This window comes from Arthrobacter sp. ISL-85 (assembly GCF_018613675.1).
Taxonomy (GTDB): domain Bacteria; phylum Actinomycetota; class Actinomycetes; order Actinomycetales; family Micrococcaceae; genus Arthrobacter.
The window spans coordinates 1-54,108 of sequence record NZ_JAGGPQ010000008.1 but is presented as its reverse complement, the minus strand read 5'-3'; the positions used below and the strand labels follow the sequence as shown (position 1 = coordinate 54,108).

The 54,108-nt window shown below is 62.4% G+C and carries 59 protein-coding genes and 5 pseudogenes; 22 read left to right on the top strand and 42 right to left on the bottom strand.

The window, feature by feature from the left end; genetic code table 11:
• Positions 1-813, top strand: an 813-nt coding sequence (locus J7I84_RS07000; protein WP_214942533.1) for a GAF domain-containing protein, incomplete at its 5' end; no start/stop codon positions are given.
• Positions 814-832: 19 nt separating this feature from the next.
• Here J7I84_RS07000 and J7I84_RS06995 read toward each other — a convergent pair.
• The 13 genes from J7I84_RS06995 to J7I84_RS06935 all read right to left on the bottom strand — a co-directional run bounded on the left by J7I84_RS06995 (position 833) and on the right by J7I84_RS06935 (position 10,488).
• Positions 833-1,081 (bottom strand): hypothetical protein, encoded by a 249-nt coding sequence (locus tag J7I84_RS06995; RefSeq protein ID WP_214942559.1) that lies wholly within the window; start codon positions 1,079-1,081, stop codon positions 833-835.
• Positions 1,082-1,282: 201 nt separating this feature from the next.
• On the bottom strand, positions 1,283-1,747 hold the full coding sequence (locus tag J7I84_RS06990; protein WP_214942530.1) for a hypothetical protein: 465 nt from the start codon (positions 1,745-1,747) through the stop codon (positions 1,283-1,285).
• Positions 1,744-2,160: an ester cyclase gene (locus J7I84_RS06985; RefSeq protein ID WP_214942527.1), complete on the bottom strand. Its 417-nt coding sequence runs from the start codon at positions 2,158-2,160 to the stop codon at positions 1,744-1,746. The genes J7I84_RS06990 and J7I84_RS06985 overlap by 4 nt, the downstream gene beginning before the upstream one ends.
• Before the next feature lie 54 nt (positions 2,161-2,214).
• Complete coding sequence (locus J7I84_RS06980) at positions 2,215-2,730, bottom strand: hypothetical protein (protein WP_214942524.1); 516 nt, start codon at positions 2,728-2,730, stop codon at positions 2,215-2,217.
• A complete protein-coding gene (locus tag J7I84_RS06975; protein ID WP_214942521.1) occupies positions 2,727-3,212 on the bottom strand; it encodes a cupredoxin domain-containing protein in 486 nt (161 codons plus the stop codon). Before J7I84_RS06975 ends, J7I84_RS06980 begins: the two co-directional genes overlap by 4 nt.
• Before the next feature lie 73 nt (positions 3,213-3,285).
• Positions 3,286-4,017 carry a class F sortase gene (locus tag J7I84_RS06970; RefSeq protein WP_214942518.1) on the bottom strand — a complete coding sequence of 244 codons (732 nt, stop codon included), beginning with the start codon at positions 4,015-4,017 and terminating at the stop codon, positions 3,286-3,288.
• 34 nt (positions 4,018-4,051) lie between these two features.
• Positions 4,052-4,801 carry a hypothetical protein gene (locus tag J7I84_RS06965; protein WP_214942515.1) on the bottom strand — a complete coding sequence of 250 codons (750 nt, stop codon included), beginning with the start codon at positions 4,799-4,801 and terminating at the stop codon, positions 4,052-4,054.
• A 200-nt stretch (positions 4,802-5,001) separates the two neighbouring features.
• Positions 5,002-5,442: a hypothetical protein gene (locus J7I84_RS06960; protein WP_251046237.1), complete on the bottom strand. Its 441-nt coding sequence runs from the start codon at positions 5,440-5,442 to the stop codon at positions 5,002-5,004.
• Positions 5,443-5,806: 364 nt separating this feature from the next.
• Positions 5,807-7,402: a molybdopterin-dependent oxidoreductase gene (locus tag J7I84_RS06955; RefSeq protein WP_214942512.1), complete on the bottom strand. Its 1,596-nt coding sequence runs from the start codon at positions 7,400-7,402 to the stop codon at positions 5,807-5,809.
• A gap of 535 nt (positions 7,403-7,937) precedes the next feature.
• Positions 7,938-8,630, bottom strand: coding sequence for a fasciclin domain-containing protein (locus J7I84_RS06950; protein ID WP_214942508.1), 693 nt, complete (start codon positions 8,628-8,630; stop codon positions 7,938-7,940).
• A gap of 312 nt (positions 8,631-8,942) precedes the next feature.
• Positions 8,943-9,260, bottom strand: coding sequence for an RskA family anti-sigma factor (locus tag J7I84_RS06945; protein ID WP_214942505.1), 318 nt, complete (start codon positions 9,258-9,260; stop codon positions 8,943-8,945).
• Between the two features lie 170 nt (positions 9,261-9,430).
• Complete coding sequence (locus J7I84_RS06940; protein ID WP_214942502.1) at positions 9,431-10,069, bottom strand: hypothetical protein; 639 nt, start codon at positions 10,067-10,069, stop codon at positions 9,431-9,433.
• A gap of 2 nt (positions 10,070-10,071) precedes the next feature.
• Complete coding sequence (locus tag J7I84_RS06935; protein ID WP_214942499.1) at positions 10,072-10,488, bottom strand: DUF4383 domain-containing protein; 417 nt, start codon at positions 10,486-10,488, stop codon at positions 10,072-10,074.
• A gap of 632 nt (positions 10,489-11,120) precedes the next feature.
• Here J7I84_RS06935 and J7I84_RS06930 point away from each other — a divergent pair.
• Positions 11,121-11,657, top strand: coding sequence for a hypothetical protein (locus J7I84_RS06930; protein ID WP_214942495.1), 537 nt, complete (start codon positions 11,121-11,123; stop codon positions 11,655-11,657).
• A 128-nt stretch (positions 11,658-11,785) separates the two neighbouring features.
• On the opposite strand, the gene J7I84_RS06925 is transcribed toward J7I84_RS06930, so the two are convergent.
• The 4 genes and pseudogenes from J7I84_RS06925 to J7I84_RS06910 all read right to left on the bottom strand — a co-directional run bounded on the left by J7I84_RS06925 (position 11,786) and on the right by J7I84_RS06910 (position 18,938).
• Positions 11,786-12,400, bottom strand: coding sequence for a carbonic anhydrase (locus J7I84_RS06925; protein WP_311381091.1), 615 nt, complete (start codon positions 12,398-12,400; stop codon positions 11,786-11,788).
• Positions 12,401-12,699: 299 nt separating this feature from the next.
• Entirely contained in the window at positions 12,700-14,685 is a 1,986-nt protein-coding gene (locus J7I84_RS06920; RefSeq protein ID WP_214942492.1) for a bifunctional diguanylate cyclase/phosphodiesterase, read from the bottom strand.
• 280 nt (positions 14,686-14,965) lie between these two features.
• Positions 14,966-15,061 (bottom strand): annotated as a pseudogene (locus J7I84_RS21865) (dihydrofolate reductase); the annotation flags it as partial.
• Between the two features lie 2,809 nt (positions 15,062-17,870).
• Positions 17,871-18,938, bottom strand: a complete 1,068-nt coding sequence (locus tag J7I84_RS06910) for a sodium:calcium antiporter (protein ID WP_251046235.1) — start codon at positions 18,936-18,938, stop codon at positions 17,871-17,873.
• Positions 18,939-19,358: 420 nt separating this feature from the next.
• On the opposite strand from J7I84_RS06910, the gene J7I84_RS06905 reads away from it, so the two are divergent.
• Complete coding sequence (locus J7I84_RS06905) at positions 19,359-20,039, top strand: class I SAM-dependent methyltransferase (protein ID WP_311381090.1); 681 nt, start codon at positions 19,359-19,361, stop codon at positions 20,037-20,039.
• Positions 20,040-20,091: 52 nt separating this feature from the next.
• On the opposite strand, the gene J7I84_RS06900 is transcribed toward J7I84_RS06905, so the two are convergent.
• Complete coding sequence (locus tag J7I84_RS06900) at positions 20,092-20,538, bottom strand: hypothetical protein (protein ID WP_214942486.1); 447 nt, start codon at positions 20,536-20,538, stop codon at positions 20,092-20,094.
• Positions 20,539-20,828: 290 nt separating this feature from the next.
• On the opposite strand from J7I84_RS06900, the gene J7I84_RS06895 reads away from it, so the two are divergent.
• Together J7I84_RS06895 and J7I84_RS06890 are read left to right on the top strand one after the other, a co-directional pair.
• Positions 20,829-21,359, top strand: a complete 531-nt coding sequence (locus tag J7I84_RS06895; RefSeq protein ID WP_214942483.1) for a hypothetical protein — start codon at positions 20,829-20,831, stop codon at positions 21,357-21,359.
• Positions 21,360-21,429: 70 nt separating this feature from the next.
• On the top strand, positions 21,430-21,714 hold the full coding sequence (locus tag J7I84_RS06890) for a hypothetical protein (RefSeq protein ID WP_214942480.1): 285 nt from the start codon (positions 21,430-21,432) through the stop codon (positions 21,712-21,714).
• 62 nt (positions 21,715-21,776) lie between these two features.
• On the opposite strand, the pseudogene J7I84_RS06885 reads toward J7I84_RS06890, so the two are convergent.
• The 7 genes and pseudogenes from J7I84_RS06885 to J7I84_RS06855 all read right to left on the bottom strand — a co-directional run.
• Positions 21,777-22,190: pseudogene (locus J7I84_RS06885) on the bottom strand (hypothetical protein); the annotation flags it as partial.
• 675 nt (positions 22,191-22,865) lie between these two features.
• Complete coding sequence (locus J7I84_RS06880) at positions 22,866-23,525, bottom strand: aromatic amino acid lyase (protein ID WP_285291190.1); 660 nt, start codon at positions 23,523-23,525, stop codon at positions 22,866-22,868.
• Positions 23,479-24,099, bottom strand: a pseudogene (locus J7I84_RS22015) (aromatic amino acid lyase); the annotation flags it as partial. The pseudogene J7I84_RS22015 and the gene J7I84_RS06880, both read right to left, overlap by 47 nt.
• Before the next feature lie 253 nt (positions 24,100-24,352).
• Positions 24,353-25,021 (bottom strand): helicase associated domain-containing protein, encoded by a 669-nt coding sequence (locus J7I84_RS06870; RefSeq protein WP_214942475.1) that lies wholly within the window; start codon positions 25,019-25,021, stop codon positions 24,353-24,355.
• 16 nt (positions 25,022-25,037) lie between these two features.
• On the bottom strand, positions 25,038-25,196 hold the full coding sequence (locus J7I84_RS06865) for a hypothetical protein (RefSeq protein ID WP_214942473.1): 159 nt from the start codon (positions 25,194-25,196) through the stop codon (positions 25,038-25,040).
• A gap of 56 nt (positions 25,197-25,252) precedes the next feature.
• Complete coding sequence (locus J7I84_RS06860) at positions 25,253-25,432, bottom strand: hypothetical protein (protein ID WP_214942470.1); 180 nt, start codon at positions 25,430-25,432, stop codon at positions 25,253-25,255.
• Between the two features lie 252 nt (positions 25,433-25,684).
• Positions 25,685-25,906, bottom strand: coding sequence for a hypothetical protein (locus tag J7I84_RS06855; RefSeq protein WP_214942467.1), 222 nt, complete (start codon positions 25,904-25,906; stop codon positions 25,685-25,687).
• 1,030 nt (positions 25,907-26,936) lie between these two features.
• Between J7I84_RS06855 and J7I84_RS06850 the strand changes: the two genes are divergently transcribed.
• The 10 genes and pseudogenes from J7I84_RS06850 (at position 26,937) to J7I84_RS06805 (ending at position 34,848) form a co-directional block, all read left to right on the top strand.
• On the top strand, positions 26,937-27,614 hold the full coding sequence (locus J7I84_RS06850; RefSeq protein ID WP_311381089.1) for a polysaccharide deacetylase family protein: 678 nt from the start codon (positions 26,937-26,939) through the stop codon (positions 27,612-27,614).
• Positions 27,615-27,771: 157 nt separating this feature from the next.
• Positions 27,772-28,059, top strand: coding sequence for a DUF3040 domain-containing protein (locus J7I84_RS06845; RefSeq protein ID WP_214942461.1), 288 nt, complete (start codon positions 27,772-27,774; stop codon positions 28,057-28,059).
• Positions 28,060-28,280: 221 nt separating this feature from the next.
• Entirely contained in the window at positions 28,281-28,856 is a 576-nt protein-coding gene (locus tag J7I84_RS06840; protein WP_214942458.1) for a hypothetical protein, read from the top strand.
• Positions 28,850-29,488, top strand: a complete 639-nt coding sequence (locus tag J7I84_RS06835; RefSeq protein ID WP_214942455.1) for an RES family NAD+ phosphorylase — start codon at positions 28,850-28,852, stop codon at positions 29,486-29,488. The genes J7I84_RS06840 and J7I84_RS06835 overlap by 7 nt, the downstream gene beginning before the upstream one ends.
• A 162-nt stretch (positions 29,489-29,650) precedes the next feature.
• The gene (locus J7I84_RS06830; RefSeq protein WP_214942452.1) at positions 29,651-29,932 is read left to right on the top strand and encodes a DUF4190 domain-containing protein; all 282 of its coding nucleotides are present in this window, start codon (positions 29,651-29,653) and stop codon (positions 29,930-29,932) included.
• A gap of 443 nt (positions 29,933-30,375) precedes the next feature.
• Positions 30,376-30,873: a hypothetical protein gene (locus J7I84_RS06825; RefSeq protein WP_214942449.1), complete on the top strand. Its 498-nt coding sequence runs from the start codon at positions 30,376-30,378 to the stop codon at positions 30,871-30,873.
• A 672-nt stretch (positions 30,874-31,545) separates the two neighbouring features.
• Positions 31,546-32,190, top strand: a complete 645-nt coding sequence (locus J7I84_RS06820; RefSeq protein WP_311381092.1) for a TetR/AcrR family transcriptional regulator — start codon at positions 31,546-31,548, stop codon at positions 32,188-32,190.
• A 175-nt stretch (positions 32,191-32,365) separates the two neighbouring features.
• Positions 32,366-32,659: pseudogene (locus J7I84_RS22010) on the top strand (helicase associated domain-containing protein); the annotation flags it as partial.
• 1,035 nt (positions 32,660-33,694) lie between these two features.
• Positions 33,695-34,285: a recombinase family protein gene (locus J7I84_RS06810; RefSeq protein WP_214942446.1), complete on the top strand. Its 591-nt coding sequence runs from the start codon at positions 33,695-33,697 to the stop codon at positions 34,283-34,285.
• Between the two features lie 182 nt (positions 34,286-34,467).
• Positions 34,468-34,848 carry an STAS/SEC14 domain-containing protein gene (locus tag J7I84_RS06805; RefSeq protein ID WP_214942442.1) on the top strand — a complete coding sequence of 127 codons (381 nt, stop codon included), beginning with the start codon at positions 34,468-34,470 and terminating at the stop codon, positions 34,846-34,848.
• A gap of 195 nt (positions 34,849-35,043) precedes the next feature.
• Here J7I84_RS06805 and J7I84_RS06800 read toward each other — a convergent pair whose 3' ends face one another.
• Both J7I84_RS06800 and J7I84_RS06795 read right to left on the bottom strand, forming a co-directional pair.
• The gene (locus J7I84_RS06800; protein ID WP_214942439.1) at positions 35,044-35,424 is read right to left on the bottom strand and encodes a hypothetical protein; all 381 of its coding nucleotides are present in this window, start codon (positions 35,422-35,424) and stop codon (positions 35,044-35,046) included.
• A 344-nt stretch (positions 35,425-35,768) separates the two neighbouring features.
• The gene (locus J7I84_RS06795) at positions 35,769-35,978 is read right to left on the bottom strand and encodes a hypothetical protein (RefSeq protein WP_214942436.1); all 210 of its coding nucleotides are present in this window, start codon (positions 35,976-35,978) and stop codon (positions 35,769-35,771) included.
• A 36-nt stretch (positions 35,979-36,014) separates the two neighbouring features.
• Here J7I84_RS06795 and J7I84_RS06790 point away from each other — a divergent pair, with 36 nt between their 5' ends.
• Entirely contained in the window at positions 36,015-36,641 is a 627-nt protein-coding gene (locus J7I84_RS06790; protein WP_311381088.1) for an SOS response-associated peptidase, read from the top strand.
• Positions 36,642-36,802: 161 nt separating this feature from the next.
• On the opposite strand, the gene J7I84_RS06785 is transcribed toward J7I84_RS06790, so the two are convergent.
• From J7I84_RS06785 to J7I84_RS06765, 5 genes are all read right to left on the bottom strand, one after another.
• On the bottom strand, positions 36,803-37,735 hold the full coding sequence (locus J7I84_RS06785; RefSeq protein WP_214942433.1) for a hypothetical protein: 933 nt from the start codon (positions 37,733-37,735) through the stop codon (positions 36,803-36,805).
• 119 nt (positions 37,736-37,854) lie between these two features.
• Complete coding sequence (locus J7I84_RS06780) at positions 37,855-38,703, bottom strand: LysM peptidoglycan-binding domain-containing protein (protein ID WP_214942430.1); 849 nt, start codon at positions 38,701-38,703, stop codon at positions 37,855-37,857.
• 353 nt (positions 38,704-39,056) lie between these two features.
• Positions 39,057-40,295, bottom strand: coding sequence for a hypothetical protein (locus J7I84_RS06775; RefSeq protein WP_214942427.1), 1,239 nt, complete (start codon positions 40,293-40,295; stop codon positions 39,057-39,059).
• A gap of 95 nt (positions 40,296-40,390) precedes the next feature.
• Positions 40,391-40,915 (bottom strand): hypothetical protein, encoded by a 525-nt coding sequence (locus J7I84_RS06770; protein ID WP_214942424.1) that lies wholly within the window; start codon positions 40,913-40,915, stop codon positions 40,391-40,393.
• 138 nt (positions 40,916-41,053) lie between these two features.
• Entirely contained in the window at positions 41,054-41,596 is a 543-nt protein-coding gene (locus J7I84_RS06765) for a hypothetical protein (protein WP_214942421.1), read from the bottom strand.
• A 195-nt stretch (positions 41,597-41,791) separates the two neighbouring features.
• Between J7I84_RS06765 and J7I84_RS06760 the strand changes: the two genes are divergently transcribed.
• A complete protein-coding gene (locus J7I84_RS06760) occupies positions 41,792-42,520 on the top strand; it encodes an ATP-binding cassette domain-containing protein (RefSeq protein WP_214942542.1) in 729 nt (242 codons plus the stop codon).
• A 51-nt stretch (positions 42,521-42,571) separates the two neighbouring features.
• On the opposite strand, the gene J7I84_RS06755 is transcribed toward J7I84_RS06760, so the two are convergent.
• A complete protein-coding gene (locus J7I84_RS06755; RefSeq protein WP_214942418.1) occupies positions 42,572-42,769 on the bottom strand; it encodes a hypothetical protein in 198 nt (65 codons plus the stop codon).
• 882 nt (positions 42,770-43,651) lie between these two features.
• On the opposite strand from J7I84_RS06755, the gene J7I84_RS06750 reads away from it, so the two are divergent.
• Positions 43,652-44,107 (top strand): GNAT family N-acetyltransferase, encoded by a 456-nt coding sequence (locus J7I84_RS06750; RefSeq protein ID WP_214942414.1) that lies wholly within the window; start codon positions 43,652-43,654, stop codon positions 44,105-44,107.
• 35 nt (positions 44,108-44,142) lie between these two features.
• Here the strand turns inward: J7I84_RS06750 and J7I84_RS06745 are convergent, their stop codons facing one another.
• A complete protein-coding gene (locus J7I84_RS06745; RefSeq protein WP_251046231.1) occupies positions 44,143-44,577 on the bottom strand; it encodes a hypothetical protein in 435 nt (144 codons plus the stop codon).
• 383 nt (positions 44,578-44,960) lie between these two features.
• A pseudogene (locus tag J7I84_RS22005) lies at positions 44,961-45,131 on the bottom strand (GNAT family N-acetyltransferase); the annotation flags it as partial.
• 407 nt (positions 45,132-45,538) lie between these two features.
• Between J7I84_RS22005 and J7I84_RS06735 the strand changes: the two are divergent.
• Together J7I84_RS06735 and J7I84_RS06730 are read left to right on the top strand one after the other, a co-directional pair.
• Positions 45,539-45,874 (top strand): hypothetical protein, encoded by a 336-nt coding sequence (locus J7I84_RS06735; protein WP_214942408.1) that lies wholly within the window; start codon positions 45,539-45,541, stop codon positions 45,872-45,874.
• 54 nt (positions 45,875-45,928) lie between these two features.
• Positions 45,929-46,510, top strand: a complete 582-nt coding sequence (locus tag J7I84_RS06730; protein WP_214942405.1) for a hypothetical protein — start codon at positions 45,929-45,931, stop codon at positions 46,508-46,510.
• Between the two features lie 235 nt (positions 46,511-46,745).
• On the opposite strand, the gene J7I84_RS06725 is transcribed toward J7I84_RS06730, so the two are convergent.
• The 3 genes from J7I84_RS06725 to J7I84_RS06715 all read right to left on the bottom strand — a co-directional run bounded on the left by J7I84_RS06725 (position 46,746) and on the right by J7I84_RS06715 (position 50,637).
• On the bottom strand, positions 46,746-47,312 hold the full coding sequence (locus tag J7I84_RS06725; protein WP_214942402.1) for a DUF6262 family protein: 567 nt from the start codon (positions 47,310-47,312) through the stop codon (positions 46,746-46,748).
• Positions 47,309-49,069, bottom strand: coding sequence for a tyrosine-type recombinase/integrase (locus tag J7I84_RS06720; RefSeq protein ID WP_251046242.1), 1,761 nt, complete (start codon positions 49,067-49,069; stop codon positions 47,309-47,311). Before J7I84_RS06720 ends, J7I84_RS06725 begins: the two co-directional genes overlap by 4 nt.
• A gap of 752 nt (positions 49,070-49,821) precedes the next feature.
• A complete protein-coding gene (locus J7I84_RS06715; RefSeq protein ID WP_214942396.1) occupies positions 49,822-50,637 on the bottom strand; it encodes a tyrosine-type recombinase/integrase in 816 nt (271 codons plus the stop codon).
• Positions 50,638-50,881: 244 nt separating this feature from the next.
• Here J7I84_RS06715 and J7I84_RS21860 point away from each other — a divergent pair, with 244 nt between their 5' ends.
• Positions 50,882-51,283 carry an SOS response-associated peptidase family protein gene (locus tag J7I84_RS21860; protein WP_311381086.1) on the top strand — a complete coding sequence of 134 codons (402 nt, stop codon included), beginning with the start codon at positions 50,882-50,884 and terminating at the stop codon, positions 51,281-51,283.
• A 9-nt stretch (positions 51,284-51,292) separates the two neighbouring features.
• Complete coding sequence (locus tag J7I84_RS06705; RefSeq protein ID WP_214942556.1) at positions 51,293-51,439, top strand: hypothetical protein; 147 nt, start codon at positions 51,293-51,295, stop codon at positions 51,437-51,439.
• On the opposite strand, the gene J7I84_RS06700 is transcribed toward J7I84_RS06705, so the two are convergent.
• From J7I84_RS06700 to J7I84_RS06685, 4 genes are all read right to left on the bottom strand, one after another.
• Positions 51,436-52,452 (bottom strand): ATP-dependent DNA ligase, encoded by a 1,017-nt coding sequence (locus J7I84_RS06700; RefSeq protein WP_214942394.1) that lies wholly within the window; start codon positions 52,450-52,452, stop codon positions 51,436-51,438. The two genes, J7I84_RS06705 and J7I84_RS06700, sit on opposite strands and share 4 nt — an antisense overlap.
• A gap of 34 nt (positions 52,453-52,486) precedes the next feature.
• Positions 52,487-52,813, bottom strand: a complete 327-nt coding sequence (locus J7I84_RS06695; protein ID WP_311381085.1) for a hypothetical protein — start codon at positions 52,811-52,813, stop codon at positions 52,487-52,489.
• Positions 52,794-53,126 carry a hypothetical protein gene (locus J7I84_RS06690; protein WP_214942391.1) on the bottom strand — a complete coding sequence of 111 codons (333 nt, stop codon included), beginning with the start codon at positions 53,124-53,126 and terminating at the stop codon, positions 52,794-52,796. Before J7I84_RS06690 ends, J7I84_RS06695 begins: the two co-directional genes overlap by 20 nt.
• Positions 53,127-53,563: 437 nt before the next feature.
• Positions 53,564-53,986: a hypothetical protein gene (locus J7I84_RS06685; protein ID WP_214942388.1), complete on the bottom strand. Its 423-nt coding sequence runs from the start codon at positions 53,984-53,986 to the stop codon at positions 53,564-53,566.
• Positions 53,987-54,108: the final 122 nt, after the last annotated feature.

Sequence of the window (54,108 nt, the reverse complement as noted above, 5' to 3'; positions counted from 1 at the left end):
CTCCTTCACCCATATCGTCTAGAGCTCGCTGCAACGCTCGGTATAGACCACCGCAAACTAGGGGCCGCGAATTCCGGCCGTTCCCGGTGGTCGACCTTCGAGTTGGATACTTACCTGCACGGTGCCTCGGCTTGGTCCATCGCGAGACGGGGTCTTACTCCCGGCAAGTGGGGAGAACGGCCCGCGGCCGGAAGCCGCCAGGGATCTGCCCCAAACTGTGAGGCGGGAAAGGCCGGCAGGCCCCCGGCCCATCAGAAACGGCCTCGCCAGCACGCGCTGGCCGCGTTGGGCGCCGCGGGGAAGTTCCCGCTGACGCCGGACCAGGCGGAGACGGAGCGTCTGAAGTCCCTGCACGAGACGGACCTGCTGAACACAGGGCCGGAGGAACCCTTCGACCGGATCGTCGGCGCGGCCAGGAAGTTCTTTAACGTCGGTGCTGCATCAATGTCACTTATTGACGGCGATGTTCAGCACTTCAAGTCCGTCCTCGGGCCCCTCCGGGACGAGACACCACGGCAGATCGCGCTCTGCACAGAGACAGTGGAACGTAATTCGATGCTGGTCATCCACGACACGCTCACCGATGACCGCTTCGCATCCAACCCACTCGTCCTCGGAGACCCGCACATCCGCTTCTACGCCGGCTTTCCGCTGCACGGACCCCGCGGGTGGAACATCGGCACCTTGTGCATCATTGACCAGAAACCCCGGCCCTTCCCCCCGTCCGAACAACAAGTGCTCCGGATACTCGCGGCAACCGCACAGAGCTATATCGACGCAAGGACCCAGCCCCCGGCCGGTCAGCCTGGATGAGCGGAGCCGGTCTGGGGCTTTAGGCGGCGGTGTGGACTTGTAGGGAGCGGCGCATGGCCTGGTTGGAGCGTTCGGCGAGCTCGTGGTGGACGGACACGCGGTACAGGTCCGCCGCCCACTGGAATTCCGCGGCGGCGTCCCGGTAGCGGGCTTCGTCGAAGAGCCGCCGGCCGATCTGATACCGGACGTTGGCTTCTCTATTAATCCCCGTTTTGGCTCCTGCTACCGCTCCTACGCCTTGTGCCTCGGATGGACGGGCCGAATTCAAGAGAAGGACTGCAAAGGTAGAACGGAAGCGGTGCCGTTAGGGCGGTGCTGGTCCGATGCCGCGAGAGAGCTGAGCAGCGTGGTCCCTTGACGGGAAACACGCCACGCGGCCGGTGTCCGTATCTGCCGGTCGCGGCCCTTGACCCTGGGCTGCAGTGGCCAGCCGGATCCGTTCCTTTGTTGCTGGTTTGCCTTGGGACAGTCAGGGCGCGTCGTGGTCCAGTATGTGCAGGGCGGCGGCGGTGACGATGCCGTAGGCCAGGTGGGGTACGAGGTCACTGGCCCAGTCCGTGGGGGACCAGGTGCGGGGGTCTGTGATTCCGAGGACGGTCATGGGTCCGTTGCTGCCAATCAGCGCTCCCGCAGCTGCGGTCAGTGACGATCCGGGAAGCCCTGGCCGGTATCCGGCGGCCCGGGCCAGCCCGAGACCGGCGCCGACGATTAGCCCTGTCAGCGGGCCTAGTCCGGCGACACGGTTCGTTCGTTCTTCCGCGTTGCCGGGGATTTTGATGCCCGTGACGTCGGCGAGTTTTTCCACGGTAGCCTCCGGGGTGCTGCTGGCCGGGCGGGCACGCCAGATCATGTCCAGATAGGTGACGGTGTTCAGCGCGGTTGTCCCGGCTGCCCCTGCAATGGCCCCGGTGGCGATTGCCCGGATCATTCTCATGGCCGGGGCGCCGAGCCGAGCTGGGCGAGCATGCCGAGCTGATCGCTGCTGCCCCACCGCTCCACGAGTTTGCCGTCCTGGAACCGGCCCAGCTGCATTCCCCGGATGCGGAAGCTCCGGCCGGTCGGCTCGTGGCCCATCAGGGACCCCTGGTGTGTCCCGGTGAGCGTATACGCGAACACCACGTCATCGCCGGCGGCGGTCACATGCTCGACGGCGATGTTCAGGTCAGGGAACGAGGCACGCAGCCCGGTGAACAGGTCTTTGAACCCCTGCGGACCTGGGCCCTGCCCCGGGGCGGGATCGTGATCAACGCAGCCCGCTGCGACGACCTCATCCAGATCTTCAAGCCGTCCGCTGTTCACCGCGGCGCCGAACCGCTCCTGGGCGTGGATGTTGGCTTCCGTGCTCATGAAATTCTCCATCGATAATGTTCGGGTCGGTCCGGAATGGTCCGGTACGCGTTGTTAGCTGTCATCGTGCCCGCGGTTGCGTCCGCGGGCAAGGGGAGCCGGGTCCGGTGTTCGCCGCTGGAAGGCAAGTGCGGTGGCGGCCAGGAGGACGGCGGCGGTTTGGGCGAGGGCGGTGAGGGTTTTGTCGAAGAACCAGACGGGTTCGTACATGGCCGGGAAGGGCCCGACGGCTGGGATGTCGACGTAGCGGTAGAGGAGCAGCACTGCCAGGCCGCCTCCGGCGGTGAGCAGTGCCAGGAACCAGGCGGTCCGGCTGGCGCGGATCAGGACGTAAAGCCCGGCAAGGGCGGCGGCGGCGGCTTCGGCGAGGAAGAGGTTGCCCTCCCCGAAGCCTTCGGGGGCTGCGGACTGGTAAGCCGGGGCGAGCCGGGCGTGGACGACTGCGTCCACGGCCAGGGCAGCCGCCGCCAGGACCCGCAGCACCACCATCGCCGCTGCGCGGCCGCGGGATCTGACGGGCTCTGGTGGTTCCGTCAGGGGGTCCTCGCCGGAGCTTCGGGCCGTATTCATTTGACGGTCAGAGTCCCTTTCATGTTGGAGTGGTAGGTGCAGTGGTAGGAGTACGTTCCGGGTTTTGATGGGGCAGTAAACGTGGTGCTGGTCCCGGGTTTGACGACGGCGTCGAAGGAACCATCATCGGCGGTGAGGGTATGCGCCTCGGTGTCCATGTTCATCACGGTCACCATCGAACCGGCCGGGACGCTGTCCGGGCCTGTGTAGGCGAAGGACTTGATATGGATCGTCGTTTCGGCCGCCATCGCGGCGGCCCCGTTGGATGCTCCCATCGTGGCTCCCATCGAGGACGGCATCGACGAACCCATGGAGGAGGCGTCCATGCCGGGGTCCATGGAGGCGCTGGGAGAAGCAGTGCCTGAAGGGGCCGCCGGTGAGCTTGTCCCCGTGCCGGGGGCCCCGCAGGCGGTGGCGGCAATGAGGATTGCTGCCGAGGTCAGGGCAAGGCTTATCCGTTGACGGGTCCTGGTCGTTTTCATGGGTTTTCTTTTCTTTCACGAAAGCTGACGAAAAATGTTGACGGTTCCCTTTGCGCCCGGTCCAGGGTGGGGTTCAGGCGGGGTGGCTGGTGGTGAGGTGGGCGTAGACGACAGTGTTGTCCAGGTATTTCCTGGTGGCGGGGTTGTAGCCGCCGCAGGTGATGAGCCGTACTTCGGGCCGGTCCGCGTTCTGGTAGACCTCCACGGTCGGGAAGGTTGCTTTGTGGTAGACGTCGACTTTGTCGACGGTGAACACCCCGGCGGTGTGGTCGGCCCGGGTGACGGTGATGGTTTGGCCGGGGGTGAGTTCGTGGAGGCGGTAGAACAGACCGATATCGCTGGTGGTGGTGTTGACGTGGCCGAGGATGATGGCCGATCCGGTCTGCCCGGGGGTGGGGGAGTCTTTGTACCAGCCCCCGGGTGAACCAGGTTCCCCCGGCGGGGTCTGGACTTCGCCGTTGGGTTGATTGCCGAGGGGTATCAGGGCCGCGTCGATCCCGATGGAGGGGACCTCGAGGCGGACCGGCACAGACGCGGGCAGCGCCCCATCCGGCGCAGAACCCGCTACCGGGGCCGGTGGCGCGGTGGACGGAATGGTTGCCGGCGGTGTCGTATCAGGGGCGGGTGAAGCTGCAGCAGGGGCGCTGGCTGGCGGCACGGTGGGGTCCACGCTGCCGGTTGTGGCCGGTGTGGGGGGTTGGGCGTGGAGGCCGAGGCCGATGGTGGTGACCCCGCCGGCCAGGAGCAGGGCGGCCGCCGCGGACGCGATGAAGCGCCCGCGGCGGCTGCTGTTCTCAGTTCCCATCAGGGCACTGACATTCCCTGTTTCTTCTCAGACCTTAGGCTGCCATTTTGCGGCGGAGGGCGTAGGCGCCGCCGGCTGCCAGGACGAGACCGCCACCGGCAGCGAGCAGGCCCAGGTCAGGTCCGGCCGGGGCGGGGGCGGTGATGCCGGTCCCGGGCGCCCCGGCGGGCATCGCTTTCAAGGTCCCGCACAGTGCCGGCGAGGTCGCGGCCAGGGGCAGGGAAGGGACCAGGTCGGACGGTTCCTTCTGCGCCGTGGCCGAGAGGGTGGCCGGGTCCAGGCCGTGGACGACCACGACGGCGGTGCCGGCCTTGAGTGAATCAGCGGTCTTGGCATCCAGTGCGAACGTCCGGTTGTAGGTGTAGGAGGCGCCCATCCCTGCGACCTTCAGATCCGTCCCGGCGGCCGGGCTGGTGTCGCCGCTGCTGGACAGCGTCGCACCGATGGCCCCGTAGAACGGACCACCTTCGGTGGTGCTGATCACCCCGTCTTTGTTGGTGTCAGCGGACATGTCCGGGCAGGTGCCCTTCGCGCCGATGTGGATGTGCTGCACGTGCGGGTAAGGGTTGCCGCCGAAGGTGGCAGCGAGCCCGGAGACCTTTTCGGTGACGGTGGCCTGGTCACCGTTGACGGTGATCATGACCGTGCCGGAGGCATTGGAGCCATTGATCGAGGCAAGGTTCGCCTGGTACATGGTGGTGTCCGCGGCCAGGGCCGGGCTGGTGGACAGTGCGAGGGCGCCCAGGGCGAGGGCCGGGGCGATCAGGAAAGCAGATTTCTTCATGACTTATTCCTCCGTTGGAAATGAGCGTCCCCTGATGGGTACGCGCATGACTGTGACACTGACGATTCGTTGTGGTCCGGGTCACGGATGGGTGGGATTTTCGGGGAAAAGGTGGCTTTTATCCCCAAGGCAGGGTCCTGACGCGCTTAAGCAGCGATTCCGGGTTCTTGGAGGACGTCCCGGCGGGGTGGGGGAGGGGGTTATTCGGACCAGCAGGCCAGCACGGCGGTGGCGGCCTGGTAGGCCAGGGCGTCCCGGGAGACCTGGTGGGGACCGAGGCCCGCGGGAAGGGCTGATGCGTCGACGGTGAGGACGAAGTTGTCCTTGGCGAAGACCGCGGAGGCTGGTGTTTGAAAGGCCGGGAAGCCCAGGTTAGCGAGCCCTTCAATGGGGGCGGCCTGGCCGGTCGACTGCTGCTGTTTGTCGAAGAAGGCGCGGGCGGCGGCCGGGTCCGGTGCTTCCTTCACCGAGAGCACTAAGGGGCCCTCAGGGAGGGCGTAGGTGCAGGTGTAGAGCTTGTCCGCCCAGGAATCAGTGGTCCGCGGCGGGGAGGCCAGCGCCAGGATCCGGGCGATGTTGTTCCGGGTTTCCTCCCCGCACACCATTTTCGCCGCCGCCGAAGGAGAATCTGCTGGCGTCACGGCCAAAACATCAGAAGGTGACGGCGTGGTCGGCCCCCCGTCGGGGCGGGCAGTCACTGATGCTGAGGGAGGAGCTGAGGAGTTATCAAAGCCCGGCACCGTGCCGGTGCCGGGGCCGGTGGCGCACCCGGCCATTAACAACGCCGAAAGGCCCGCAGCGCCGGCCCGGACCATACTGGTAGTGCGGGAGCGGATCCTGCTTTTCATGGTGAAACCTTTCCGAACATGCCCGGGGGCCAACAGTTGTCACGACCCTTCTCCCAGTATTCGCCGGCATACCGTCCACGGACGGGTCCTGCCGTCAACCCTGCGGCCCCGGCCCCGGGGGACGTCGTTGGCGCGATCAAGGGCCTCGCTTCACCCGCTACTGTACGGTGACCATCACCGACTGCCAGCCCGAGGCGCCGTCAGGTACCGGGTCGGCGCGTTGGTCCGTCTGGACCTCCCCGGTGCCGTCGGTGGCGCGGACCTTGATGTAGTGCGGGCCGGGTGTGGCATCCCACTGGTATGACCACTGGCGCCAGGTGACGGTGGAGGCTTCCGCGGAAAGGGTGGCTTCCGCCCATTCGCCGTTGTCGACCTGGATTTCCACCTTGGTGATGCCCCGCGTCTGCGCCCAGGCGGTACCACCCATGGCGATTTTCCCGGCCGGCACTTTCGCGAAGGATTTGGGCACTTCCACCCGTGCCATGGTCTTGATGGGCCCGCGCTCTGACCACCCGCGGTTGGTCCAGTACGCCTTGTTGTCGGCGAAACGGGTGACCTCCAGGTCAACCACCCATTTGGTGGCGGAGACAAACCCGTAGAGCCCTGGAACCACCATCCGCACCGGGTAGCCGTGCTCCAGCGGCAGCGGTTTCCCGTTCATGCCGATGGCCAGCATGGCGTCCCTGTCGTCCTGCAGGACCTCCAGTGGAGTGGAGGCGCTGAAGCCGTCAATGGACGTGGAGAGCACCATGTCCGCACCGTCCTTGGGCTTGGCGCGGGCCAGGACCTCGCGGAGGGGAAACCCCAGCCATTTGGCATTTCCGGCGAGGTTGCCGCCCACCGGGTTGGAAACGCAGGTGAGGGTGACGTGGGATTCGATCAGCTGCGCATCCAGCAGGTCCTGGAAAGTGAGGGTGACCTCCTGATCCACCAGCCCATGCACGCGGAGCTTCCAGTCATTGATGTTGATCTCCGGGACGCTCAGGGCAGTATCGATGCGGTAGAAGTCGTTGTTGGGCGTGAGCCAGGGGGTAACGCCCGGCACGGGAGACTGGACCCCGGCCGGCACTGCGGCTGCGGGTTTCGCCGGGGATGGGAGGGTGAGCGCTTCGCGAGCCTTGGTGATGTTGCTGCGCGCAGCACTCAGGAGGCGGCCACCGGTGCCGGCGATACCGGCGCCCACCGCGGTAACCCCGGCCGCAGCAAAGAACCGGCGGCGGCTGGTGCCTTCCTGCCCACGCAGGGCGTCGGCGTCGGCTGCCTGATCTGCGGGTGCTTCCGGCCAGGGTTTGACCTCCTTCAGCCGCCACAGGGGCGCCATGAGCAGGCGCAGGGCCAGCAGGCCGGCGACCGTTCCCAGTACGGACGGGATGGCGTCCGCGCCGCTGACCCCGGAGCGTGTCACCACGCAGGCCACAATCACGGCGCCCATGAACAGGACCCCCAAAACTCCCAGCACCCACTTCCGGTAGGCCACCACGCCCAGGACGCAGGCCAGCACAGTAATGGTCAGACCCATGCCCACGAACAACGCCGCCTTGTTGTTGGTGCCAAAGGTCGCGACGGCGAAGTCCTTCAGCTTTGGCGGGGTGAAGTCGATGAACGTGGATCCCAGGGCGAACAGTGGGGTTGCCCTGGCGGTGAAGAATGCGCCAATCAACTCCGCAACGGCAAGCACGACGGCGGCCGCCACCACCCCTGCCAGCGCGGCCAGGGCGGCGGGGCCGGTAATCCGGTTTCGAAGCGTTGTCATGTGTATGGTTCGGAGCCGCCGGGAGTCCGGATTGACCGCACGGGCAGGGAAAGGACACCGCGGTCCTCAGCTATGGATCCCCTGGCCAAACCTATCGCGCCTCTGTCTGGGTTTGCTCCCCGCGGGATCGTTGGGGGACGTTGGCCGGGCTTTTGATGAAGGGCTGATCAAGGGGTGCATGATCAGGGTTTGTCTCGTCCAATGAGACCCCAAGATCTGGTGACAACGCTGTAAAGCGTGATCTTCGAAGAGCAGGCAGCACCCCACCGTGCCCCCTCGGAGCGGGTGGGCGCAGAAACGGGGATCTATGAGCGCTCAAAGCAAGGCCGCGACCGTGCATCCTCCGCGGGGTGTGATGGAGAGAGTGTCTTTAACAAAGTGTGATGGAGAGAGTGTCTTTAACAAAGCCGGGGGCCTGAGCCCGGTGCGGTACCGTGCTCAGGCCCTTCGGTTTTAGCCTGTTTCTGCTGGGTCGACTGTTCCGGTGACCCCAGCAGGCGTTTTTTAGGTTATGGCCGGGCTTTAGAGGCCTGTGTTACTTGGGCATCAACACGGAGTCGATCAGGTAGACGGTTGCGTTCTTGGTCTTGACGCCGCCGCAGATGACGTTGGCGTTATCGACCTTGAGGTTGTCCCCGCTGCCGGTCACGGTAACGGAGCCGCCCTGGACCGTAGCGTGGGTGCCGGCGATCTTGTCCGGGGTGATCTGGCCGGGTACCACGTGGTAAGTCAGGATCTTGCTCAGGAGGGCGTCGTCGGTCTTCAGCTTGTCGATGGTGGCCGGGTCGATCTTCTTGAAGGCGTCATCCACCGGTGCGAAGACGGTGAACTCGCCGCCGTTGAGCGTATCAACCAGGTTGACCTTGGGATTGAGCTTGCCGGAAACGGCCGCGGTCAGGGTGGTCAGAATCGGGTTGTTCGAGGCTGCGACGGCCACCGGATCCAGCGCCATCCCCTCCACGGAACCGGCACCGGTGGGAACCTGCTTGGCGTAAGCGGCGCAGCCCGGGCCCACCAGGTTCGCCGCTGGGCTCATGGTGCCTGCAGAGGCGCTTGCCGACTTGGTGGCTGACGGGGACGCCATGCTGGAGTTGGGGGCGGAGCTCATCGGCGTCGATGACGCAGACGACCCGGAGGTGGTAGCCGATCCGCCGCAGGCGGTCAGGCTGAGCAGGGCGGCGGCCGCGACGCCTGCGATCGTGAAGGTGGTGCGCGTGATGGTCTGCATTGAGTTCTCCTTGAGGTGGGTGGTACTGAGCCGGACCGATGACGAGGCCTTGCTGCGTACGGTTTATCGGCACCAGCCTCTTGGCTGGTGCCTCAATGACTATTCGGCCGGGGCCAGGACGTGGATGGGTTAGAGCCAAAGAATTTTCGCGGGCCCGGTGGATCCGCGGAGTGGGAGGTCTTCGTGCCGGTGATCCGCCGGGAGGTTGGTGTTTTGCCGGACTAGGGGTGGTTATCGGTCGACTGGTTGTTCGTGGGTGTCGTTGCGCGGGTTCTGGTTTGGGGTTTGTTGGGTAGCGTCGGCAGGGCTGGGTTAGCGGAGAGGTTTGCGTTTGGACGCCGGGGGTGGGGCCGGGAGCCGGGCCAGGATCCTGGGCAGTAGATCCGTGGGGGGTTCGGCGTCCAGGGACCCGTAGGTGAGCATCAGCGCTTCACGTGTTTGTGCCACACGGAGAAGGAATTGGTGTCGTGTTGACTCGGGGCCCGACCGGAGAAAGCGTTCAACGGCCTGCTCGGCCTGGTTGCCCAGGCAGTCTGCGGCATACAGCTCGGCGAGGTCCAGAACGCCGCCGTTGTCCAGGTCATGGGTGATGTCTTCGGTGGGTTCTTCCGGCCTGTCATCAGGGGTCATGGGTGCGTCCTGGACGGAGCGTGGGGTCCATGCTGTCAACACAGATGCCCTGTCGGGTTTCGGGGTTTTCCGGTTCCGTGCCAACCCGGCGGACCGGGTGGGCGGACTGCTTCCCTGGTAAGGGCCCTGGGGTTTCAGGCGGGGCCTGGGACCGAAGGCGGCGGGGGCCACTAGTGGTGGTGCCCGGTTGGTGGGCTGAGGTGGGCGCTGGTGTGTTCTCCGTGCGGGACTGCGTGGTCGCCGGCGGCGGTTGCGGCCAGCCCCGGGGTAGTGATCGTCGCGACAATAAGGGCGGCAGCGAAGATCGCGGCCAGCAGCGGCCCGGGTGCCGGCTGGACAGGTGCCGGGCCGGCCCCGGGTGTGGGCTGGCGGGCGAGCCAGCCCACGGAACCGAGGATCATCAGTTCCAGGGCCGCGGCGGAGAGGGCAGCCCCGTCAAGGAAACGGGGGGCCGGGCCCGGCGCCCAGATGCCGACCGCGACGGCGGCCAGGTGCAGGACCACCGCGACCGGGACAGTACGTAGAACCGCCCTGAACCATGCGGGGGAGCCGCGGCGCAGGCTTTGCACAGCCCACACCATCAAACCAATGCCCCACAGGACAGTTACGCCGGCGCCGGTGATGGTCCCGGGGGTTAGGGATGCACTGAGCAGGGTGGAGCTGATGCCGAAGCTGAGGGTCCCGGCGCCGATACCGGCGAATCCCGCCAGGATCGTCACGGCCTCGGGCAGAACCGGGACCCGGGCGGGGGCCGGGGCCGCCGGCTCAGTGACCGGAAGAAGCTTTCCTGCCGGGGCGGCGGAACTCATGCTCAGCGGACCCCTGCAGCGGTCCGCGGGGTGAGGGCCTTGTCCTGGGACAGGCCGACACCGAGCAGCAGGACGGCGCTGGCCAGGTGCAGTACGTTGTCCGCACCGTTCAGGGCGATGATGTTCAAGGACGTGTTCAGCAGGAACAATCCCAGAATCCCGACCAACAGGTACACGCCGCCTACTGCCGTGTTCACCGACCGTGCCGCCGGCACGGACTTCAGTCCGGCGAGCAGCAACGCAGCGCCGATGGCAAGGTGGATGACGTTGTGCAGTGGGTTCACGGCAAAAATGATCAGGAGGGGCCCCTCCGTGGCGAAGAATCCAACCCCGGAGGTGACAGCGAAACCGAGAAGACCGACGAGCAAGTACACGGCACCGAAAACGGTGGCGATCAACCGGTTGGGAGAAGTGCGCATATGATCAAACCTTTCAAAGCGCGGGCCCCTCTACCGAGTTAAAGCGCAGGGCCGCGAGGGTCGGGCCCCAGACGGGGACCTCACCCACTATTCGGCGCCGCGCCCCCAGCGGATGGGCGCCCTGCCCCGGGCGGCGGCCGCCAAGGCCCGCAGCTACAGGCATTCCACGTCGATGCGAATGAAAGACGATAACTCGCAATCGAGCCAGTGGTAGCAACGGCCCCCGGTCAATGACCCGCCACCGTGAAGCAGATGGGCGACGCCTTCCGGGCCTGGCCGGCCGAAGGCATCAGCCGTCAAAAAGTTAGCCCCATCAACTTCCCCGGGTCCCTCAGCCCCTCCCCTCTGAAGGCGGGGGCTCCTGGCCGTGCTGCCCCTGCGTCTGCCCACAGGCAAAAATGTTGGGGTGCTTGAGAGTAGAACGGCGGGACCCCGGCAGCAACGGGCCAAACCGCAGGTCCGCGCGCAAAACGATATTGGACCACATGCATGTACTGGACCGGCCCTCTTTCGAACGCCACGAGGGCAGAACAGGGCTATCCAGGCGTCGTTGAATGTGCGTATCCTGTCCCAACGGGGCGCCAGTTTCCTGGCTTTGCTCTTCCGGCTTGCAAACACTTTAGGAGCTCGCCATGGCAGGAAATCTTGTTGCACGATCCATTCACGACCTGACCGCCGCTGCGTGGTTCGGCGGTTCCCTTATGGGCGCCATCGGATTGAACGGCGCAACAGCACAAGCCCAGGACCCGGCCGAACGCACCCGGCTTTCGAGCCTCGGCTGGAAAAAGTGGTCCCCGTTCCAGACCGCAGCGTTCGGTGCGCACATCCTCGCCGGCGCGGCCGTCGTTTGGGAAAACAAGGACCGAATGGGCAAACAGGACGGGGTAACGCGGCTGACCATCTATAAAACCATTGTCACTCTGGTCGGGGCTGCCGTGACCCTGTACGCCGGAATGCAGGGCGCGAAGGTAGACAAGCTCTCAGGCGAAGGAGCCGCAGGCGCAACCGAACCCACCCCCGGCGCTTCGGAGGAACTGCGCTCCGCCCAACAACAGCTAAAAATCCTCCAGTGGGCCATCCCTGTATTCGCCGGCTGGGTCATTGTCCTGGGCTCCAAGCACGGCGAGATGCAGCGACCAAAGAACGTCGCCAAGGGCCTCGCACGCTGATAATCCTGCTTCAAACACCAGGGGGACGGTGCTCGGTGTTTGATCGACACGGAAAACGCATCGTTTCGGATGAAATTCCTCCAGCAGTGGGGATCCTGAGTAGGAGGCTGCCCGGTCTTGTCTCAGCTTTAGAGCATGTCGGATTCTGAGACGAGCTCCGCCTGGCCCTCTTCGAGCCGGTACGCGACGCCGATCACGGCTGTGGAGGAATCCTCCACTGCGGAGGAAATCACCTGTGAACTCTCCAGAAGCCGGGCCGTGGTCTGCTTGACGTGTTCAACGACCATGTCGTTGACGTCCGTCATGTCCCCGCGCAGCGACGTGAGCACCGACGGGGTGATCCGTTCGACGAGGTCGCGAATGTAGCCCGGGGGCATCTCCCCGGTTTCCACCGCATTTTTCGTGGCCGTGACAGCACCGCAGTTGTCATGCCCGAGGACCACGATCAACGGGATATTCAGCACCGATACGCCGTATTCGAGCGATCCGAGAACCGCGTCGTCGATCACATGCCCGGCTGTGCGCACCACGAAGGCGTCGCCCAGGCCTAGGTCAAAAATGATCTCCGCGGCCAGGCGGGAGTCTGAGCATCCGAAGATGACCGCAAAGGGGCTTTGGGAGTCCACCAGTGCGCTGCGCCGGGATCCGTCCTGGTTCGGGTGTAGCGCCTCTCCGGAGACGAAACGCTTGTTGCCGGAGAGCAGACGCTGCCATGCCTGGGCTGGGCTGATTCGGTTAGTCACGTCCCTTACTTTACGGGGACGTCCCGATTCATGGGCTGGGGGGTACTTTGAGGACCGGCAGGGAGTCAGTCGATACTGTAGGGCCGTTGCCCGTGCGGGCGCCTTTTGGGCAGCGTTCCCACTTCTGTGACGATGAGCGTTCAGCCAACGTGAGTTCTTCGTGGGGTGGCGCGCGGGCCTGCGGCGCATGCTGCCGGATCCCGTCCCGGGGTGCTCTACGAGGCCGAAGGCCATCCCGACAGCGATGCCCTCAAGGCCGGTGAGTACGAACTACAGCCGGCTTGGGGACGGCCACCATTTTAAGATGATTGCTGCCCTGTGTTGTGTTCAGTGATCTGCGCCGTGAGCCAATCTGTGAGGAGTTGACTGGTGTCGGGACTTGTTCTGGGTGATTGGTGGTGGTGGGCGTGCCAGGAATCGAGCTCCTCTGGAGCGGTTGCTTCGTGAATGAATCGGGTCAGAGGGCAGCTGTCGAGTTCCAATGGATGAGGCGCAGCCAGCCGGGCGAACCGCCAGTGGTAGGCCAAAGCGCCCAGCGAGGTGTTGATGGGGTGCACGAGGGATGGGAGGTTAAATGTTTTGGACCATTCAAGACATTTTTCGGGTGGCATGGGTTCGGCAAGGTAAAAACCTTGCCCGAGGGGTGCGCCCAACACGGTCGCGGCTTCGGTGAGGCTCTCGTTCTCCAGCCCTTCGATAGCGACGTTCATGCCCAGGTCCCGGCCGAGTTGGATGAGGGTGGCCATAACGGAGAGCACCTCCACGGGCCGGTCGTGGACGTGACGGAATAGGCCGCGGTCGAGTTTGATGGCGCTGAACGGGAAGGAGGAGAGTCTGGTCAGGCTGCTGTGACCGGCTCCGAGGTCATCCATGGCCAGACGCACACCCATGTCAGTGAGCTCTCTGAGGGTAGCGCGCTGGTCTTCGGGACGGATGTCTGCTGATTCGAGCAGTTCCAGGCCGAGACGGTTGGGCTGGAGCTGATAAATGTCGAGGAGTTTGTGGAGTTGGGCTGGTAGCGTGCGGTTCAACAGGAGTGCCGGAGGCATGTTCACTGACACGTTGTGAGAGGTGCCCTCGCGATCCCATGCCGCGAGGGTTCCCAACGCCTGTTCTACGACCTCGGTGAACAGATTACGTAAATCCTCCTCGTCGAGGTGTGGCAGGAATTCGCCGGGGAGTGCGAGTCGTCCGCCGGGAAGCTTAAGCCGTGCCAGCGCCTCAAAGAGGTGCACGGTGCCGTCCCGGAGATTCACAACTGGCTGAAAGTGGACCTCTACGTTCCCGGTCGTGAGGGCTTTGAAGTAATCCGCTGGTTTCGTTGGTTTTTCCTCTTCGGGACTTCCTTCGGTGTCGCTGTGGCGGGGTTGGTTGCGGTGTTCCACCGTTTCCCACCATTTACTGCTGTCATTGCGGTTTTCCTTGGCGGCGTAGAGGGCTTCATCGGCGCTCCGAAGGATTGACCGGCGGTCGGTGCCGTCTTTGGGGACCAGCGCAAGTCCTAGACTCATCCCGATGCGGAGCTGCTCGCCGGCTGCCGTGAAAGGTTCACTGACCGCCGCATGGATTAGTTGGAGGATCCGGGGTAGGTCGTTGTGAGCGGTTTTCCGGTTGATGTTTTTGAGGATCAGGATAAACTCGTCGCCGCCCATCCGGGCCAGGACGTCTTCTTCGCGCATCAACGAGAGCATTCGGGCCGCCCATTGCCTGAGAACTTCATCTCCTGCAGCATGGCCCAAGGTGTTGTTGACTAAGCGGAAATCGTCCAAGTCAATGAGGCCGACGGCCACAGTAACCTCTGCGTTGAGGGCACGTTCGATAACGTCGTCAACGGACCGTTCAGCCACGGTCCGATTCGGTAGACCTGTTACGGGATCGTGAAGCGCCTGGTTCTGCAAATCGGCCAGCAACGCCACTTGGTTGCTGATATCCCGCTGGATACTGACAAAATGGGTGATCTCCCGGCCGTCGATGCTCATTGGGATGATTCTCAGGGCGGTCCAGAACGCCGAGCCATCTTTGCGGTAGTTGAGAATTTCGCCTGCGAAGACCTCCCCCGAAGCCAGGACGTACCGCATTGCCTCCCGTGTGCCGGCGTCGGTACCGGGGCCCTGCAAAACACGGCAGTTCCTTCCCTCTAACTCTGCCTGCCCATACCCGGTCATGGCCGTAAAGGACGCAGACACGTAAACGATTGCCTGAGCAGCGTCCGTTATCAACGCGATATCAGCGGCCGCAACCCGAGCGGCCTGCAGCACCGCCGCAAAACCCGGCCCCACTTCCACCCTTCAGAGCACCCCTGTTCACGGTTTCCCTCGGCAATCGGTCCAACGACAGCACATCAGCACGAGCCTACAAGCCAAGGCCCGCAAACACGGCGTTCCCGGCACAAAAGAAGCCATTCGGAAACCAGCTATGGCTCACCAGAACACGCAAGATCAGTGGCCCCTGGGAGATCCGTGGCACTCAGACCAATGTGCGCAGGAGGGCCTGCAACCGGCTACCGCCCATGCTTCCGGCAGCGCGTCCGCGCGCAGGGTCCTGGTCTTCGACGGCTTTGTGCTGCAGCTCTTCGCTCGGTACGCTCCAGCCGAGATTGTCGCCGGGCTCGGCGATGTATCCGTCCAGGCTCAAGTTCATACCAAAGACCAGTGTGCGCATGGCGTCAGTCTCCCGTGAGTCGGTATTCGTTGTAAGACCGGCATGGCGCGGAAAATTCATCGGTGAGGCCCAGTTTCAAAAAACTGAGTCGTTCTAGTTGTCGCGGTGCTCGAACTCCATATCAAGCTCCTGGTGGCGAAACTCTGTCTCTGGGTGAGATTCACCGTGACGATTTCATGGTCCAGCTGACGATGGACCTCGCTATCGAGAACCTGCAACTTCTCGTCCTTCAGCTTTTCCAGATCCTCAGGGAAAGGATCTGTAGGAGTGATCCGCAGACGGGCTGACATGGCATGTCCCTTTCACTAGCGGCACTCCAGACGATTCATTGCCCTGGCCCCTTCGCGGCTGCAACAGTGCGCCGGCGGCGCGGACCGCCGCGCTCTGCTGCACGACCTCACGAGTATTTCCTGTCATCCATCAGTTTTGTTTCAAGGTTTCCGCAGGATCACCACAATGCCGTTGTTGCCCTCCTCGGGAGGTCAACGCGCATTTCCGCTGACCTGCTGGGTTGGCGGGCTGGAGACCCTATGGTCGCGGGCCGATGATAAGTCGTAGTGAGGCGTAGAGCCGGTGAAAGTTCACATCCGGGTGCTGCTACTGTTGGGCCGTCCACCGGCGTCGGTCGTTTCCCCAAGGCGTCCGGCTCCGGTCATGTATCTGTCCTGTTGCCGGGAGCTTGTCCCTTACTGGCGAGCCTGGATTGATCGCGCATAGAGCAGGTCCTTTTTGGGGGCGGCTCTATGCGCTCCCCAGACTGGAGACGGCCCGTCCACGGCCCTGCACAGGGGTCGCTTCTGAGGACGTGGTTCAGAGATTTCGGCGGTGCATTCGTTGGCAGCTTTGTCGTACCAGAAGATCGCCTCTGGTTCAGGCGTTGGAGTGTCGAGGTTTTCCATGGAGGGCGTCCAGGAATCCGGTTAGCTCTTCGGTGGATTAGCTGCTCACGCTCAGTGTCGGCCCGCGGGGATCGCGACTGGGGTAGGGGCGCGCCATCGATGTCTCGAAGTGGCCAACGACGCAGGCAACGCTAACTCCGGCTAAGGCCGGAAAATCCCTACGTGACACTGAAGCGTGGATTCGGCTGCGCAGACGAGGCATAGGCCTTAGTGCCGAGTCCGGCTCTCAGCGGGCCCCGTTGCTCCCCGGCCACATCACCGCTGAGGACGCCTCCGCGATTACGTCGCAGGGTAGGGAGCTTGCTCATGCTCCCTGTACCTCCGCCATCCGCTCGCTGGTGTGTAGGTGGCAAGGATTGACCCCGTCCCGGCGATGGGAATCGGATCATGGGAGCAGAGCAACGTCGCGCCGATGCAGTGCAGGCCCCCCAGGGCTTCCGCGGCCTTTGCCACCGCATGGCACACGTCGACCCCTTCCACCCTGAACTGCCCAGCGCTCGAGGCCGTCCGGTATTCCACCACGTAGGGCATGCCCAAGCGTGTCAGCAACAGCTGACCAGCAATACGGCCAAAAGACCCGATCAGAAATCCCAAACCTCCGCCAGGATGGGGGAGGTGATTTCCTGCTGCGTATAGGGTGCGAGTACTGGGTCTGGCCCGGGAGCCGATAGGTGTGCTACCTGAGGGGCCGGGGCCCACCACTCCACGGAGGGCCGAGCAGGTTTAACCCGGCGTGTCCTACAGACTTGCACAGGGGTGGGGATTCCTTGGCCCAGTCACACACCTCAGGTACCGGTTACGGGCGGAGAGCCGTTGCTGTCGCTTAGGTAGCCTGCAGTGCTGAGCGGATTCGTTCGTCTGCCAGAGTTGATGCCATTCGGTTACAGTCAAGACTTTGGTTGGGCTTTCACAACAGGGGGCGGAATGAGCACGGTGGACCTCAAAGGCAAAGGCACGATGGAGTTGTCCGACGGGGTCCTTCATTTGCGCTGGAAACAAGGGGCATACGTGGGGATCGATGTAGCCAAGGCCGGTCTTACGGCCGTTTCCACGCTGGGCCAGGGCGCAAAGTTGCCGATGCTTGTCGAAATCCATGGCGTGACCCACTCCGCGTCCGCTCGAAGAGTCTTTCCCGACCCATCCAGCATCTCGCGTATGGCCCTTGTCGGTTCCTCTCCCCGTGATCGCGTAATCGGGATGTTCCGTCTGCCCCTGACACCGCCCGGATTCCCGATCAGGTATTTCACATCGTCAGACCAAGCCATGGAATGGCTGCTCAGGCCCACGGACGAGGACGGGACGGAGCCTGGGCAGGAGTAACGCATTTCTCAACCAAGCCGGATCACGACCGCTCCGGCTTATCGGGAAGAAGTCACGTCCCACATCCTTCACAAGAGACAGCTGGCCCCCGCCGGTACCAAATGCAGCTTTCACAAGACGCCGCCAATAGCGCCAAAAGTCACAGCCAACCTCCTTCGAAACAGTCAGCACAAGGAACGGCAAAACGACTATTTCTGACCTGCCTACTGTCAGGCGCCGGCTGCGCTCCTGCGTCCGGTTACGTTTTTACTTTTAGCGGTAAATCGCGGCGTTTTGGCGGCGCTACTTGTCGGGCGCCCGTTGGTCCCACGGGGACCGGATTGCGGGCGCAGGTGCACCAAAAGCGTTCACAGCCGCCGCATAGCGATCAAAACCACGCGGGCCAGGCCGCACGGGCTTGTCTTGTTTACCGTTCTTGAATAAGGGCCCGGTGCTGGAGGCCGCCACGCGTGTGCCGCCAAGAACCTACCTGTTGATGGTGACCATGGGCATGTGATCGGTTTGGGGATGAAGGACCCACCCTCCAGCACGGGAGCTCCGGAGAGGTTATGCCGATTCGGCGTGTGCCTCGGATTCGTGAGTTGGGATGTTTATCCGGCGGCGACGGCGAAGAGACCGGCGATGCCGACGGCGTAGAGCACGAGGACGATGAGGGAATCGGTTCCCATTCGTGCTATCCGTCGTTGGGGACGAAACAGCAGCCCGAGCAGGTACACGACGGTGAGGAGTACAGCAAGTGCTGTGAGGTAGATGTCCGTGGCTTGGGCCTGCGGGAGGACTGCTTTGCCGGATATGAGCACGGCGAGCAGGAAGAGGACGGGGAGGAAGGCGTTTCCGCCGAAGATGTCACTGACTGCCAGTTTGTAGTCGCCTTGGCGGACGGAAGCCAGGCCAGTAGAAATTTCGGGCAGAGATGTTGCCAAAGCCAGGACGGTCGCTCCGAAGAGCACTCCGGAGAGACCGATCTGGTCCGCTGCTGCGCTGCCGCTTTCCTCCAGTGCGACACCGGCGATCAGAGTGGCGATTGCGGCGCCGGCAAATATCGCCACGGACGCACCTGTGCTGTGTGTTTTGCTGCTGTTGTGTTGGGCTTTTGCCTTGCTGTGGCCTTTGGGTTCGGGCTGGCTTTGGGGGGCTTCGCCCTGCTCGTGCCATGGCAAATGCTTTTGCGCGCGCTGGACGAGCAGAAGTCCAAGGATCCAGATGACCGCGATCAGGACGGCGGCCGGGGTTAGGCGGGCAAAGACGAACCCTGGTGGCATCTGGCTGCCGGCGATCACGACCCCGAGGACCGCAACAACGGTCACGGCTTCGATGACGAGGGTCAGGGAAGCGGCTTTGTACGTCAGGGGGTACTTTCCTTTAACTCCGAAGACGTCCAGCACCACCAGCACGACCGTTTGCAAAGCGATGCCACCGAGGATGTTACCCACAGCCACTTCCAGGTTTCCCGAGATGGCAGCGCTAACGGTGATAGCGAGCTCAGGGAGATTTGTTGCGATTGCAAGGAGGATCAATCCGCCCAAGGCCGAACCGAGGTGAAATCGCCGGTCGAGGATGTCGGTCTTGTTGGACAGCTGAATCCCTGCGAACCAAATGACCGCCGAAGCAGCAATAAATATGATGATGAGAACCCACAAGGGCAAAGATGTCATCATTGCTGAAATCCGATCTGGGCTCCTTGCCCATCAGCCGATTCGATAACTTGCGTTACGCAATAGTACCCTCCATGCAACCGTCTCTTGGAATAGTCAGTTACTCGTTTGAGGACAAATCCCAGGGACACGTTCCGCACTTTCCTTGACCATCCTGTTCTCCTGAAAAACCCCGATAAAACGTCGATAGTGATCCCAGATAGATCCCGGGCATCGAGCAGCTTCATATAGACGGGACTGCCCCGGTTGGTCCAGACATCCCGTGTGTTCAAGGATCCTTTGCCGGGCACCCTGAGCACCGGCTTATTAGCGTTGGGGTGAGTTGTCTTCCTTCCCAGACGTGCGAGAGGATTTCGGCGTGAAGACCTCTTATAGCCAGCAGGAGCTTGATTCGATCGGCAAAGTGGTTGGGCCGCGTCTGGGGTGGGACTTTTCGCGCATGGTTGCCTGGCGGGCACCCACTCCCTGGGACTATCGTGCCGCCGTCGCCCGGTACGTGGGGCCAACACACATGTGCTGGACATCGGGACAGGGGGCGGTGAGATGTTGCTGTCTTTCGAGCCCGTAATCAGGTCGGGACTGGGAATTGACCTTGATTCGCATATGGTGACCGTTGCCGTTGAGAATGGCCGCGACATACCAAATGTGTCTTTTGTGTGCAGCAGCCACGAATTGGAGAACGTCAACGGTCGGTTCGATGTGGCACTGAACCGCCATGCTCCGTTCGCACTGAAGAAACTGCCAGCTCGTCTGAAGACCGGGGGTGTCTTCATCACCCAGCAAGTTGGTGAACGCAACATGGCAAACGTCAAGCAGGCCTTGGGCCAGACCACGGCCAACGCCCCGATTGCACCCGAGATGTTCGACGATGCCGGGCTCGATCTTCTCGAGTTTTGCGAGTACGACGTCGATTACGTCGTCCAGGATATTGAATCCTTGATCTTCTGGCTCGGCGCGCTCGACCTCCTGCACGCCGACGTCGACGGCTCAGGCGCCATCGCCGACGTCGACGCGTTCAACGCCATTCTGCACGGCAGCGTCACGGAAAGAGAATTCGTAACCAACGAACATCGCTACCTTGCAGTTGCCCGCGCGCGGAGCTGAACAACCGTCAGACGTACGGTCAGAGATCCGCTATCGGGCATCCGGTGAGGTCCTAATCGCCGCTCTCCAACACCGCAAGACCCCGCTTGAAGGATGCGGCGACCGGCCTGCCCTTGGACGTCCGGATCATCCTGCAGATCAGCCTCCCCACCACGGTGCTGCCGGTGCGGTTCCAAGTGACGTGGACGATGCTCCCACCGTCGCGGGCGGCCCGGATCGTGGCCGCTACGTAGCTGCCCGGCGCGGAGAAGTTGCTCTCCTGGACCGTCCAGCGCACTGTGTGCGGGTGGGACCAGTCGTAGTGCTCGCGCGCCCAGAGTTTCATTCCCGGGCCTTTGCTGCCCTCGCGCACCTCCGCCGTGGTCTCGCCGACCGAGTAGACCTGATACAGCGAGGGTTCGATTCCCGGCCACAGCTGGGGGCGGTGTTCAGAGAAGTCGATCAGCGCGGTGCGCACCTTCTCCGGACTTGCAGTTGTCTCGAGATCGAATTCGATCACGCTCAGGATGCTGTTCAGGTGTCCAGCATCCTACGCAAGCCTGAGTCGTGCCATGCACGGGGTAACGGGGTTTCGCTGGTCGTTCTGCTTTGAATTTCGGGCAGGGCACCAACGGTGGATTTCTGCACTGTCCGGTGGTGCTCTGCCTGGGGAGGGAACCACCATTGGCACTTCAGGTCCGCCGACCCTGCCGCGGCGGTCCCCGACGGGGCGGCCGCCGGATACTCAAGGTCATCAACACCGGTGGCTTCTGCCAGACCTGATCTGCCTGACGCGGCTACGCTGGGCCTGTGGAACGGGTATTGCTGGACCAGGTGATCCAAACCGATTACGGTCAGTTGGACCTTTCGTGGGGTGAAGACGGGTACTTCGACGGCGACTTTGACCGTTCATATCAGGGTCAGGTCAACGGCTTGGTAGGCGCTGCCCGTCCGACCGGGGTGCACATCAACCTTGCCCGGCGGTCGGGCGGCTCGCCGGTTCGAATGGTCCTGCTGGACGCTCCACCTGGAAGCGATGGCGGGCAGTGGGAGGATGTCGTCGAGGTCTCCATCACGGTTCCTGAAGGACAAGACGTTGCGTGGAGTGCCTGGGTTGATATGGGTGGTGGGCCCATTGACCTCCCGCCAGGTTCCTACCGGCTGCGTGTCAGTGCCAACGGCCGGGATGAAGGGCACGCAGGGGAGTTCGCCGAGGGAACAGTCGATGACTACCTCCTTCAATTCTGGCGCTCACCATGGCAGCCCGATGCCATACACCGAACCGGGAGCGAGGACGCCAGGTACTGGCATCGAGAAGTTGGCGGCCGCCGGCAGGACTAGGCCTAGCCACATCAAGGACACGCTATAGCCCTTTCACCGCGTTGTCGGCACCCGGGAGGACCATGGAAGCATGACGGCTCCAACGGTGGAGGCGGTCATCCACGAACTGATGGATCTCGCCTGGAATCTTGTCTTCGACCTGCTTGAGGAGCGAGGCCTGCTCGGTGACGGGCTGGTCGTCGAGGAGTACACCGGCATCCACTCCTGGCTCGATGGACCCACCCGCTACAGCGTGGTCCACTCCCAGACGGTGGCCGTCCTGTTTGTGGACACCCGGCCGGTGAACGCCATCGTCTTCCACCACGATCTGCTCGGCGCCGACGACCCGAAGAGCTTCTTCAAGCCTCCGGTGTAGCGGGCAGACAGCAAGGTGCCGCACGCCGGATCAGCGGTGTGCGGCACCTTTTCTGGATGACGTCACCAGAAGTGGGCGACGTCCATGATCAGGCGGGTTCCGGAGCCTGGTCCGTCCAGGGTGAAGACCCGGAAGGGCAGCCGGGCGCGGACGCCGAGGCCGATGCTGGTGGACCCTTCGAAGCTTCCGGCGTAAACCACTTGCCGGAAGGTCTGGTAGCCGGCGACGTTGGACAGCTCGGCCTTGGCGGCCGGGTTGTAGGTGACGTTGCCCTTGCTGTCATATGAGGGTGCGTTCACGGTGACCTGCAGGCGGGCGTTGCCCAGCACAGGGATCGTGTTGCCGGTGGCGTCCTGGGTGAATTCCGGGACGTAGCGGACCGTGTAGCCCTTGAGGGGGCCGTTGAGGTCAACCACCATCCGGTCGAAGCAGGGTTGCTGCACTGTCCGGACGTTGGTGACGGAGGCGGTGCTCATCACTGGATTCCGGCCCGGTCCAGGTCCCTGAGCTTCTTCCCGTCCACGCCCAAGGCCGTGACCAGGCCTGTATCAGATGTTCCTTTCCTGCAAGGAGGCCCAGCAGGCACTGTTCGAAGGTCTTACCGGAGACGATGTCTTGCGTCGGGCATCCGCCGTGGGATCTTTCGCAGGCGTAATGCGGACTAACCTCATCTCCATGCTCGATGGCATAGGGCTCGCCGAGCACCTTGGATTGCAGGCGACAGGCGATCTTTTCACTACGCGTCCGGAACTACTGCATTCACCATCAATGATCTTTTACCCGGCTTTTTACTCCGGCAATAACTACTCTGGTTCGCCGGGCCCGGACAGCCTGCCTCTACTCTCTGCCTTTCTTGACCAGGTGCTGACCGCTGAACTTGCGTTGATCCCGGACGCCCTCGTTATCCCCCTAGGCAGGGCGGTTCGGAATAGAGCGGTGCTTGCTCGACTTTCCTCATCCCTCGGGAGCCACGGCCACCGATCTAAACTGTTTGCTTTGCACCGGGAGGAGATGGCGGCGCAGGTAGCCGGGTGGCTTGCCTAACCATTCACACTGGACATCGGTGCCCGCACCAAATCCGGTTGGCGCCCCGAGCCTAGGCCAGAATCAACGCGGTCAGTCCGATACGGGCCCGAGGAGGGTGCATTCGCTTATAAATTCGGAAAGCGTTCCCTAAGATTCCGGTGAACTTCGGCGGCGGACCCGGCCCCGGTCGACGCCTCCGCCGTGAGCTCTAGAATCATCGAGGCCCCGGCACCGAGGGTTCCTTGGGGCGATACGCGCAACAGGTCGGCGGCCAGCAGGACCTCGATGGCCAGCAAATCCTCCAGGAGGCTTAGCGCCTCCTCAGTTTTCCGGACGCTCAACACTGCCCCCGTTGCATGGTCCTCGACGCCGACATCCAGGATGGTTGAATCCAAGGTGGCTGGTGCCGCGAGTAGCCGGAGCTCGGTGTAGCAGGCAGACCCTGCGTAACGAAGCTGCACGCCCGGCAAGGGGACCGGCCCGGGGCTTCGGGGTGGGGACACCGTCTTCATCGCCGGCATGACGGCGTTCCACAAGTGGCTCATGCGGCGTTCGCTCAGCTGGCCTACGTGGACTAGGGCGACGCGCAGGGCGTCGAAGGCAATGGCCAGCACCATGGGATGGAAGTTTCCGTTGCTCACCACCGCGCCGGATTCGACGTCGACCAGCGGGTTCCGCCATCGAGAAGCCTGAAGGGTTCCCGCGGGTGGCTTCGATGGACAGGACTGCCGCCTGATCCGCTGCCCGGGCAGTCCGGGCCGCACGGGCCAGGACCAGGGCACCATGGCCGATCGAGACGCCATTGGCCGAGATCAACGCCAGCCCGTCCCGGCCTTCAAGCCGGTGCGGTTCGATCCCAGCCCGGCGCAACGCCTCCGCGCCCGAGAGAACATCACCCCGGAATTCCGCAGTGCCGGCGCCCACAGCTACCTGGGCAATGCCGGCCATGGGGCTGATGTCCGCAGCCCCGATCGATCCGGTACCGTGCAGGACGGGATGCACCCCTGAATTCAACATGGCCAACAGGGTTTCCGCCGCGGCCAGGCTGGCACCGGAGCCGCCCCGGGCCATGCCGCAGACCCGAACGGCCATCGCGGCCCGGACCACTGTCCGGTCCAACAGGGGCCCGAACGAGCCGCCGTGGCTCGAGACCAGGAACTGCTGTAGCTGCTCCAGCTCTACTTGGGGAACCCGGGTGTCCTTTCCGTGGCCGACGCGCGTGCGGAGCCCATAGATCGCGTCGCCCCTGGACACGACGTCCTCCAGAAGTGCCCGGCTCGCGGCAATCCGTTCTTGGGCTTGCTCACCGAGTACCAGCAACGAACCTTGGGCCGCCGCGACGACTTCTTCCTGAGTCATCGGCAGATCGCTAATGGTTACTGATTCCATGGGGTTACCTCCGGCAACCAGTGTGGTCCCGCGCGTCTCACCGGGCAAGAGACGGCCGGAAAGCTCGCGTCGTGGTCTTGATTCCGCGGGCCGGGTGGCGGGTTCAGGCGAACCACGTGTGGAGCTGAAGAGGACAGAGTCAACGAACGAGGCAGTTGGGTCGGGCCGACGCGGGAGGCGCAATCTAAACAGAAATGCTGAGGTCGGGACAGCGATGAACACTCTAAAGCCGGCCGCTTCCGTAACTGTTCCCGCCCCGCCGCACCCGCCCTTGCCGCCAGCCGGGGATGACCTTGTTCAGTTGCTTTTCCTTGGCATCGGTGAGTTTCCCGGCGCGGTGGTCGATGCGCTGGGTGTGCAGCCACACCCCCAGGGTGCGCTCCTCCTGGTTGTCGGTTTTCTGGTGCCGGGGCCAGTCGTTTCCGGCGGCCCGCCAGGCGGTGACCTCGGCCAGCCGCTGCTTCCACCGGGCTGCGTCGGTATCCCGTTTCGTCGGGTTGTCCCGCCAGCCTGGGATGGTGTCCAGGGCTTTGGCGTAGGTGGGGGAGAGGGTGCCGGCGGCGGAGTCTTTGCGCTGGCGGGTCAGCCATTCGGCCAGGGTGGATTCCCGCTTGCTGCGGCCGTGGACGGGCAGCCGGCCCTCGGCCTCATGGAACGCCAGAATGTCGTCCAGGTTCCGCTGGCCGACGGCCGTGATTCGGGGCGCGGGTGGCGGCAGGGCTGCCTGGTGTTCGGCCCGCAGGTCCCGGTCCTGCTTGGCGGCCACCCCCAGGTGGTATCGGATGGTGGCCAGGGCAACGCCGGTGACCAGCGCGATCTTGCATGCGGGAATGCCGCTGCGGTACATCTGCACCCACTCTGGGTTCGGGGCGCGGTGCTTGATCTGAGTCACCCGTTGTAGTCAGTCATCAGGGCAACGGGACCCGTCCGGCACGCTTGAGCTCGGCGATGCGCAGTCGCAGGAAGATGATGGCCAGCAGCGGGGCGTACACCGCCAGGCCGGCCAGGACGAACGTGAAGACCGCGGACAGGATGCCCAAGATGCCGAAGACCGGGCTTGGATTCATAGCTACCCCCAAGTAGTCGTTTGGACTCTAGGCTACGCGAGGGTCTGGTGCTGTCCTCATTTTGCACCCAGTTCTGCCGGAGCGGCCGTTTCATCGGAGTTGTGGATCGGCAGGCCCTTGATGTCAGCCTGCGGCCGCTGGCGGGCTTTGGCCAGGGCAATCAGCAGGGTCACGATGGTGCCCAACCAGGCAGGCACGGCGAGGAACACCAGGCCGATCGCCACTAAGGGGTGCATGGCGAAAATTTTAGGATCGGAGGGCTGGGAGACCCGGGTGAAACTCCGCATTGGACGAAGTTTGCGCGAGCAGGGCGTGACGATGATGGTTGTGTAGGACATGGGAAAGGCGCGCCCCGTATGCTGAGCGCGCCCCTCGCTTTTCCCATACCCCATGCCGATTCCCTTCGGCTGACTATATGCTAAGCACACTTAGTAAATGGCGCAAGTATGCAATCGTGTTCAGCCGTGGACACTCGCTGACCGGTTCGGCTACCGGTTCCGGTCCAGGAACCAGGATGGATCAAGATCCGGTTCTGGCCTGCGTCGGAGCCTCTTGAACAGGGCAATGAACGGCAGCAGCAACAGTTCCAGTAAGCCGCCTGCGATCAGCAGGGCGACGAGCAGGATAATCACCGGCAGGTAGAGGAGGAAAACCCCGCCCATGGCGGCAATGTACCCGGCGGCGTAGCCGAGGATCGTCCCGGTATCCATGATCTTTCCTTTGAACTGAGGTGGTCTTAGTGGCGGACTCTGCGGAGCCTCAGCCGGCGCCGCGGCACGGGGCTTTGACCCGTTACAGAAGGGACCCGTCGCCAGGGCCTGTGCGGCCGAGAACTGGTCGGATCAGGGGTGGGGGGAGCCGACGCAACCACTGAAGAGCCTTTCCTGCGGCGGCGCAGCGTCAGGAGGACGAGCAGGGTCAGGCCGATCCATACGAAGGCAGCAACGAAGATCAGCGCTACCGTCTGAGCGGTGCTCATGACGGCACTTTCTGAAGGGGCGCGGATTGCAGCAGCGCCAGCTCTTGTACTAAGTGGTCAACGGTGGTGGACATGGTGCCCCGGCTCTTGGTGGCTACCGTTGGGCTGGCTGCATAACTCGGTGAATCAAGTGTCCGCCCAACAAGACGGAGCAGCAAGGGGCGCGGCCGGCTCCGATCCCTTGCCTGGCTGTGGGCTTCCGCTCTGAACCCTGTGCCTCACTCTCGTGGTCCTCGTAACCCCGGCATCTGCGGGTCCTAAACCGAGTCCACGCGGCGAGAAGGAAGACCCGAGTGGTCGCTGCCGCTGAGTTCACGCCTGGGCGGGATGGACGTTCAGAGCTATCTACTACTGTCCCCGTCCCGGCGCGGCCTCAGTAACACGCTGAATGGACGATTACTCCGCCCAATTCCCCATCTATGATCAACTTCGGCGCATGCTCTCCATGTCGTTGTCTGAGCGGGTCCTCTGCCCGTTCCTTGGCCCATACCGTGAAATCGAGATGCAGCATGAAAGAAGCGCCGCGGCACCTTACGGTGCCCACTGCCCAGCCAGGGAGGCGCGCGATCGTCTTGACCGCGCTTCTGGGTGTGGCAGCATTTCTTCCGGACAGCAGCCAGACCAGAGCCGCGCGAGCTACACCGGCAGACCCGCCGCCCGTCCCTTCCCCTGCACCGTTGGTCCCACCTTCACAACCGATCCCGCCGGTCCCGTCCGGGCAGCCCGACCAAGGAAAACCGCTGCTTCCTTCGCGTACGGCCGTGGTCAAGGCGTTTGGTGGCAAGACCCCGGCCTATTGGGGCCTGGAAGCTCCGGGTGCCCTGGCCAGGCTGGCCCCCGGCACGCAGGGGATTGCGGTGACCGTCGACTTTTGCGGCGGCGCCAACGGCAGTGAGTTCGACCAGGGCCTCATCGCGGTCCTGCGCGAGCGGCATGTCCCGGCGACACTGTTCCTGAACTCAAGATGGATCGCGGCCAACCCCGCAACCGCCCGGCAACTCGCCGCCGACCCCCTGTTCGAACTGGCAAACCATGGCACCACGCACCGGCCGCTGTCCACGACAGGTAAGTCCGCCTACGGAATCCCCGGCACTCAAGACGCCGGCGAGGTCTACGACGAAGTGATGGGCAACGATGCGGCGATGACACAGCTGACCGGGACCCGCCCCCGCTTCCTCCGCTCAGGGACCGCGTTCTTTGACGAAGTCGCTATCCAGATCGTCAGCGCCCTCGGGGTGACCCCGGTCGCGTTCAGCATCAACGCCGACGGCGGGGCAACCTACCCGGCCGCGACCGTCGCCCGGGAAGCGGCGAAGGCCGGCCCTGGTGACATCATCATCTGCCACGGCAACCACCCCCACGGAGGAACCGCCCAAGGCATGGCACAGGCCCTGGACACCCTCGCAGCCCGCGGCGCCCCGTTCATCCACCTCCGTTGAGCCCTGACACCGGCGGCGGTGTCGGCCTCCGGGCTATGTATCGGAAGCGGGGACGAACACATAATTGTTGGAGTTGCCTCGGCGGCGCGTGGGGAATGTCGGGTGGGGTTCTGTTCCATCATGTTGTGGTGCAGGTTTGGACGCGGGAGGGTTGACGATGGCGCTATCTGAGGAGGAGCGCCGGCGCCTTGAAAGGATCGAGCAGGAACTTGCCGTTGCCGATCCTGATCTTGCCCTGGAATTGCAGGCAGGAGCACTGGGCAGGCCAGCTGCACGCACGGTATATGCCATTTTGACCGTCATTGCCGGTATTGCAGTGGTGATTGCAGGCTTCGGCACGAAGTTGATCGTTATCGGCACTATCGGGTTTCTGCTGATGCTCACAGGCGGCTATTGGTTCGTCAGCAGTCGGCGCCGGCGGAGAGAATCCGGGCCGAAACCATAGAAGCTTGGTCCCGGCGGTCGAAGTCGCACCTACCACCGGTGACGTAAATGACGGTAGTATGAGTTGGTATGGACCGTCATTCAGGCGATAGGGGCGGTGCCAAGGTTGCCAGACTCAAGGCATCGAAGGTTGTGAAGCCCACGGCTCGGACCGACGCGGCTGCCGGTACGAAGCAAGCAGGGAAGGCCGCAGGATCACCGCCTGCAAAGAAGAAGGTCTACGTGACCGTTGATCCGCTGACCGGCCACCGGAAGGTGGTGCGGCGGAGCTTCCAGGCTAAGCCGGATGCCGTTGGTGCCGCCGAGGACCGGCTCCGCGAAGGCGAGCAGCAGCTCCGTCGGACGGCCCGCGCCCTTGCTGAGGTCCTGGAGCGTACCGGGCAGGGCCTGGAAGCCAGCCCGGAGGTGGCGCGCTCCGTGCAGGCGTCCGAGAACCGCTGGCGCAGCATTGCCAGGGAGTACGGGCTGCTCGATAGCGGCGCGGTCGCCGTGCTCCTCGGCGGCAGCGGGACGAACCGGAACAGGGCCCAGCAGCTGGCAAAGGAGGGCAAGATCATCGGGGTGAAGCGGGGGAGGGGCACCCTATACCCGGGCTTCGAGTTCGACCACGGCGAGGTCCGGCCGATCATTGCCGAGGTAGCCGCTGTCGGGCGCCGCAATCAGTGGACCGACCCGCATCTGCTCCTGTGGCTGGCTTCCCCTAACGGCTACCTGGACGGTCGTGTCCCAGCGAGGATGCTGGATCAGCCGGACAAGATTCTTGAGGCAGCACGCCAGGACATGGCTGAACGTTGGTAGGGCCTGTCCCGCCACCACCGGATCCTTTCTATCCTGAGCAGGTCGTTCTTCCCAAGAAAACTGTCCTGTACCGGGTCTACGGGGCCGGACGGGACGGAAAGCGACTCCCCACCTCATTCAACCCAGGTTTCGGGGAGCCGACCCGGTTCGCCTTCTTCGATGACGACCACGGCGTGCCCGTTCCGGTTCTCTACGCCGGGGAGGACCTTGAAACCGCCGTCTGCGAATCGATACTCCATCACCTGCCCGCCACCGGTGGAACGGTCTTTCCCCGGCAGTACGCCGACCGGATCGCTGCCGGGATCACCACCCTCCGGCCTCTGAAGCTGGCGTCCTTCCGGGGTGTTGGCCTGCGGCACTTCGGCCTGGACCGCCACCAACTGACAGACACGGACTCAGCCTGGTACACCGACACCGTCAAGTGGGCGGAGGCCGCCTGGAAGGCCGGCATGGACGGGTGCGTGTGGACCAGCCGCCGGCTGGACTCCGGGGCAGCCTACGTCTTCTTCGGCCGGGCCAGTGACGCCTTCGGGCTTTCGGCGAGCGTTGCCCCGAAAGTCTTCCTCAACGGTCCCGACCTGGACTGGCTGATCGACTTCTGCGCGTTCATCAACATCGACGTCGAGCTCTGACACAGGGGAGACCGGCCGTCCGTCGCTAGGACGCAACCTTTACTCGTTGAACCGGAAAGACCCCCGCAGGCGATCCGCTTGGTGCCGCCCCCTGCTGGTCCAAGTCATGGGAGCAGGCTAGGCCTAGACTCGGTCCATGCTGACAAGGTTGGGGGAAGCGCAATGAGTACGCCGTCGGAGCCGGTCCGCGTAAAAACGGGGCTGAACAAACTGGCTGTCACAGCAGTCTTCCTGGCAGCCGTGGCCGCCTTGGGGTACTGGACGCTCGGCGTGGCGGTCCTGACTGTCTTCGCTGTGGGTGCCGGACATGTTTCGGTGAACCAGGTCAGATTCAGTGGTGAAAGCGGCCGCGGGCTGGCGATTGCCGCCCTGAGCATCGGATACGCCATAGCAACTTTCTCCCTGGTCACAACCCTGTCGTATCTTCCGGTCGTAGTCCGGTAGTTGCGTCGGACCCACCCTGCCTCTCGTCGGGACGACAGGCTCTCAGTTTTCGAAGTCGTCTGCACGAACTGCCTTAAAATGCCGGGAGTTGTGCAGTCGGGTACGGACATCTGGTTTCCGAAGTCCCTTGCACAAAGCTTCACTTTGATCGAGAGTCGCCTGCACAAAACTGTTTCACGGTGTGCCGGATCGCTGGATGGCACGGTAGACGGTGGAGCGGGCGACGCCGAAAGGTTCGTCAGCGAAGCCGCACCCAATTGGACTATTCATGAGTCTCGTCGAGCTATTGCATACTGTTTCGCTGGGGGCCACGATTGGCTTAAGCCGGGGATCAGTTTTTGACAACGCCAGAATCGTCGCGTGCAGGGATGGCGACATTCAGCCCCAGCCGGGTGCCGCGGGTCGCCATCTATGGTACCAATTCCTTAATTTAGGAGGCGGCTATGGCCGCAACCTTGACCACCGCTCGTATGGCTAACACCGTTCGTACGGCGGCTCTTAGCGTTCTCGTCCTGTTCACCGCAGTCTGCGCCATCGCGGCCGGACTCATCCACCAAGAATTGATCGCCGATTACATGGCGATGAACGTAGTATCGGGCTGGGCTTTTTGGGCTATGACGGCCGGGTGCTACGCATCCGCCGCCGTCGTCGGGGGAGCGACCTTGTTGCTTTGGCGCAACCGTGCTTACCGGAAGACAGCCTTGGTCTCACTCGCCGCCGTCGGGGCATTTATGAGCATGATGATTGGATTGTATTTCTATGTCCATGCCCCGATCTTCGCGGCCGGTTGGCTGCCCTTCGAAATTCAGCACGAGCCGCTCGAGGAGGCAGGAACGGCGGCAGTAATAAGCGAGGCGATGACCATCATCGGCATCTTGGCCATCGCGCTCATAAGCTCCATCCGGCCCAAGACGGTCGGTGTTTATTCGGCGCCGAGCTGATGGCGAACGCTATTTGCGATGCAACGGGGGCTCCTTATGTCGGCGGGTCTGTCCGCCAGCAATGTGTACTGCCGTCCGGCTGCCGCATTCCAGGAACGGCACCTGGCCAACTGACAGAACGGTCCCGGGGGCACGCAACTGCCGGGGCGGTGCTCTGTTGGTATCAGCCGTTGGGGTATTGCTGGGACAGCAGCAGCGTCCGGCTCGCCCATGCCGGGGCCGGTGGATTGGCCGCCGAATGACACGGCCGACTCGGACACGGCCGGCCTGAATTTATGACCGCGTCCCGCTGAGGAGGAGTCGGTTAGCGGATTTTGTCCGTAAGCCTGATCCCAGCACGTGTCCGGAAGCCGGTCGATCACCGTGCCCTGGAAGCCTGCAGACACGTTCCGAGCAGCTGCTGCCCGTGGCTATTGTGACTGTTAGTTCAGAATGGCGGTTTTTCATCGTTCGACTGGCGGTTCTAGCTGATGCCGATGACAAGGGTCGACAGAGCGGCGCCGGCGTCCGTTACCCCACTGTTGGGGCCACGCACGGTTGTCCTGATGGCGGGTTCTGTCGTGCTTTCGGATATGGGAAACGGTGGATCTGCCAAGGGCGAAGGCTTTTCTTGGCCCGGGGTACAGTGGGCCCATCAGAGAGAGGTGGGCGCCGGTGGCTATCCAGAGACGTGTGAAGGAGGGGCCAGTCCCGCAAGCGGTCGAGAACTTGGCGAAGAGTGTGACACCGGGTGAGCGGCGGCAGCTGCTCCTGCAGGCAGCCCAGTCGGTTTTCGTGGCGAATGGTTACCACGCGGCCGGCATGGATGACATTGCCCGGGCCGCGTATGTGAGCAAGCCGGTTCTGTACCAGCACTTTGCTTCCAAGCGTGAGTTGTACCTTGAGCTGTTGGACATCAACCTCGGGACGCTGGCGGATGTGTTGAATGAGTCCGTTCGCTCTACCAAGCACAATAAGGAGCGGGTACATGATGCCATTCGGGCCTATCTCGGTTTCCTTGCCCGTGGTGATGGGGCATATCGCCTTGCTTTTGAATCCGGCCTGAGCAATGACCCTGACGTCAGCGTGCGCCTGGAAGCATTCAGAAAGGGCTTTGCCGGCGCAATCGCCCGAATCATTAGCGAGGACGCTGTACTGCCGCTCGTTGGAGCGGAACTGTTGGGTAGAGCCTTGATGGGTTTGGTGCAGGTGAGCGGACGGTATTGGATTGAGGCCATGGCTGAGCAGGGTAACGGCGCCCTGAGCCTGGACAGAGCCAGTGAGCTTATCTACCGCCTGGCTTGGCGGGGCATTTCACGCTTCCCCAAAGACACCTAAAAGCTCTTAGACAGGGTTCCTGACGTGGCTGGCGCGGCGACCGCCTTGAGATCGAGTCTGCGAAACGGACTGCTCTTGCCCGAGAGAATCCTGAAACTGAACCAGGCTCTGCCCGGGTGGAGCAGTGTAGCCCCCGGGCGGCTTCCTTGCCTCATCCCACGGCCAACGCAATTGGAATAACCGACTTGAACAACTCGCCGAGCACTGGCGCAGGCACGGAAAAAATCCAGTTCTGCGCCCGTCCGGTTCCCCAGAGGAAAAAGCCCTGGGCAGGTGGCTGGCAGCCCAGCGACATGCGCTGAAGAAAGGCACGCTGTATCCCGAACGGGTAGAGCAACTGGACAAATGTGCTCCAGGCGGCCGACGGCCAACGCGTGAGCATCCAGGCGGGCACACGATGTGGGCCGGTGGCGGCAGACCGGCGGGGAGGGCGTTCCGTTACGTGGGGGCAATCACTGCTTTGCCCTAAAGCCGCCGTGGGACGTCGCCATCTCAGCCGCTGGCTGCTCAACGGCCCCGACAGGGAAACTGGACTACAAGAACCGACCAGCACCTGAGATTCGTGAGTCCGGACGAAGGGGGGCCCGCCCGGCTGTCATGACCTCTACTGACCAGTATGGTGCATCCAGGCACGATAGCGAGCCGGGCAGCCAATGATGCGGTGTGCCATGAGACACGGCAGAGGGCATGAAACGGCGCCGTGCCCGAGATTGCCGGCCCCGGCGGGTCCAGGCGGTTGGTAAGCCTGGCTAGGTCCAGATGTTAGGAATTTTTGCCATCACCAGCGTCCCCTTGTGGGCGGCGAGTGTTGGATCAGCTCTGCTGTCAGTGATGCGGAGATGATCCTCGCTGATGAGGGTATCGGGCATGACTACGAGCTTTGGCGGCGACGGGGTCGTGCCGTCTCTGGGCTCGTCTGCCCGCTAAAGGATCCGCTTCCGAACAGTCGCGTGCCAAGTAGTCCTAACGCCGTCGATTCGGCGCTGGGCATCGCCAACTAAGATCCCGAGACTTGCGAAAGCACCTGGCAGTCTGCTCTAAGCTGACCGCAGATAGTCCAGTAAGTTTCCGCGGCGCCTAACTAGGGGTTCGTATGCGCAGGTTAGCTGAGATGTCCTGGCCTCAGGCTGTAATTCTTTTGGTCATCGCAGGAACCATCCTCTTTGTACCGGAGCCGGGGCCGTTGAGGATTGCGCTTGGCCTTGTCCTAGTCACCTTCGTCGGGGTCGCGTCTTATGCCAAATACCGCATGCGAGGCGGGACGACATTTAGAAATCGTGGAAACGGCGCGGATCACCCCTAACTAAGCCCGCTGCGCTACGTGAGCGTCCGTTTCGGGATCCCCTTCCGGGCATGTAGTGGGGGGCTGTGCAGATGACTTTGGACATTTGTGCAGACGACTTCGGAAAATGACACAAAAAAGTCGAAAAAGTACTCCTACTCTTAGTCAAAACTGGTTGCCGAAAAGAAAACCGGTCAAAAGGGTGATGAGAGGGTTTTTGACGTGTCCAGGAACATAGTCGGCTATGCGAGGGTCAGTACTCGCGGTCAATCGCTCGATTCGCAGGTGGACGCGTTGGTAGCGGCCGGAGCAGTCCGCGTCTTTCAGGAGTACGCGTCCGGTGCTACCCAGGCAAGAGCACGGTGGAAGGACTGCTTGGAGTACCTGCAGCCTGGCAACGTGTTGTTGGTTGCGGACCTGACCAGGCTAGGGCGTAGTACCTCCGACCTCGCGGACATCGTCACAGTACTGGGTCAACGGGGGATAGGCTTCCGTTCCCTGGCTGAACCTTGGCTGGATACGACTAGTGCCCACGGCAAGCTCATCTTTGACATGTTCGCTTCCCTCGCGGAATACGAACGATCACGGCTGTCGGAAAGAACGAAAGCTGGGCTTGCCGCAGCTAAAGCGCGAGGCCGCCTCGGCGGCCGCCCGCGGTCGATGACCCCAGGGAAACTGGAAACGGCCCGGCAGCTGCGCAACGAAGGAAAGACTTTGAAGGAAACGGCTGAGCGGCTTAGCGTCAGCGTCTCATCCCTGACTCGGGCCCTTAGCAGGAACGACGTCCCAGAAGTTGCATCCGAAGCAACGTAACGCGAGCTTATTTTGGGACAACTTCCGGGACACCAAGGTTACGCAACAGGCAAGTTTGTTTTCAGATTCTGCACGGATATCCAAAGCCGCCTGCACCTTCAGTTTCTTCTCTTTGCCCGATGTTTCCGCAGGTCAAAGCCGTACCTTTAGTCTTAGCTACAAAAATGTTGGGGGAGTAAAAGATGAATCCGATCACTGTTGACGGCGGCAAGGGCACGGTGGAACTCGGTGACGAGGGAGTTCTCCACCTTGTGTGGAAGCGGGGGACTGTTCTGGAGGCCGCGGACGTCCATGCGGCGATGGCGATGGTCAATGAGCTTGCCGACGGTGCCGAGTACCCGATGTTGATCGACATAGCGAACACTCAGGCGGTGACTCGCCAGGCCAAGGCCGTTTTCAGCGTCAAGTGCGCCGCTTCACGAATTGCCCTGCTCGGCTCAAGCCCGGTCAATCGCGTCATTGCCAATTTTGCCATGGCACGGCGGACGCTCCCGTGTCCTACTCGGTTTTTCACCTCCCGCAATGAGGCCTTGTCTTGGCTTCTCCAGGCGCGCCTTTCCTGACACTGACCGTGGCTTCTACAGGGTCAGGGAGCTGCCGTAGGTTGAGCAAAACCGGGGAAGTTATGCCGTCGAAAATGCTGGGGGAGTGTCCCACCCACGAACGTCCCGGTTTTAAGGAAATGGGACAGTCCTCGAACGGGTTACCCGCGCGGAGCCGTTATGCCAGGACGGCCCCGGTAGGGCTTTATCGAACCTTCACGTCAAGTAGTCAGAGACCATCATGGCGGGGGAAACGCTTTGTTTTGCAGCCCATATGTCTGCCACTTCCCACCCCTTGCCCTGGTTGTGGCGGATGAAGCACAGGTCCGGCATCAGCCGTGGGGCTATTTGCACGGGGTCCGTATCATGATGCAACGAAGAAGGCCCGGAACGCCGGTGTGAAAAGAAGCCATGACTGACAAACTGCACCTGACTCCCGCTGAGCCGTTCCCCGAGGATCTCGGCGAAATATCTGATGAGAAGCTGCAGGTACTGGACAGCCAGGTCCAACGGCAGATGAATCGCGAGATTGACAGCAAAGGAGAGGCGGATCCGGAGACGGAGTTCCGCCACTTCGAACTTGATGACGAGTTCCAAAGCCGAGAGGGGTCCTGACGGCGGAATAGTTGCTGGACACAACGACGGCACGTGTCGGCAAACAAGCCAGATCGCGCCAACTAGCCGATGACCGGACGTTCTTCCGGAAGTTGGTAGAGGGGGGACGCGAGGAGAGGGCGAGGGCAGAAGCCACCGTGATGGTGCCAACTCGCCCGGTGAACATGAGGACCATCAGGACCGCTTGGGCGTCAGGGAGGAGGTGGGGGATGAGCTCGGAAGTGTCGACCTGTGGTGGCCGAGGTACGCCGTCCGACTTAGCCCGATCTCGCGCCTGAGAAATGTGCCGGCACGCGGGATCACTCGGGGCTCCTGATGGGGTTAGGTCATGGTGTGGCCACGGCGAAGAGCCCGGCGACGCCAACGAGGTAGAGGATCAGGACGACCAATGAGTCTGTTCCCATGCCGAGGCGTTTCTTTTTGGGCCGGAAGAGGAGACCGAGCAGGTAGGTCAGGGTCAGCAGGATCGCAAGGGCGGTGAGGTATATGTCGGTGGCTTGGGTCTGGGGGAGTACGGGCTTGCCCGTGATGAGCACTGCGACAAGGAACAGGCCCTGACCAAGAAGTACAAGGTGCCCCGTTTCCAACGGAAATGGGATGGTTTGTCCGTATTCGTCGGTCAGGGATCAGCTAACGGGGTAGCCCTCAGGGCGGTGCGTGTCAGGCACAATGGGCTGCTCATTTGCGGCAGATATGTGATGTCCAAGGCCACGGGTGATCTACTGAGCCATTTTGAGGCCAAGGAGGTCGAGGGCAGCCCGTCGCCGCCGAGCTGGAATGTGGCGCCGGCCCAGAGTGTGCCGATCGTTGCTGAACGGTTGGATGAGGGCACGATTGACCGGCGCCTGCTGATCGCGCGCTGGGGCTTGGTCCCGTCCTGGGCAAAGGACATCAAGATCGGCTCCAAGCTGATTAACGCCCGCAGTGAATCAATCCTGGAGAAGCCGTCCTTCCGTAAGGCGGCAGTGAAGCGCCGGGCCATCGTCCGGGCGGAGGGCTATTACGAGTGGCAGAAGACCGAGGACGGGAAGAAGATCCCGAATTATCTGTACTCGGAGAATGAGCCTTTGTTGGGTTTCGCCGGCTTGTATGAGTGGTGGGCTGATCCGTCACTGCCTGAGGATGATCCGGAAAGGTGGCTGCTCAGCTGCACTGTACTCACCACAACCAGCCAAGACGTCCTGGGTCACGTTATCTAGGGGTAAAGGCCTCTGGGACAGAGAAACTATAGCCAGAAGGCCTGAGTCACATAAGGTACGTGCTCGTGGTCTGGAGTCGGCTATGGGCTTAGACAACAGTCCGGGTGTCCCGTAAGGGGATCCTCTAACGGGCGGGCAGTGCCGGAGTCTTTCTGCAGCCGTTATCTGTCGGCAGTTACCGATTCCAGGACGGCCTGAAAGCCTGGACTGACGTGGACCGCCAGGCCACCGTCCTCGTGGAGGTATGTAAGTTGTTCGTAGCTTTCGCCGTTCCACCAGAAGACGTGTGGACTTACCGACCCGGCCGCATCGGCGTATCCCAGGGCCGTGAAGCGGGCCATTCCGTTAAGCGCATTGATGACGGTGGCGTCTTCGATGGTGTGCCAGACAACTTGGTGCCGGTTCGGGATCCTCATAAGCCACCCGAACTGCTCTTGAACGTGTTGACCTGTGAGCTCTGCCGCCAAGGAAGGAAGAAGCAAGGCCCGGCTCGCAGTGTAAACAGAATCACCGAGGAGGGCATTGAAGGTCCCCCCTCCGGGGGCGGGAAGGGTTTCTAGCTGCTCGGACTCCAACCCGCGGAGGTTTTCGAGGCCCTGCCTTCCGAGGGCTTCCCATCCTCCGAACTTGTTCGCATTGTCATGGTTGAAAACGGCAACGGTCTCGGGGAGGTCCAACGCAAGCATCTGGACGATGACGGGCGCGATCTCCCTGTGTGGGTAGCTTTCGATCCCTGGGATGCTCGCCTCGTCGTAAAGGCGCGCAAAGGTCCGCTTCAATACCTCTGAGGGCGTCATGACGTCGAAGGGATCGGGCGCTTCGAAGCTGGCCAGGACACGTTGAAGGTGGTCGCGGATTACGTCTCGCCACTTGGACTGCGGCTGCTCATTACAAGCGGCAGCTACGTTCCAAAAGCCAAACTCCCGTTCCGAGTCATCGACAGCATGACCAGCGTGAACGTGGACCTCCAGTCCCATCCCTGCGAAGACTTCGCGCGCGATGGCCCGGAAATCATTTGCCTCGGAACCTGTGAAGAATGTCAGGTCGGAATCATTTATCTCTGCTTCCGGAGATTTTCTCTTGAAGATACCCACAAGTTCGCTTTCGTTGGGACGGTCAATGGATGCAAGTCGGCGATGGCTGTTCCGGGAACTGTCGATATTTCCACGTCGCACAGGTCAGCTTCGAAAAGGTTGTGGGCCGTTTCTTGGCCTCATTGGTGGATGGGTTTGGTCAGGTTGAGGCTGATGGTCTGGCCCGGGGCCAGTTCGTCGGCGGATAGATCGCTGAAGTCGTACCAGACACGGTCGGTGCCGGTGAGTGGGCGGTTCGCCGCTGACAGATCCGCTATCTCGGGGATCCCGAAGCGGAAGGCGACCTGACGCTGGGTGTCCCCGGGTGCCGTGGTGTAAGTCAGGGGAATCCCGTCGGCGTCCACGGTGAAGGTGCCGCGTGCACCCTCGATCGTGACTTCGCCGGGCATGAGTCTTACCTTGGTCCCCGCCGGGATGGGCCGGTCTGCTGTAAGGGTCGTGTTCCACCGCAGCAACTGGTCCGTAGTGCACCGGAATTGGTAGCCGATGCTGTCGAACGAGTCTCCGTCGACGGTGGTGTAGTAAATGGTTTGGCCGAAGGAATTGTTGACGCTCTTTCCTTGGCCGGATCTGCTGTCGACGGGGTTTTTCTGGAGCTGGATGTGGTTGCCGGCCCGGACAAAGAAGACGTTCCCCTTCTCGTACGTGAAAGCGACTTTGTTGGCTTCAGCCAACTGCTCATCGGTCAGGTTGAACCGGTAGGTGATTCCGGCCAGGCTGTCTTCGGGCTCAATTGTGTAACTCGTTGGAACGCCGTTTGCGTCAACCGTGGCAGCGCCCATGGCACCCGGCATGGGACCGTCCGGGATCAGCCGCAGCCGTGTGCCCGGAGTGAGGGGAGCTCCGGACTGGAGTCCGTTGAACCCAGCGACCTTCGCCTCGGATAGCTTGTACGCCGCCGCGACGGCCGAGAGGGTGTCTCCCGGAGCCGTGGTGTAGAAGTCCGCGTTGCCAAACGAGTCCCGCACGGTTTCTCCACTCAGGGCCGGCTTCGCGGCGGAAGACGCAACTGCGGCGTGGGTGGTCTGGACCGCAGTCGGTTCGGCCTGGGTTGGAGCACCCTCGTAAGTGCACCCTGCCAGTCCTAGCGACAGCACAACAACCAGCGCTGGACGGACCAGGGCCAGACCCATCGCCCTCTTTGAGGTACTGCCAGTTACCACCATGAATGCCCCCCAAAAGTCCGGCTTAGCCGAGTCAAGGCCCGCAACGGACCAAAAGCGAGCCTAGTGGATGAACCGTGAGCCCGCAGTACTGTCCGGTAAAGGATCCCCTGTAGAACACGGAAGGGCCGTTGGCCGCACCACCGAGACATGAACGCTCAGTTCGGCGTGTGATCCGAGAGGACTGCGAATCTTTTGGGATCCTCTGCCGGGGGCTCTGAAGTTGCTGTGTCGTCGGCTGCTTCAGAATGTCTGCGCCTTCTGCTGGCCAGGATCAGCGCGGCGGCCCCGATCAGGATGGCCGCGCCCACGGTTCCGACGATGACCGGAAGGTTGGACATGTTGGTCCCCGTGTGGTCCGGGCTGGCCTGAGCCGTGGGATCTGTTGTTTTTGTCTGAGCTTGTTCTGCTTGGGCCTTGACGGCCGCTAGCGCCGGAATGCTCAGGTCCTGGGCCGGGAAGACCGACACCGATTTATCAGCGGTGTTGGTCACCAGGACGGACCCGTTGGGAGCCAGGGCGAGATGTCCGGGGTTCCGGAGCGTCGGCTGGCCACGACGGGCACTTGTTTCACCTGGTGCGATGACGGAGAGGCTGCTGGCTTCGGAAAGAACATAGACAGTGCTGTCCGGGCCGACGGTGATTTCCTTTGGTCCGCCTGGGATCGGCACGCGGTAGGAGACGGCTGAGTCCCCGGCCTTTATCACCGCGACGTCGTTTGAGGTGATGTTGGTGACGTAGGCGGTGCCGTCTGGGCTTATCGCGATCCCGTGCGGAGCGCCGGCGCTGTCAGGTGTCTTCCGGACATCAATGGTGCGTGAAACCGTGCCGGCGCCCCGGGCGATGACCGAGACGGTTCCGCTGTCCTGGTTGGTCACGTAGGCGGTGCCGTCCTGGGCTACGGCTACTTCCTTGGGAGTGCGGCCGACGGCGACCTCCCGGGCCGGGGCGTCGGCGCCCGGCGGGATGACCGAGACTGTGCCCAGGAGCGGGTTGGGAACAAAGACAGTCCCGTCAGCCCCTGCGGCTATGAGGTGGGCGTCGGCGCTGAGGGTAATCGTGCGTGCCACCGTAGAGGAGCCCTTCGGTATCACCACGAGCTTTTCCTGCTGATCATCGAGGGCTGACCCCTCGACAAACAGGGTACCGTCGGGGCCTATCGCGATCCCGTGCGGGTTGACGCCTGCCATGAGGGTCTTGGTTGGCTTGCTCGCCCCCGCGGGAAGGACGCTTACGCCCCCGCTATCGCCTATATAAGCAGTGCCGTCGGCGTCGATGGCGACGCCGAGGGGCCCCTGACCAACATCAACGACATCCCCCGATGCCATCGACGGGGCAGCACCAATCAACAAGATGCTGCCAGCGACAGCCACACCTACACCCGCGGTGAAGCGCATGCACCTAACCCCCAAACGTTGCATAAAGCAGACCTTCGATGAGCATACTGCCGGCAATCTATCCCCGAAGGCCGCAGATCGCCTTGTTCGTTGGCTCATTCGGCAGTTGCGGGATAAGCAGCGACCTTTTTCATCCGCATCACAGTGACGCATCGGGAGATGATCAGCGCGTTCAGGCCGAGAGCGCTGTATTCGACTCCACCGGGCGACTTTGTGGTCATGTAGAAGCCGATGAAGATGAAAGCCGCTGCCGTGAGGGCGATCGCGGCGATCAGGGGTGCCTTGGCAGTCGAGAGCCGGGAAACGATGTTCCAGATCCCTGCTCCGACGTAGGCGAGGGCAAGCACGCAGAAGACCGCGATGAGCGCGATGGCGTGACTCATGGCATCTGCCGGGATGTCGCCGCCGGACGTCGCGGCCGTATTCATCGCACGGATGACCACGGAGATGTCGGTATAGGCGTAAAAGCCCGACGCTAGACCCAGGAACACCGAACTGCATCCCAGGACGAGCCGCCACCGCCGCGACTTCTCAGCGTCGAACGGGGAGAGGACCCATGCGTCCGGGTCGGGCTCCGAAAGCCACGGCTGCTGGTGGGAATACTGCTGGTCATAGCTCAATGCGCGCGCTCCTTCTAGCATGCAGGAGCGCTCTTGACTGCCCCCAAACAAGCAGAGCCTATACTGCACCGCGCCAACTCGGTGCACCAGACGAAGTTAACGAAGGTGTCCCCGTGGAGGATCGGGTACCGGGACACCTCACTTAAGTTCGGGTAGCTCGCCAATGAGTGCATCGAGAACCCGTACGTCGTACTGGTCGCCGCAGGGCACTGTTCTGCTGATTGAGCTGACGCCGTCCTCGGGTAAATCCCAAATGACTCGACCGGGTTTCAGCTGATCGAGGCACTGGTACCACTCACTAAGGGGCTCGCGCAGCTTCGCATGAAGCTCGAATGAGCGTCGGGAACGTGTTGAATCCCCAATCTTCTGTCGCCGCAAAGTTTCCTCATCGGGCACTGTCACCAGCACAACGTCTGCAAATCCGAGCTGCTTGCAACTCATAGCCTCGCGCACAAATGCCAGCTCGTGAACGAACCGCGAAGCAGGGGCGGCGCCGACCCGAGCCAAGCACCATGAGTAGTGCAGTTTCATCGGATCGGTGTCGCAAATGCCCGCTCCCCGGCGGGCTTCAAGGTCCAGCGCTTGCGACCAACGCACCGTGTTGACGTCCGTCCAATAACGCCCCTGGCGCACAGGATCGCTTCCATCAGGCTCGGTACCTGTTGGCACGTATTCAGCCACGAACTCGGCCGCAGTCGTTCTACACCAGGTCGTCTTCCCCGCCGCACTGGGACCCTCAACCGCCACAATCACCCGACGATGCTACATCGCGGAGGGACTGTCCCAATGAGCCATCCTTGGTCGGACGTCTGCATGCCCCGATGGTGCCTTGGATGGTTCGGGCTACTTGATGGACCAGTGGAATGGGTTGCAACAATGGGGCATGCCTCGCACAATTTTCCGATCAGACGGGTGGCCGAAGACCATGCCCACCAACTCGACCGCCGTCGGTGGCCGGGTGTCCTCGCCCCTGTCGCGCAGGTTCTGGACCACGGACTCGAGCTGACGTCGGCAACTATCTTCGTTGGCGAAAACGGGTCGGGTAAGTCCACTCTCGCGGAAGCTATCGCGCTGGCCTATGGTTTATCTCCGGAAGGCGGATCCACAGGTGCCCGGCACAGCACCAGATCTACCGAATCGGTTCTCGCCGATCACCTGCAGCTCGTCCGAAACGCCGGCGCCACGCGACGGGGTTATTTCCTGCGCGCGGAAACCATGCACGGTTTCTTCACCTACCTTGAGAAGAACCCGAGCACATCCGGTCCGGACATCTCATTCCACGACATGTCACACGGAGAATCGTTCTTGGAACTGGCGGTGGATCGTTTCCGGGGACGCGGACTATGGGTTCTCGACGAACCCGAGTCGGCGCTCTCCTTCGCGGGATGCCTTAGCCTCCTCTCGGTCCTGAAAGATCTCCTTGCCGCAGGCTCCTCCCAGATCATCATGTCCACCCACTCCCCGGTCCTCGCAGCTCTCCCTGGTGCGCAGATTCTCGAAGTCGGCCCGTGGGGACTCCGGCAGCGGACTTGGTCCGAACTCGACCTGATTTCCAACTGGCGGTCGTTCTTGGACTCGCCCGAGAGATACCTGCGTCATCTGTAGTGAATGCACGGTGAGGGATCCTCCACCGGGCGCTACTCCACCCTGAAATTCTCAGGGCTCGATATTGGATCTCTTGAATGCCTTCGTTTTCCTGTCAACGATGTAAGTCGTTAGGACGATTACCAGACCGCCTAGGCCAGTAAAAATGCCTGAAAGGAAATTTCCCTCAGGCCTGAGCATGTTGAACAGGCCCACCAAGATGCAGAAGCTTCCAATGATCAGAGCAAGAACGTACCGGGATCTCTTCATGTGCCAAGTATGCGTCCGCTCAGGGATCCCTTACGGAACGCCCGGTAACCCGAGCTCAATACGTGACAGGGTTCCTCACTAGATCGGTTCCTGCCCCTGGACTGTCCCTTAGACTTCCGGAAGAGACGCGGCTCAACAGGCCAGCCACGGGGACAGGAATCGATCATGACCAGCCAATCCGGCAGACCGCCGCGCCACCCGACTACTCCTGGAGACTGGAACAAAGTGATGCCCGCATGGGTGCCAGCTGTACCGAGTTCGAGGATAGAACAGTCACCCCGCACCCGCACGGTGATCGTTCAATTCTGGAGTGCCTACGCTGTCATGTTTGTCGTCAGCGTATTTATCCAGCAAAGCCTCGGAGCCGGCACTGCCTACGATGGGGCGTCCACGTTTATGGCGGCCCCAATAGCTCTCCTACTCTCTCTGACATTGCCCGCCGTCACTCTGGGCGCCGTATCGTTGCCCGGTCTAGTTATTCGGCATAGTCCGAAGCTGCGGAGTTGGTGGATCTCTCACAGCGTCATTGCAGCAACCGGGGTACTTCTAGGGCTTGCCTTGTTGGGCATCGCCTATCTGGCTGGCTTCACAGAGTCTGGAGTGCTCGACGGTTCTCAATACTCAGTGCGTGTCCCCGATTGGTCCCTGCTCATAGCGGGCTGGATGGTCTTGGCGTTCTTTGCTTTGCACTTATGGCTGCCCCTGAGGTGGAGTCGGCGCAGTCGATGATTCCACCGCTACAGACGGTCTTTGACAGACACTTCACAGCCGCCGGGGCGGACGGACTCAGGACGATAGCCCTCCGTGGCACTGTCCGCTCAGGGACCCTTCACGGGACGGGCGCCTAAGAGGCGCAGCTGAGCCCGCTCCTAAACTCTATGCATGCAGATACGCGAGGCGACCCTGGATGACCTGCGCTATATCGAGGCGATCTGCGATGCTAGCGACCGCACACCCTGGACACCACAAGTGGTGGCCCCGATAGGCGATCGGGTCGTACTGATAGCGGCTATACAAAATGAGATCGTCGGCATAGCCAAGACCCACTTCCATAGCGAACTGGATGGCACAGCACCTGCCGGCCATTATCTAGGGGGCATCGTCGTCCCTCCGAATTTCCGGCGGCGGGGAATCGGTTCTGCTCTCACCCGCGCGCGAATGGAGTGGATATGGTCTCGGTCTTCGACCGTTTACTACTTCGCGAACGAACACAACACGGCTTCCATCAGAATGCACGAGACTCTAGGCTTCCAGCCCATCGGCCGGTTCGCGGAGATCCGTGGGGTAACAGCCGACGAAGGGCGATCAGAATTGGTCCTCTTTCAAGCGTCCCGGTAGACGATCCTTGACCGGGGGCCGCAATGCCGTGTGAGCTACCGTTTGCGCTCGAACCATTCATCCGGCTGCAAAATCCGTGCCTGCGGCAGCCCGACGTGTTCCACCACGGGAACCCAAGTCTTGTTGGGCACATCTTCGGCGAACCATGTAAACGCCTGCAGCGTTGGATGGTCCTTAATCGCATCAGGGTCTCCCGATGCTAGCGGGACGGCCCTTGTAAGCACTAACTCTCTGAGTGCTGGTGCTTCGAGAGCGGGGGCGAGTTCGGAAAGCCCCTTCATCGAACCAACTTCGAGGCGCCGTAAATGAACCAAGGGTGCAAGTGACGGCAACTGCTCCACCTTCGGCAGTCCGTAGATGCTGAGGAACCGAAGTGTCTTGACCCTACTTAGGAAGGATAGATCGCTCAGACCACGAACCTGATTTACCTGAAGGTATGACAGATTAGGGCACTTCGTTACGTACTCCATGGAGCCTCCAGAGCCTCCACGAATGTCGAGCCATTCGAGCTGTGGCAAGGAAGAGAGGAGGTCTTTGGGAACAGTAACCGCCCAGAGCGTAAGACGCCGAACGTTGCAGAGCCAAGCTGCGTCTGATGTGTTCAACGTGGCATGGTCGATCCAGACCGATTCTGGAGTCTGCCATCGGGCGGAAGCCTGAGCACTGCGGCGTTTAGTTGGCATGGGGCCATTATCTCGGAGCCACGTCCGGGAAGGATCCTTCACCGTGCGCTGGGGTGCTTAGGGTGCCCAGGACCAAGGGGCCGCCAGGTACTTCGTCGGTGCCTGAAGTGCGGTGCGCTTGGTCAAGGACAGCCCCGTGCGGCGGCCCCTTAGTTGCGTCTACCAAAAAATTACGGGCGTAGCTCTTTTGAGAAGTACAGTGATGTTCCGTCTACTCGGTCGAGCTCAAAGCCCGCGACGTCGTAGAGGCGGTGCGCCGCCTGCTGGTGCGCACCACTGTCCAGGACGATTCGTGTCCAACCCTCTTGGGCTGCCGTTTCGATCGCTTTGTCGAGCAGACGCCGGCCCCACCCCTACCCACGCAGCTGAGGGCGAAGGTACATTCGCTTGAGTGTCGTCACACCGTCTTTCGCGGGAGTGAGTGCCACCGAGCCGACAACGGACTCACCGATTCGGGCTACCCAGATATGGCGATAAAACGCTCGAGGGTCTGCAAGATCGGCGTCCAAAACGGGATCATAGGAGTAGCCGAATTCCGCGTGAACATCGTTGACGAGCTCCACAAATCCGTTGTGGTCCTCATCCGAATATGGCCCAAGGTCCGGTATCTGCATGAGCTCCATCTTCACCTGAACCAGGTCGAACTACACCATGAACCTTTCACCGCGTCCGTAAGCCGATCCTTCACCGGACACTTAGCGCCCATCAAGCAAAATTGCTCTCATTCCTCAGTGCCTAGAATGCAACCATGTTCACGTCCAACTTGACCATCGTCCGTCAGAGCGGCATGGATCTGACGGTCCAGACCTTGGAGACCACAGAGACCCATCTCCTCATTCGCCTCCGATCAGAGGCCCGAATTCCATCCAGGCATGGGGCCGGGACAACTCTGGCAGTATCGGATGAACGATTTACGCTCACAGATGGACACGGCACGGCGCTGATGACCGCGCATAGCAACTCGCTTTCAGACGGCCCCTTCGGAGGAATCCTGTACCTGGCCTTCCCGTCAGATGGCCAGTTCGATCTAGGCACTCCACTGACCCTCAAATCCGAGAACGCCGAAGTGACCTTTCAACTCTGACACAAAGGGCGCGATTGAGGATCCTTCCGCATTCGTCTGGTTAGTCTCAGTTGTATGGCTACTCCTTATCAACCGAAGGGGACGGGCTTCGATGCCTTGGACGAACTTGACCGGGTTGATTGGAGCCGACTGCAACACGCGTATGGAAGAGGCGTCGTTTCTCTGGGGGCCGCCGACATGTCACTCGGCATTGCCGGCGACGTAGCGCGATCGTTAGCTGCGCTTCGGGATGACCCTTCCTCCGCAATCGGTGATGGGCTCTATTCCAACGTTTGCCACCAGGGCACGGTATATGAAGCAACAGCCTATGCAGTGCCTTTCGTTGCAGCAGTTGCGGCTGGCGACGTCCCAGACGAGATCCGCCTCTCTTTGCTGGTGCTGCTGGGGGACATCTCGATAGGAGGAAGCTATGTAGCTCCCCACGGGTCTCACTCAGGTGCTTACGGAAACCAAGTAGACGCCCTCGTCACCGAGTCGCTCGCCACTTCGATGAGACGCCTCGCTGCGGTCCAAAAGCCTGCGCTTGTGGCACTGATCCACGCGATTGAAATGCTTCTCGACCAATCAACAGACGCCCGCCGGGATGCAGTTGAGTCCGCCATCGAGTTTGCAGTTACGTCGCCGCCACACCCCTAGAAACGGCGTCCTTAAGACGGTCCCTAAATGCGACAACCCTGCTTTGACGTGCAGCTTTGCGGGGGCGGAGTTTGAGGTGTCCCGTATACCCCGCCCGCAAAAATGCCCGGTGAAGGTGCCCTAAACGCTACACGCCAGATGGTCTCAAGATTTTGGGGTTTCGAGGCAAGCGGCAGACGCAGAAACGCGGCAGAACGCCTCATTGCCACTCTTCACGGTCTGCTGCGGTCAAACGTTATCCGAGGGTGTCAGTGTTTCGCTCTCGGATCATGCGCCGGAGGCTGGTTCGGGCCGCGGTGAGGTCGTCCTGTAGAGCCGCGACCTGAAGGTTTAGTTCAATATTTGATGCGCGGGTCTCCGCCAGCTCGCCAGCGAGACGGTTGAGACGATCGACCAGAGGGGCAGTGCTCAGATTGTTTAATTGGCGGCCGAGAGCCTGCCTGAGCTTTCCCCGCAGGTCCTCGCGTCCACGGCGAAGGACGGTGATCTCCTGGCGGGCCAGTGCCAGGTCGGTTCGGAGAGACTCGATTCCTGCCGGCTGGCTGGTGACCGTTTCGGGCTGACGTTGCTTGGTGATGGCCTCTTGGACCTGTTCTCGTGTGCCGGACGAGTAGACGAGCCACGTGGAGACGTTTGCCCTACGCGCGACTTTGACGAAAGTGATGGGATCGCCGTCTTCGAGCATTGCGTCGAGTTCCCGTGTAACAGCGGCCCGTTTTTCGCGGCTTTCTTTCTGCCTGGATTCCAGCAGCACTTGGGCGGGTGTTCTGGGCGCAGGTTTCCCCGTCGTGTCCGTAGTCATGGGGTCTGGGTCCGGGTTTTAACGGTGAGGGGTAGCTGTGTGCGGCCACCGCTTCCGGCACGTAGGCGGCGGAGCAGAATGCCGGCCTGCTCGACCTCCTGTTGCTCCTCGTCTGGAAGGGCGTCCAGGTGATCCTTCATGGCACTCAGGACCAGCCGGTAGCCGTCGATCTGGTCATCGAGGTTGCGCAGCACGTAGGTGTCGACGTCCATGGCGGCTGCTGTCTCGCGGTCAGCCTTGAGCGAGCGGATGTGGTCCTCGATCACGGGCAGGTAGGACGGGTCCGGGCGGTAAAAGCCGCAGCCTGAGCATTGGAACCGGATGGGGCAGCTTCCTCCGCCGGCTTTGACGTTGGACGGCTCGATGCAGTTGCCGAACGGGGCTGCCACCGAGCGCATTTCATAAGCTGTGCTCGAAGCCGTCGGCGCGGGGTGACCGTGGCGGTCTGTGACGTGCATGCTCAGGGTCCGAATGGCTTCGCGCTTCCGTTTTTGGTTCACCCGGTAGTAGCCCTGGGTAGTCGAGATGCTCTGGTGGTCCATCAGCTCGCACAGGACATCGACTGGTACCCCGGCGTCGGCGTGACGCTGGGCGTACGAGTGGCGGAACGCGTAGGGATAGACCTTCAACCGGTCGAAGGGGATGCGGTTACCGCCGGCATCGGTGGCGTCGCTGAGCAGATCCGGTATCGCATCCACCCAGATTTTCAGCGACCGGGCAAGGCTTGCCGGCCGGAAGTAAGGGTCGATTCGGTCGGGAGTCCCGGAGGGGAAGAGGTATCCGTCGCGGGGATCGCCGGTGACTAGTGTGTCTCTGACTGCACGCCACGCGGCGATGGATTCCGCGGTCTCTGAAGGGATTGGCAGGTGGCGTCGGCTCCGGCCGGCCTTGGTGTTGTCCCAGATCAGTACGGGTCCGTCGGCGTCGAACTCAACACAGTCGGTGCGGAGTGGGCAGACTTCTCGTGGCCGGCGTCCGGTGTCACGCAAGACGATATACAGGGTGCGGATCATGAGGCGCTGATGGTCCTCGGCCATATCGGGGTATTTGGCATAGCATTCCAACTGGGCCAGGTTCTGGTCGAGCTGGGTGATGACAGCCTCTGGAATGGCTTTGCCGACTTCCTCCCGTGCCGGTGGGTCCAGTTGGAGGCGATGGGCCTCGGGGTCCCGCAAGAAGGCGTCGGTGACACCTTCCAACTTGCGGGACCGGCGGCCGAAGTCCACTAGGGCGAACACTGCTTCGAGTCCGACATAGCGGCGGGTGGTGCTGCGCGATGTCCCGTCAGGGTGGGTCCAGTTCCGGAAGGCCTGGGTGATGGCATCCAGGTGCTGTGGGCCGAGATCCTTGATGTGGTGGCCGCCGTCTGCGGTGGCTTCAAGTGCCCGTGATGCCACCTCCACTGCGGTGAGGAGTTCGAGGATTTTGGTGCTAGTCGTGAAGATGCGGCATTTTTCCATCGCGAGGTCCCTCAGCCAGGCTTGGCTGACCACAGTGAAATCGGCCCTGCCGTCATGGGTTCGGCGGTGCGTGGACCGGGTGCTCCCGCGCAGGTCGAGGGCGCGGAAGTCCCAGAGCAGGCGACGGGTGGGGTCGGCGCCGGTCATCTCCTCGTAGCCAACCTGCAGCCAGTGGATGATGTCGCGTCGGTGGCTGTCCAGGTCTTTGCTGCTACCGCTGCTAGGGCAGAGCTGGTCGGGTCCCAGACCAGCCAGGTGCTCATGACGCTTAATCTCCCTGATCAGCCTCCGCAGCATTTTCGGCACGATTCGGCCGCCTGATGCGTCGCGGCGTTGGAGCGCGTATAGCAACTCCGCGCGGACGAGAGGCTGTAGCGGGAGCATCGAGAACTGACCAGCGGTTAGGTGTGGGTGGGCCGTGGCAGCCCACTCCGGGGCGGATGTTTCGTGTCCTTCTCGCCGGTAGAGCCCATGGTGATAGCGGCACAGCCCATCGCCCAGATCCGGCTGCTGACCCCACAGAGGCACCGAGCACCTGCGCTGATCGGCAGGATATGGTTCCTGCCCCGCGGAAAGCCAGGCCTCGAGGCTAAGAGAACTGTCCCGGGCCTGATGGAGGCGCAACAGGCTGTAGTGGCTGCGGCAAAGACCTCGACAGATCGCCCGCCGTGCACATGAAACCGCACCGCGTCTGACCAGGCATCCTTCGGCTTCTGTCCCGGGTCGGATCTTCTTACGCGCTGGCGAATACTCTGCCGTGAAGACTTCCATCGCCAGACCCGAGCCCCGCCAGGCCTTCCAACACACCGTGCAAAGAGTCTCGTCTTCGAGCTTCGTTCCGCATTGTCGGACGGCACACAGGGTGACCGTGCTGCCTTCGCGTTCCGGGTCACCTTCGAAGAACCAGTTTTCCGCGTCCCATTCTCCAAGCCGCCAGTTGGGGTCTATTCGCTCTTCCAGCCATCGCAGCCACGTTTCGTGGTCAATGACCAGTGGAAGCCGGGTTGGGAAGGACTCGTTGATTGCAGACCTGGTGATGGTTGATTTGCTCACCGTGGAGTGTCTCTCCTAGCGCTGGCAGTAGTCTCGACCGCTTCCCGCATCCGTTTTTTCGACGTATGGATATAGCGCTCCGTTGACGTGAAGGAAACGTGGCCCAGCAGTGCCTGCACGATGTCCGGGTCGACTCCGGCCTCGATCCATCTCGTCGCCGCGGTGTGCCGCAACATATGTGGTCGAACAGTGAAGCCGCAGTCACGCGCCAAACGGTCGACCACCTCCTTCGCGTTCGAGTAGCTCATAGACCTTCCGCGCGGTTCACGGAACAAGTTCACGAAGACCGCATCATTGTCGACCCCGTGACCGAAGCGGTCCCGCTCAAACCAGTAGTCGGAATACGCCTGCACAAGCCGTTCGGTGACCGGGATCGTCCGCGGATAGCGTGACTTAGCGAATGCACCATTCTCATTGAGCCGCTTGATCACGTGCAGATGCGGCCCCGGGATCCCGCAGCCCAGCGCCTCCGAGCGTGCCAGGAAATGCACATCTGAACGCCTCAGCCCGAGCGCCTCGCCGATCCGCATACCTGTTGCCAACAGCGCGATGACCAGGAAACGGTCGCGAGCGTTCGACGCAGCCGCCACCACGGCCGCCATCTCGTCCTCCATAAGCAACTGCGGCTCGGCCGTGCCCTCGCGAAACTTCAGGGTTCGTTCCTGAACCGCGCGGAACTGATCCCGCTCTCCGGTATCGAACCCGGGAGGGACGAAGTGCAGGTACTTCGGTTGTGACAGCAGGCCCGGCACACGGCCTGCAACCCACCCGAGCCTCGCGCCAAATTTGAGGAACTCACTGGTCGTGGTCACGATCGCGTTCGCTGTGCCCTTTGACCTCAACCGCCCTGAACCTGCAGCGCCCGGCCGTTGAACAGGCTCGGTGACCAGCCAGCGAAGAAACGCGTGCAGCTGTGCGAACTCCGGGTCATGCCAGTCGACGCCGGCCCAGCTCGCAGTAATTCAGGAAGAGCGCTACCCGGCCTGCATACACTCGTTCCGTGTTGGGCGAGCGGTCCGCAGCCCGTAGCGAAGCCAGATAAGCGCAGGCCTCCACGTGCAAGTTCCAGTCATCATCGATAACGGTCCATGCCGTTCCCTCAGGGGACGCCACGGCCCGCTCGGCTCGGAACCGGCCAATCACAGAAGCTTGAGCAACGTCGCTCACACCCCGAGGATAAAACGAAGGCACGGCCCTTTTTGGGCGCCACGCCCATGTGACTCACCGTTGGGCTACCCCCAGATAAGGCACGTTCACGATCGTTCACCGGTGATCATCCCGAGGGACCGGTTCGGGGAATGGCTCGACCCGGACCTGACTGACAAGGACGACATCCAGCACCTGTTGGACTCCCTGCCTGAACCAACCCTCACGCCTCGGATTGTCAGCACCCGGGTCAACAGCGTCCGCAACAATGGCCCAGAACTCATCGACCCCGCGGAGCCTCCAGCCCAATAGACTCATCCGGTGATACTCACCGGCACCATTACCAACCCGGACGGCAGCACCAACCACATCGAGGCCGAAGGCGACACCTACGAAGAAGCACGGGAGAACCTTTACGCGCTTCTGGAAGAGGGCCAAAACCTCATAGTGATCCGCACGGATCGCTAACCCGCCCGAAATCGTTCTGGTAGGAGAATGTCGGCAGGGGCAAGCTCCGGCCGCGGCCGAAGGTACCTGAAAGCGTGGCGGAACGTGTTCCCTGTCCACGCGACGTCGGCGGAAATTTCGACCACCAATGGCTCGACCAGCGTAAGGGTCACCGGGCTTTTGTCCTTGCTGAATCTGTTCAACGTGGTTTCCGTGATTACTTCTGGCCAGGGATGCAGCCCTTGCGGCGGCCGCAGATGGGCGCCCAGCTCCCGTGCAGCCTTAGACGGCAGCACCGTAGACCGTCCCACGAGCCTTAGTCGGCCTTCCACGGGCAGACCGGCCACGACGTGCTGCGGCCGATCCATGGGGCCGATTACCGCAGCACACACCACATCCACGGATTGGCGCCGCTTCACCTTCCACCAATGCCTGACGCCGCCCTGGTAGCTCTGCCCGGCACCCTTGACCACGAGCCCTTCCAGTCCGGCGTGGTGCAGTTCTTCAAACCATCGGAGCGCCTGGGCGCGGTCCGTGGTCATCGGTGAAAGGTTCAGCGGCGGCTGCCAGTCAGCGGCCAGTTGCTCCAGCAGCTCCCTGCGCTGCTCCAGCAGCGCGTTCCTGATGTCGTGCCCGGCGACGGCCAGCAGGTCGAACGCCACGAATGACGCCGGCCGTTCCCGCACAAGGGCAGGCAGGGCAGCTTTTGAAGTGACCAGGCGCCGCTGCAGGGTATCGAAATCGAGCCTGTCAGCGGTCCAAATCACGGCCTCGCCATCTAGGACACAACCGGGAGGAACCTGCCCCGGCAGGGCCTCCACAAGATCCGGGAAATAGCGGGATAAATCCTTGCCTTGGCGCGAGTACAAGGACACTCCAGAGGCCGACACCAGGACGCATGCCCTGTACCCGTCCCATTTGGGTTCATATCTGCTGCCGCCAGGCAACGCGGCCTCCGTCGGGACCGATTCAACGGCCTTCGCCAGGGCCAGCGACACGGGTGGATGAAAGGACGGCGGCACATCCTCTGTCATAGCGCAACGCTACAGCCGCCGGCCCTAACCTGGCTTAGGCGGCGGCCGCCCCGGCGTCCGTGATGGCAGCGAGCAGCCATTGCTCCGAGAGCGGATCGCGGCGCAGCTCGAAGGTTCGCAGCGCCGAGGTGGAGGTCAGCCGGACCTGGACCTGCCAGTGTTCGATGCTGACCAGGTCACCGGAGCCGACCGGTGCCCGCTTGGCGGTGTTCCACCATTCTGCGCGGGTAAACCAGCGGACCGGTTCGGCCGCCACGGCCCAGATCCTGCCGTCGTACCTGACAGCCAGGGGAATGCCCTTCGCGGTGAACCGGACCTGCACCGGTACGTCCAGAGGGTTGTCAGTTGTTGTTCTTGCCACGGGTCCGCTCTCCCAAATTCCTGTTCATCATTTCCTCCCGGCGGGTAACCGCCGAACTCCACACCCAGGTCCGGTACGTGACCGGCCCGTCCTTCCACGTCACTTCGGCTGCCTTCGCCGTCCAGGCGAACACTTCGCCGTCCACCAGCTCGGCGCAGTTCGGGAACCGGATCCACGCCTTTACCGGGATCCCTGGATACCCGTTCTTGACCGGGAAGTGCTCGAAATCGAGCTCTTCCACGGTCAGCCCGATTGGGCCGGCCCGCCGTGCGTAATGCGCCTGCAGCGCGGCCGCAAAACTCTCGGAGGACATACCACAACCTTAGAACATATATTCGAAGCGACACGGAAAAGGATGGCGGCCAGGAATGGCCGCCATCCTTTCATCATGGGGGAGGGGTCCGACACCGGGTCCGGCGGTAGGCAACCCAAACCCCCAGCCGCTATGCGTCCTGCGGAGGCTCGGTTGTGTGCTTCTGTGCGTCCTTGATCTGCCCGTCATGGCCCGCACGGAGTCCAGGTTTTCCTCCCAGTGGCTCCCATCTCGTGTGCAGGCACGAAATGACTTAACACCGGCTTCCTGGGCGGCCTGCCGAAGCTCGGCCCAGGCCTCTTCCAAGTCGGCCAGTTGGGCCGGTGTCAGCGATGGGCGCTCCGCCTCCACGGGTGACGCCAGAGGGAAGGAACCAGCTGCAGCTGGTGTCCCGCGTCGGCTAAAAAAGTCTCGCAGTCGAAAAGCCATATCTCCTCTTAGTAAACCGGGTAGTCGAAGTCGTCTGGCTGCGGGTTTTCAGCGCTCCAGATATCCCGCAGGGCTTGTTCCTTTGTTACCTCTTGCCCTTGGGGATCCAGCAATGCCCAGCGAAAGACGGGATCCGGGCCGGGCTCGACCACGCGCCGCACCCAACGGTAGCCGTGCTCTTTGAGCTTTTCCTTGTCGTCCCGGAACTGCGTGTCCTTTTCGATGACCCGCTGCACCCTGGTTGCCGCGGATTCATTGGCGACGCACTGGCTGCAGACATGCCGGCGGCCGTCGGCACTGGATGGCCAGCGGTGGAACGCCTCTGCCGGCAGTGTCTCCCCACATTGTTTGCATTTCTTGGGGTCATGGATGTGAGGGCCAACGCTGAGATCGACCATTTCCTTGCAATATCCGCACGATTTCAGGTCCATGGTGGGCAAGGTATCAGACCGGCATGACACGGTATTTGCGCAGCCAACGCGGCTGGGGAGGTTCAGGCTCGCGGGGCTCGCCCTGGTTTCCGCTGCGCTTCAACCAGTTGTTGGGCGTCCGC

What these genes read in the sequence shown, in the direction of transcription:
- J7I84_RS06990 (WP_214942530.1), bottom strand. Translation starts at nt 1,747, where the DNA reads ATGAGAATGATCCGGGCAATCGCCACCGGGGCCATTGCAGGGGCAGCC.
- J7I84_RS06985 (WP_214942527.1), bottom strand. Translation starts at nt 2,160, where the DNA reads ATGAGCACGGAAGCCAACATCCACGCCCAGGAGCGGTTCGGCGCCGCG.
- J7I84_RS06980 (WP_214942524.1), bottom strand. Translation starts at nt 2,730, where the DNA reads ATGAATACGGCCCGAAGCTCCGGCGAGGACCCCCTGACGGAACCACCA.
- J7I84_RS06975 (WP_214942521.1), bottom strand. Translation starts at nt 3,212, where the DNA reads ATGAAAACGACCAGGACCCGTCAACGGATAAGCCTTGCCCTGACCTCG.
- J7I84_RS06970 (WP_214942518.1), bottom strand. Translation starts at nt 4,017, where the DNA reads ATGGGAACTGAGAACAGCAGCCGCCGCGGGCGCTTCATCGCGTCCGCG.
- J7I84_RS06965 (WP_214942515.1), bottom strand. Translation starts at nt 4,801, where the DNA reads ATGAAGAAATCTGCTTTCCTGATCGCCCCGGCCCTCGCCCTGGGCGCC.
- J7I84_RS06955 (WP_214942512.1), bottom strand. Translation starts at nt 7,402, where the DNA reads ATGACAACGCTTCGAAACCGGATTACCGGCCCCGCCGCCCTGGCCGCG.
- J7I84_RS06950 (WP_214942508.1), bottom strand. Translation starts at nt 8,630, where the DNA reads ATGCAGACCATCACGCGCACCACCTTCACGATCGCAGGCGTCGCGGCC.
- J7I84_RS06945 (WP_214942505.1), bottom strand. Translation starts at nt 9,260, where the DNA reads ATGACCCCTGATGACAGGCCGGAAGAACCCACCGAAGACATCACCCAT.
- J7I84_RS06940 (WP_214942502.1), bottom strand. Translation starts at nt 10,069, where the DNA reads ATGAGTTCCGCCGCCCCGGCAGGAAAGCTTCTTCCGGTCACTGAGCCG.
- J7I84_RS06935 (WP_214942499.1), bottom strand. Translation starts at nt 10,488, where the DNA reads ATGCGCACTTCTCCCAACCGGTTGATCGCCACCGTTTTCGGTGCCGTG.
- J7I84_RS06930 (WP_214942495.1), top strand. Translation starts at nt 11,121, where the DNA reads ATGGCAGGAAATCTTGTTGCACGATCCATTCACGACCTGACCGCCGCT.
- J7I84_RS06910 (WP_251046235.1), bottom strand. Translation starts at nt 18,938, where the DNA reads ATGATGACATCTTTGCCCTTGTGGGTTCTCATCATCATATTTATTGCT.
- J7I84_RS06890 (WP_214942480.1), top strand. Translation starts at nt 21,430, where the DNA reads ATGACGGCTCCAACGGTGGAGGCGGTCATCCACGAACTGATGGATCTC.
- J7I84_RS06880 (WP_285291190.1), bottom strand. Translation starts at nt 23,525, where the DNA reads ATGGTGCCCTGGTCCTGGCCCGTGCGGCCCGGACTGCCCGGGCAGCGG.
- J7I84_RS06865 (WP_214942473.1), bottom strand. Translation starts at nt 25,196, where the DNA reads ATGAATCCAAGCCCGGTCTTCGGCATCTTGGGCATCCTGTCCGCGGTC.
- J7I84_RS06860 (WP_214942470.1), bottom strand. Translation starts at nt 25,432, where the DNA reads ATGCACCCCTTAGTGGCGATCGGCCTGGTGTTCCTCGCCGTGCCTGCC.
- J7I84_RS06855 (WP_214942467.1), bottom strand. Translation starts at nt 25,906, where the DNA reads ATGGATACCGGGACGATCCTCGGCTACGCCGCCGGGTACATTGCCGCC.
- J7I84_RS06845 (WP_214942461.1), top strand. Translation starts at nt 27,772, where the DNA reads ATGGCGCTATCTGAGGAGGAGCGCCGGCGCCTTGAAAGGATCGAGCAG.
- J7I84_RS06830 (WP_214942452.1), top strand. Translation starts at nt 29,651, where the DNA reads ATGAGTACGCCGTCGGAGCCGGTCCGCGTAAAAACGGGGCTGAACAAA.
- J7I84_RS06825 (WP_214942449.1), top strand. Translation starts at nt 30,376, where the DNA reads ATGGCCGCAACCTTGACCACCGCTCGTATGGCTAACACCGTTCGTACG.
- J7I84_RS06805 (WP_214942442.1), top strand. Translation starts at nt 34,468, where the DNA reads ATGAATCCGATCACTGTTGACGGCGGCAAGGGCACGGTGGAACTCGGT.
- J7I84_RS06775 (WP_214942427.1), bottom strand. Translation starts at nt 40,295, where the DNA reads ATGCGCTTCACCGCGGGTGTAGGTGTGGCTGTCGCTGGCAGCATCTTG.
- J7I84_RS06760 (WP_214942542.1), top strand. Translation starts at nt 41,792, where the DNA reads ATGGGGCATGCCTCGCACAATTTTCCGATCAGACGGGTGGCCGAAGAC.
- J7I84_RS06755 (WP_214942418.1), bottom strand. Translation starts at nt 42,769, where the DNA reads ATGAAGAGATCCCGGTACGTTCTTGCTCTGATCATTGGAAGCTTCTGC.
- J7I84_RS06750 (WP_214942414.1), top strand. Translation starts at nt 43,652, where the DNA reads ATGCAGATACGCGAGGCGACCCTGGATGACCTGCGCTATATCGAGGCG.
- J7I84_RS06745 (WP_251046231.1), bottom strand. Translation starts at nt 44,577, where the DNA reads ATGGAGTACGTAACGAAGTGCCCTAATCTGTCATACCTTCAGGTAAAT.
- J7I84_RS06735 (WP_214942408.1), top strand. Translation starts at nt 45,539, where the DNA reads ATGTTCACGTCCAACTTGACCATCGTCCGTCAGAGCGGCATGGATCTG.
- J7I84_RS06730 (WP_214942405.1), top strand. Translation starts at nt 45,929, where the DNA reads ATGGCTACTCCTTATCAACCGAAGGGGACGGGCTTCGATGCCTTGGAC.
- J7I84_RS06725 (WP_214942402.1), bottom strand. Translation starts at nt 47,312, where the DNA reads ATGACTACGGACACGACGGGGAAACCTGCGCCCAGAACACCCGCCCAA.
- J7I84_RS06720 (WP_251046242.1), bottom strand. Translation starts at nt 49,069, where the DNA reads ATGCTGCGGAGGCTGATCAGGGAGATTAAGCGTCATGAGCACCTGGCT.
- J7I84_RS06700 (WP_214942394.1), bottom strand. Translation starts at nt 52,452, where the DNA reads ATGACAGAGGATGTGCCGCCGTCCTTTCATCCACCCGTGTCGCTGGCC.
- J7I84_RS06690 (WP_214942391.1), bottom strand. Translation starts at nt 53,126, where the DNA reads ATGTCCTCCGAGAGTTTTGCGGCCGCGCTGCAGGCGCATTACGCACGG.
- J7I84_RS06685 (WP_214942388.1), bottom strand. Translation starts at nt 53,986, where the DNA reads ATGGACCTGAAATCGTGCGGATATTGCAAGGAAATGGTCGATCTCAGC.